The sequence below is a fragment of the Nocardioides sp. Root190 genome (assembly GCF_001428565.1).
Taxonomy (GTDB): Bacteria; Actinomycetota; Actinomycetes; order Propionibacteriales; family Nocardioidaceae; genus Nocardioides.
Genome location: NZ_LMIA01000010.1, coordinates 342,781 through 399,807, shown reverse-complemented (window position 1 = coordinate 399,807; position 57,027 = coordinate 342,781). Strand labels below are relative to the sequence as shown.

Annotated in this window: 56 protein-coding genes (2 of these 56 cut by a window edge); 46 read left to right on the top strand and 10 right to left on the bottom strand. The window is 70.1% G+C overall.

What is annotated here, in order from left to right:
- From ASE01_RS14775 to ASE01_RS14690, 18 genes are all read left to right on the top strand, one after another.
- On the top strand, positions 1-781 hold the 3' portion of the coding sequence (locus tag ASE01_RS14775) for an MlaD family protein (protein WP_056753456.1). Its footprint begins 482 nt before the window's first position; only the last 781 of its 1,263 coding nucleotides appear in the window; its start codon lies beyond the left edge, outside the window; it ends in the stop codon at positions 779-781.
- Positions 778-2,082 (top strand): MlaD family protein, encoded by a 1,305-nt coding sequence (locus ASE01_RS14770; RefSeq protein ID WP_056753453.1) that lies wholly within the window; start codon positions 778-780, stop codon positions 2,080-2,082. The genes ASE01_RS14775 and ASE01_RS14770 overlap by 4 nt, the downstream gene beginning before the upstream one ends.
- Complete coding sequence (locus tag ASE01_RS14765) at positions 2,079-3,311, top strand: MlaD family protein (RefSeq protein WP_056753451.1); 1,233 nt, start codon at positions 2,079-2,081, stop codon at positions 3,309-3,311. Before ASE01_RS14770 ends, ASE01_RS14765 begins: the two co-directional genes overlap by 4 nt.
- On the top strand, positions 3,311-4,612 hold the full coding sequence (locus ASE01_RS14760; RefSeq protein WP_056753449.1) for an MlaD family protein: 1,302 nt from the start codon (positions 3,311-3,313) through the stop codon (positions 4,610-4,612). Before ASE01_RS14765 ends, ASE01_RS14760 begins: the two co-directional genes overlap by 1 nt.
- A complete protein-coding gene (locus ASE01_RS14755; RefSeq protein ID WP_056753447.1) occupies positions 4,609-6,882 on the top strand; it encodes an MMPL family transporter in 2,274 nt (757 codons plus the stop codon). Before ASE01_RS14760 ends, ASE01_RS14755 begins: the two co-directional genes overlap by 4 nt.
- Complete coding sequence (locus tag ASE01_RS14750; protein ID WP_056753442.1) at positions 6,879-8,000, top strand: peptidyl-prolyl cis-trans isomerase; 1,122 nt, start codon at positions 6,879-6,881, stop codon at positions 7,998-8,000. The genes ASE01_RS14755 and ASE01_RS14750 overlap by 4 nt, the downstream gene beginning before the upstream one ends.
- A 4-nt stretch (positions 8,001-8,004) precedes the next feature.
- Positions 8,005-8,223, top strand: a complete 219-nt coding sequence (locus ASE01_RS14745) for a hypothetical protein (protein ID WP_056753439.1) — start codon at positions 8,005-8,007, stop codon at positions 8,221-8,223.
- Positions 8,224-8,305: 82 nt separating this feature from the next.
- The gene (locus ASE01_RS14740) at positions 8,306-8,704 is read left to right on the top strand and encodes a hypothetical protein (protein WP_056753435.1); all 399 of its coding nucleotides are present in this window, start codon (positions 8,306-8,308) and stop codon (positions 8,702-8,704) included.
- 111 nt (positions 8,705-8,815) lie between these two features.
- Positions 8,816-10,477 carry an AMP-binding protein gene (locus tag ASE01_RS14735; protein ID WP_056753431.1) on the top strand — a complete coding sequence of 554 codons (1,662 nt, stop codon included), beginning with the start codon at positions 8,816-8,818 and terminating at the stop codon, positions 10,475-10,477.
- Positions 10,478-10,495: 18 nt separating this feature from the next.
- Complete coding sequence (locus tag ASE01_RS14730) at positions 10,496-11,698, top strand: epoxide hydrolase family protein (RefSeq protein WP_082606072.1); 1,203 nt, start codon at positions 10,496-10,498, stop codon at positions 11,696-11,698.
- Positions 11,699-11,712: 14 nt separating this feature from the next.
- Positions 11,713-12,648 (top strand): LLM class flavin-dependent oxidoreductase, encoded by a 936-nt coding sequence (locus ASE01_RS14725; RefSeq protein ID WP_056753429.1) that lies wholly within the window; start codon positions 11,713-11,715, stop codon positions 12,646-12,648.
- Positions 12,645-13,628, top strand: a complete 984-nt coding sequence (locus ASE01_RS14720) for a zinc-binding dehydrogenase (RefSeq protein WP_056753427.1) — start codon at positions 12,645-12,647, stop codon at positions 13,626-13,628. Before ASE01_RS14725 ends, ASE01_RS14720 begins: the two co-directional genes overlap by 4 nt.
- Positions 13,629-13,653: 25 nt before the next feature.
- Entirely contained in the window at positions 13,654-14,433 is a 780-nt protein-coding gene (locus tag ASE01_RS14715; protein WP_056753424.1) for an enoyl-CoA hydratase/isomerase family protein, read from the top strand.
- The gene (locus ASE01_RS14710) at positions 14,430-14,714 is read left to right on the top strand and encodes a hypothetical protein (RefSeq protein ID WP_056753421.1); all 285 of its coding nucleotides are present in this window, start codon (positions 14,430-14,432) and stop codon (positions 14,712-14,714) included. Before ASE01_RS14715 ends, ASE01_RS14710 begins: the two co-directional genes overlap by 4 nt.
- Positions 14,714-15,889, top strand: coding sequence for a thiolase family protein (locus ASE01_RS14705; RefSeq protein WP_056753418.1), 1,176 nt, complete (start codon positions 14,714-14,716; stop codon positions 15,887-15,889). Before ASE01_RS14710 ends, ASE01_RS14705 begins: the two co-directional genes overlap by 1 nt.
- A gap of 178 nt (positions 15,890-16,067) precedes the next feature.
- Positions 16,068-16,580, top strand: coding sequence for an aromatic-ring-hydroxylating dioxygenase subunit beta (locus ASE01_RS14700; RefSeq protein WP_056754763.1), 513 nt, complete (start codon positions 16,068-16,070; stop codon positions 16,578-16,580).
- Positions 16,577-17,383 carry an SDR family NAD(P)-dependent oxidoreductase gene (locus tag ASE01_RS14695; RefSeq protein ID WP_056753415.1) on the top strand — a complete coding sequence of 269 codons (807 nt, stop codon included), beginning with the start codon at positions 16,577-16,579 and terminating at the stop codon, positions 17,381-17,383. The genes ASE01_RS14700 and ASE01_RS14695 overlap by 4 nt, the downstream gene beginning before the upstream one ends.
- A gap of 16 nt (positions 17,384-17,399) precedes the next feature.
- A complete protein-coding gene (locus tag ASE01_RS14690) occupies positions 17,400-18,071 on the top strand; it encodes a dienelactone hydrolase family protein (RefSeq protein ID WP_056753412.1) in 672 nt (223 codons plus the stop codon).
- A gap of 84 nt (positions 18,072-18,155) precedes the next feature.
- Here ASE01_RS14690 and ASE01_RS14685 read toward each other — a convergent pair whose 3' ends face one another.
- Complete coding sequence (locus ASE01_RS14685; RefSeq protein WP_056753409.1) at positions 18,156-19,475, bottom strand: aromatic ring-hydroxylating oxygenase subunit alpha; 1,320 nt, start codon at positions 19,473-19,475, stop codon at positions 18,156-18,158.
- Positions 19,476-19,627: 152 nt separating this feature from the next.
- Here ASE01_RS14685 and ASE01_RS14680 point away from each other — a divergent pair, with 152 nt between their 5' ends.
- Genes ASE01_RS14680 through ASE01_RS14670 form a run of 3 tightly spaced genes read left to right on the top strand, consistent with a single transcriptional unit; the run spans position 19,628 to position 22,274 of the window.
- A complete protein-coding gene (locus ASE01_RS14680; RefSeq protein ID WP_056753406.1) occupies positions 19,628-19,966 on the top strand; it encodes a non-heme iron oxygenase ferredoxin subunit in 339 nt (112 codons plus the stop codon).
- Entirely contained in the window at positions 19,963-21,174 is a 1,212-nt protein-coding gene (locus ASE01_RS14675) for an NAD(P)/FAD-dependent oxidoreductase (RefSeq protein ID WP_056753404.1), read from the top strand. Before ASE01_RS14680 ends, ASE01_RS14675 begins: the two co-directional genes overlap by 4 nt.
- Before the next feature lie 32 nt (positions 21,175-21,206).
- Entirely contained in the window at positions 21,207-22,274 is a 1,068-nt protein-coding gene (locus ASE01_RS14670) for an extradiol ring-cleavage dioxygenase (RefSeq protein WP_056753401.1), read from the top strand.
- Between the two features lie 63 nt (positions 22,275-22,337).
- Here the strand turns inward: ASE01_RS14670 and ASE01_RS14665 are convergent, their stop codons facing one another.
- On the bottom strand, positions 22,338-23,171 hold the full coding sequence (locus ASE01_RS14665) for an IclR family transcriptional regulator (RefSeq protein ID WP_200958855.1): 834 nt from the start codon (positions 23,169-23,171) through the stop codon (positions 22,338-22,340).
- Between the two features lie 136 nt (positions 23,172-23,307).
- Between ASE01_RS14665 and ASE01_RS14660 the strand changes: the two genes are divergently transcribed.
- The 4 genes from ASE01_RS14660 to ASE01_RS14645 are packed head-to-tail and all read left to right on the top strand — an operon-like array spanning position 23,308 to position 28,156.
- Positions 23,308-24,336 carry an amidohydrolase family protein gene (locus ASE01_RS14660; protein ID WP_082606071.1) on the top strand — a complete coding sequence of 343 codons (1,029 nt, stop codon included), beginning with the start codon at positions 23,308-23,310 and terminating at the stop codon, positions 24,334-24,336.
- A complete protein-coding gene (locus ASE01_RS14655; RefSeq protein WP_056753391.1) occupies positions 24,333-25,520 on the top strand; it encodes an FAD-dependent oxidoreductase in 1,188 nt (395 codons plus the stop codon). The genes ASE01_RS14660 and ASE01_RS14655 overlap by 4 nt, the downstream gene beginning before the upstream one ends.
- A gap of 52 nt (positions 25,521-25,572) precedes the next feature.
- Entirely contained in the window at positions 25,573-26,424 is an 852-nt protein-coding gene (locus ASE01_RS14650; protein ID WP_056753388.1) for an alpha/beta fold hydrolase, read from the top strand.
- Positions 26,425-26,431: 7 nt separating this feature from the next.
- A complete protein-coding gene (locus ASE01_RS14645; RefSeq protein ID WP_056753385.1) occupies positions 26,432-28,156 on the top strand; it encodes an AMP-binding protein in 1,725 nt (574 codons plus the stop codon).
- On the opposite strand, the gene ASE01_RS14640 is transcribed toward ASE01_RS14645, so the two are convergent.
- Complete coding sequence (locus ASE01_RS14640; RefSeq protein ID WP_056753382.1) at positions 28,131-29,345, bottom strand: MFS transporter; 1,215 nt, start codon at positions 29,343-29,345, stop codon at positions 28,131-28,133. The two genes, ASE01_RS14645 and ASE01_RS14640, sit on opposite strands and share 26 nt — an antisense overlap.
- Before the next feature lie 159 nt (positions 29,346-29,504).
- Positions 29,505-30,854 (bottom strand): crotonyl-CoA carboxylase/reductase, encoded by a 1,350-nt coding sequence (gene ccrA, locus ASE01_RS14635; protein ID WP_056753379.1) that lies wholly within the window; start codon positions 30,852-30,854, stop codon positions 29,505-29,507.
- 188 nt (positions 30,855-31,042) lie between these two features.
- On the opposite strand from ccrA, the gene ASE01_RS14630 reads away from it, so the two are divergent.
- From ASE01_RS14630 to ASE01_RS14620, 3 genes are read left to right on the top strand one after another with little or no spacing between them, the layout of a single operon-like run.
- Entirely contained in the window at positions 31,043-31,795 is a 753-nt protein-coding gene (locus ASE01_RS14630) for a LamB/YcsF family protein (protein ID WP_056754761.1), read from the top strand.
- Entirely contained in the window at positions 31,792-32,424 is a 633-nt protein-coding gene (locus tag ASE01_RS14625) for a 5-oxoprolinase subunit B family protein (RefSeq protein ID WP_056753377.1), read from the top strand. Before ASE01_RS14630 ends, ASE01_RS14625 begins: the two co-directional genes overlap by 4 nt.
- Positions 32,421-33,284, top strand: a complete 864-nt coding sequence (locus ASE01_RS14620; protein WP_235536033.1) for a biotin-dependent carboxyltransferase family protein — start codon at positions 32,421-32,423, stop codon at positions 33,282-33,284. The genes ASE01_RS14625 and ASE01_RS14620 overlap by 4 nt, the downstream gene beginning before the upstream one ends.
- Before the next feature lie 124 nt (positions 33,285-33,408).
- Here ASE01_RS14620 and mce read toward each other — a convergent pair whose 3' ends face one another.
- Positions 33,409-33,873, bottom strand: coding sequence for a methylmalonyl-CoA epimerase (gene mce, locus ASE01_RS14615; protein ID WP_056753374.1), 465 nt, complete (start codon positions 33,871-33,873; stop codon positions 33,409-33,411).
- Between the two features lie 131 nt (positions 33,874-34,004).
- On the opposite strand from mce, the gene ASE01_RS14610 reads away from it, so the two are divergent.
- Together ASE01_RS14610 and meaB are read left to right on the top strand one after the other, a co-directional pair.
- On the top strand, positions 34,005-35,204 hold the full coding sequence (locus tag ASE01_RS14610) for an acetyl-CoA C-acetyltransferase (RefSeq protein WP_056753371.1): 1,200 nt from the start codon (positions 34,005-34,007) through the stop codon (positions 35,202-35,204).
- Positions 35,205-35,238: 34 nt separating this feature from the next.
- Positions 35,239-36,210 (top strand): methylmalonyl Co-A mutase-associated GTPase MeaB, encoded by a 972-nt coding sequence (gene meaB / locus ASE01_RS14605; RefSeq protein ID WP_056754757.1) that lies wholly within the window; start codon positions 35,239-35,241, stop codon positions 36,208-36,210.
- Here the strand turns inward: meaB and ASE01_RS14600 are convergent.
- Entirely contained in the window at positions 36,197-37,102 is a 906-nt protein-coding gene (locus ASE01_RS14600) for a polysaccharide deacetylase family protein (RefSeq protein WP_056753369.1), read from the bottom strand. The genes meaB and ASE01_RS14600 overlap by 14 nt on opposite strands.
- A 97-nt stretch (positions 37,103-37,199) precedes the next feature.
- Here ASE01_RS14600 and dxr point away from each other — a divergent pair, with 97 nt between their 5' ends.
- Genes dxr through ispG form a run of 3 tightly spaced genes read left to right on the top strand, consistent with a single transcriptional unit; the run spans position 37,200 to position 40,849 of the window.
- A complete protein-coding gene (gene dxr, locus ASE01_RS14595) occupies positions 37,200-38,312 on the top strand; it encodes a 1-deoxy-D-xylulose-5-phosphate reductoisomerase (protein WP_056753365.1) in 1,113 nt (370 codons plus the stop codon).
- On the top strand, positions 38,312-39,667 hold the full coding sequence (locus tag ASE01_RS14590; protein ID WP_056753361.1) for a M50 family metallopeptidase: 1,356 nt from the start codon (positions 38,312-38,314) through the stop codon (positions 39,665-39,667). Before dxr ends, ASE01_RS14590 begins: the two co-directional genes overlap by 1 nt.
- 30 nt (positions 39,668-39,697) lie before the next feature.
- Positions 39,698-40,849 (top strand): flavodoxin-dependent (E)-4-hydroxy-3-methylbut-2-enyl-diphosphate synthase, encoded by a 1,152-nt coding sequence (ispG, locus tag ASE01_RS14585; RefSeq protein WP_056753358.1) that lies wholly within the window; start codon positions 39,698-39,700, stop codon positions 40,847-40,849.
- On the opposite strand, the gene ASE01_RS14580 is transcribed toward ispG, so the two are convergent.
- Positions 40,842-41,735, bottom strand: coding sequence for a homocysteine S-methyltransferase family protein (locus ASE01_RS14580; protein ID WP_056753355.1), 894 nt, complete (start codon positions 41,733-41,735; stop codon positions 40,842-40,844). The genes ispG and ASE01_RS14580 overlap by 8 nt on opposite strands.
- Positions 41,736-41,806: 71 nt before the next feature.
- Between ASE01_RS14580 and ASE01_RS14575 the strand changes: the two genes are divergently transcribed.
- Entirely contained in the window at positions 41,807-42,652 is an 846-nt protein-coding gene (locus ASE01_RS14575; RefSeq protein ID WP_082606067.1) for a GNAT family N-acetyltransferase, read from the top strand.
- Between the two features lie 5 nt (positions 42,653-42,657).
- Here ASE01_RS14575 and ASE01_RS14570 read toward each other — a convergent pair whose 3' ends face one another.
- Complete coding sequence (locus ASE01_RS14570; RefSeq protein ID WP_056753352.1) at positions 42,658-43,290, bottom strand: TetR/AcrR family transcriptional regulator; 633 nt, start codon at positions 43,288-43,290, stop codon at positions 42,658-42,660.
- Between the two features lie 150 nt (positions 43,291-43,440).
- On the opposite strand from ASE01_RS14570, the gene ASE01_RS14565 reads away from it, so the two are divergent.
- The 4 genes from ASE01_RS14565 to ASE01_RS14550 all read left to right on the top strand — a co-directional run bounded on the left by ASE01_RS14565 (position 43,441) and on the right by ASE01_RS14550 (position 48,154).
- Positions 43,441-45,192 carry an FAD-dependent oxidoreductase gene (locus tag ASE01_RS14565; RefSeq protein ID WP_056753349.1) on the top strand — a complete coding sequence of 584 codons (1,752 nt, stop codon included), beginning with the start codon at positions 43,441-43,443 and terminating at the stop codon, positions 45,190-45,192.
- A gap of 34 nt (positions 45,193-45,226) precedes the next feature.
- Positions 45,227-45,595: a DoxX family protein gene (locus ASE01_RS14560; protein ID WP_056753346.1), complete on the top strand. Its 369-nt coding sequence runs from the start codon at positions 45,227-45,229 to the stop codon at positions 45,593-45,595.
- Between the two features lie 66 nt (positions 45,596-45,661).
- Entirely contained in the window at positions 45,662-47,431 is a 1,770-nt protein-coding gene (locus ASE01_RS14555; protein ID WP_056753344.1) for a proline--tRNA ligase, read from the top strand.
- Between the two features lie 3 nt (positions 47,432-47,434).
- On the top strand, positions 47,435-48,154 hold the full coding sequence (locus ASE01_RS14550; RefSeq protein WP_056753342.1) for an HAD family hydrolase: 720 nt from the start codon (positions 47,435-47,437) through the stop codon (positions 48,152-48,154).
- A 283-nt stretch (positions 48,155-48,437) separates the two neighbouring features.
- On the opposite strand, the gene ASE01_RS14545 is transcribed toward ASE01_RS14550, so the two are convergent.
- Both ASE01_RS14545 and ASE01_RS14540 read right to left on the bottom strand, forming a co-directional pair.
- The gene (locus tag ASE01_RS14545; RefSeq protein ID WP_056753340.1) at positions 48,438-48,881 is read right to left on the bottom strand and encodes a ferritin-like domain-containing protein; all 444 of its coding nucleotides are present in this window, start codon (positions 48,879-48,881) and stop codon (positions 48,438-48,440) included.
- On the bottom strand, positions 48,881-49,381 hold the full coding sequence (locus ASE01_RS14540; RefSeq protein ID WP_056753338.1) for a hypothetical protein: 501 nt from the start codon (positions 49,379-49,381) through the stop codon (positions 48,881-48,883). The genes ASE01_RS14545 and ASE01_RS14540 overlap by 1 nt, the downstream gene beginning before the upstream one ends.
- A gap of 68 nt (positions 49,382-49,449) precedes the next feature.
- On the opposite strand from ASE01_RS14540, the gene rimP reads away from it, so the two are divergent.
- The 8 genes from rimP to ASE01_RS14505 form a co-directional block, all read left to right on the top strand.
- The gene (rimP, locus tag ASE01_RS14535; protein ID WP_056753334.1) at positions 49,450-49,980 is read left to right on the top strand and encodes a ribosome maturation factor RimP; all 531 of its coding nucleotides are present in this window, start codon (positions 49,450-49,452) and stop codon (positions 49,978-49,980) included.
- Positions 49,980-50,948, top strand: a complete 969-nt coding sequence (nusA, locus tag ASE01_RS14530; protein WP_056753331.1) for a transcription termination factor NusA — start codon at positions 49,980-49,982, stop codon at positions 50,946-50,948. Before rimP ends, nusA begins: the two co-directional genes overlap by 1 nt.
- Positions 50,949-51,021: 73 nt before the next feature.
- Positions 51,022-51,342, top strand: coding sequence for a YlxR family protein (locus ASE01_RS24035; protein ID WP_321164127.1), 321 nt, complete (start codon positions 51,022-51,024; stop codon positions 51,340-51,342).
- 143 nt (positions 51,343-51,485) lie between these two features.
- On the top strand, positions 51,486-54,362 hold the full coding sequence (gene infB, locus ASE01_RS14525) for a translation initiation factor IF-2 (protein WP_056753328.1): 2,877 nt from the start codon (positions 51,486-51,488) through the stop codon (positions 54,360-54,362).
- 89 nt (positions 54,363-54,451) lie between these two features.
- Positions 54,452-54,937, top strand: a complete 486-nt coding sequence (rbfA, locus tag ASE01_RS14520) for a 30S ribosome-binding factor RbfA (RefSeq protein WP_056753325.1) — start codon at positions 54,452-54,454, stop codon at positions 54,935-54,937.
- Complete coding sequence (gene truB, locus ASE01_RS14515) at positions 54,937-55,794, top strand: tRNA pseudouridine(55) synthase TruB (RefSeq protein WP_056753322.1); 858 nt, start codon at positions 54,937-54,939, stop codon at positions 55,792-55,794. Before rbfA ends, truB begins: the two co-directional genes overlap by 1 nt.
- 38 nt (positions 55,795-55,832) lie before the next feature.
- A complete protein-coding gene (locus ASE01_RS14510; protein ID WP_056753318.1) occupies positions 55,833-56,792 on the top strand; it encodes a bifunctional riboflavin kinase/FAD synthetase in 960 nt (319 codons plus the stop codon).
- 1 nt (position 56,793) lies between these two features.
- Positions 56,794-57,027, top strand: partial view of a hypothetical protein gene (locus tag ASE01_RS14505; RefSeq protein WP_056753315.1) — the start only. The gene runs 783 nt beyond the window's last position; the window shows 234 of its 1,017 coding nt (coding positions 1-234); the start codon lies at positions 56,794-56,796; the stop codon falls past the right edge of the window.

Genomic DNA, 57,027 nt, shown 5'->3' with positions numbered 1-57,027 from the left:
CACCGGCGCGGCGGGCCACGCACCGGACCTGGCCGACGTCCTCAATGCCGCGCCCGAGCTGCTGTCGGACCTGAGGGTCCTCGCCCGGTCCCTCGCGGCTCCCGGGGCCGAGCTCGACGAGCTCCTTCGGTCCTCGCAGACCCTCTCCGGCCGCTTCGAGGGCCGGACCGACGAGGTGGGGGCACTGATGAAGGACATGGCCACGACGATGGACGCCCTCGGCGTCGACGACGGCGCTCCGCTCGAGAACACGATCGAGAACGCCGCGCCGGCACTCGAGACCACCACCCAGGCGCTCAAGGACCTGCGCGGTCCGCTGGAGCAGCTCGACTCGGGCATGCGGACCCTCCGTCCCGGCGCGAACGCGCTGGGCCAGGCCACCCCGAGCCTGCGAGCGGTGCTGCGCGAAGGACGACCCGTCCTCGACAAGGTGCCGGCCGTAGCGAAGGACGCGACCCCTGCGGTCAGCGCCCTGGCGGGTGCGATGGACGATGCCCGTCCGCTCGCCGACCGGTTGGAGAAGACCTTCGCCAGCGCGTCGGGACTCACCGCGGTGCTCGCGCCGTACACGCCTGAGCTGATCCGCTTCTTCGAGCGCTGGAACAGCGCCAACCAGTACGGCGACAAGTCCGGCCACTCGCTGCGGATCACCCTGGTCGTCCGTCCCGAGTCCATCACCGGCGTCCTTCCGATCAAGGATCCGCTGGTGCACCGCAACCCGTACCCTGCGCCCGGCGAGGCCGACGGCGACCGTGCAACGACCCTCCTCGGGAGCCGATGATGCTGACCAAGGCCCTGCACCGCTTCGAACGATTCTCGGCGCCGCGCGTCGGCGTCGTCGCGATCACCCTGCTCGTGCTGATCGGCGTGACGCTGTTCCAGAAGACGCAGATCATGACATTCCTCAGCCCCGGCGACGACATCAGAGTGTCCTTCGCCAGGGACTACCAGCTGCGCAGCCACGTCACCCGCGTCAAGGTCGCCGGCGTCCCGGTCGGCATCGTCACCGATGTCGAGCACAGGAAGGACGGCACCGCGGTGGCGACGTTGCACCTGGAGAAGGGGGTGAAGGAGAAGCTCCGCAGCGACCCGGGTGCGGCCATCCGGCCGACCACCCTGCTCGGCGGCAACTACTACGTCGAGCTGTCCCCGGGCGGTGACCCGGGTGAGGTCGGGGCGATCGGGGTCGACCGCACGACCACTCCGGTCGAGCTCGACCGCGTCCTGGAGACGCTCAAGCCGGAGGCCCGGGCAAGCACGCAGCGCACGATCCGCCGTCTGGACGCGACGCTCGACGAGGCTGGCCGCAAGGCGGTGCACGGGCTGATCGACGATGCCCCCGAGACCCTGCGTCCCCTCGGCGTGACGCTGTCCGCCCTGCGCGGGGAGCGACCGTCGGACCTGCGCAACCTCGTGACCTCGCTCGATGGAACCGCACGGGCGTTGAACGCCAACCGGGGGCGCCTGGAGTCCGCGTTGAGTGGCCTTTCCGAGGTGAGCAGCACGCTCGCTGCCTCCTCCCCGGACGTCGCCGAGGCCGTCGAAGACCTTCCGGAGACACTGAGTGCGACCCGTTCCGGGCTGGGCTCGCTCGACAAGAGCCTGGCCGAGGTGCGCGACGTGTCCGACGACGCACTGCCCACAGCGCGCCGCCTCAGCAGAACGCTCAAGGCGCTCGACCCCGCCCTGAGGGAGCTGCGCCCGGTCATGGCGGAGCTCCGCCCCGCACTGGTGGACCTGCGTCCGCTCGTCGACGACCTGGTCCCTGCGGCCGTGGACGGTACGACGATCCTCGAGGACCTCGACGGGCCGACGCTCGACCGGGTCAAGGGACCGATCGTCGATGCCGTGAACAGTGATTGGCACGGCTCCGGGGTGTACGCCGAGGGCGGCAACGACACCGTGTTCTACAAGGAGGCGGGTGACTTCATCGCCGGCATGAACAACTCCGGCCGGATGACCGACCGCAACGGATCGACCATCCACTTCCAGCCCGGTTTCGGTGCCGGCTCCTTGTCGAACCTTCCGATCAGCTTCGAGCAGCTGCTCATGCAGCTCGCCTACCCGCAGGGAGCACCGTGATCAAGAGCCGAATCGTCCGAGGGTGGGAGCGTGCCCGCACCGTCCCGGGTCTGGGCCGCGACATCACCGCCATCGTCGCGCTGATCGTTGCCGGTCTGCTCGTCGCTGGTTTCATCCTGGCCAAGCAGCGCGTCCACTGGCCCTGGCAGGACGAAGTGATCCTCAAGGCCGACTTCCGCAGCGTGCCTGCCATCAGCCCCGGCAACGGCCAGGAGGTCCGGATCGCGGGTGTCACGGTCGGTCGGATCACCGAGGCCGACGTCACCGACGACGGTCGTGCCCGTCTCACGCTGTCTCTCGACCCGGGCCACCCCGTCTACAAGGACACGCACCTCGTCCTTCGGCCGAAGACTCCGCTCAACGACATGTACGTCGAGATGAGCCAGGGGACCAAGGGCGCCGGGGAGCTGGAGGACGGAGCTCTCATCCCGGTCGAGCAGACCTCGAACCCGGTGCAGGTCGACGAGGTGCTGAGCCACCTCGACGAGAGCACCCGCAAGGCGCTGACCTCCCTGCTCGGCGAGTCGGACGTGGCGCTCGCCAGCGCAGCGACTGACCTGCCGGCAGGCTTGGATGCAGCGGACCAGACCCTGGCCACCTTCAAGCCGGTGGTCAAGGAGCTCGCCAAGCGTCGCGAGTCGCTCGCCTCCCTGGTCACGGCGCTCCAGTCGATCGCGTCCGCGGCAGGCAAGGACGACGAGCGCCTGCAGCGCCTCGTCAGCTCGCTCGCCACGACGGTGACGACCTTGGCGGAGCACGACGACGACGTCCGCGCTGCCCTGAAGGCCCTGCCCGGCGCCACCGACGAGCTGCGTGAGGCCACGACCGCGGTCACTGGGCTCAGTGCCGAGCTGGATCCCGCCCTGGTCAACCTCAAGAAGGCTTCCGGCGAGCTTCCCTCCGCCCTCGAGTCCCTCGGTGACGTCGCCGTCGAGGTCGAGGACACGGCACGACGTGCCCGACCCGTGGTGGATCAGCTGCGGCCCGTGGTCGCGGACCTGCGCCCCTTCGTCAACGCACTCGCTCCGACGCTCGCCGACGTCGTCCCGATCGCGGCCCGACTGGACCTCGGGACCCAGGTGCTCGTGGACCGGATGGTCGACCTGCAGGCCTTCGTCTACAACACCGCGTCGGTCGTCAGCCTCCAGGACGCCAACGGCGGGATCCTGCGCGGCCAGGCCTCGGTGAATCTCTCCACGCTGCCGATCCCGATCAACAAGGACCGATGATGCGCATCCCTCACGCCGCCGTACCCCGGCTCCGCCTCCTGACAGTGCTGGCCTTCGTCTCGGTCTGCACCCTGCTGTTCGGCTACCTGTGGATCAACATGGGTGGACGGCTGCCGCTGGTCTCGGGTGACGGCTATCAGGTGTCGGTCGAGTCGGCGGACGTCGACAACCTCGTCTACGACTCCGACGTGATGGTCGCCGGCGTACGTGTCGGCAACGTGCGCCACCTCGATTCCGAGGACGGCACCGCGAAGGTGGTGCTCCAGATCGATGAGGACGCCGTCTCCCCCCTGCACGAGGGTGTGACGCTCAGGCTCCGGTCGAAGTCGCTGATCGAGGAGACGTACGTCGAGATCGTCGATGGTGACGGTCCCGAGCTCCCTGACGGCGCGGCTCTGCCTGCCGACGCCATGGTCGCCAGCGTCCAGCTCGACGACGTCCTTGCCAGCCTGGACGAGGACACCCGTGCCGACCTCAGTGCATCGCTGCAGTCCCTGGGTGCCTCCACCGACCAGACCGGCGACCAGATCGCACAGACCCTGACCGGCCTGGGAAACCTGGGACGCGAGGGGTACGACGTCCTGGACGCCCTCGAGGCCCAGTCCCAGGACCTCCAGCGACTGGTCTCGACGTCGGGCCGGGTGATGGACTCGCTCGACACCGGCCAGGGCCGCATCGTCGACCTGGTCGAGCAGGCGCAGCTCCTGACCTCGAGCACGGCGTCGCAGAAGGGTGACATCGAGGCGACGGTCCGCGCCCTGCCCGGTGTGCTGACGACTGCGCGAGAGGCGACGACCGATCTCTCCGCCCTGGCGGTCGACCTCCGTCCGATCACCAAGGGACTGAGCGAGGCCGCGCCGTCGCTGAGCCGGGCGTTGACGCAGCTGCCGGCGACGACCAAGGATCTGCGTGGGTTGCTGCCTTCGCTGGACGCCACGCTGGACAAGGCGCCGGACACCCTGGACCGCATCCCGGACGTCGCCAAGGAGGTGGTCCGGATCGTTCCGACCACCCGGGCCTCGCTGGCCGACGTCAACCCCATGCTCGCCTTCATTGAGCCCTATGGCCGCGACCTGGCCGCGATGATCTCCAACTGGGCGGCCATGCTGCAGAACTCCGACGTCAACGGGCATTACCTGCGGATCTTCCCCGTCCTGAACGAGCAGTCGATCAAGGGCAACCCGCTTCCCCTCAACACCGGCTTCCTCGACAAGTCGAACGCCTATCCGCAGCCGGGCGAGTCCGTCACGCCCGGTCCCTTCACCGGCGAGTACCCGCGCGTGGAGCGTGACAAGGAGTGAGCACCCGCCTGCGCCTCCTCCTCGCCGTCGCCCTCGTGGTGGCGGCGGGGGCGTGGGCTGCCGTCGGGCTCAGCAGGCTCGAGGTCGACAGCGAGCTCGACTCCCTGCTCCCCTCCGACGACCCCGCGGTCGAGGCGTTGGACAGCATGGCGCGGCAATTCGGTGGCGACCCGGTCGTCGTCCTGATCAAAGGCGGCGGAGATCCGCTGGGGGACGACCGCCTTGGGCGCCTCCTGGAGCTCGAGGGCCAGCTCGCCGGGCTCGAGGACGTGGTGGCCACCTATGGGCCTGCGACGACACTGAACCAGATCGCGCTGCGGGTCAAGCAGATGCTGGCTGAGCTCAGCGGCCAGCGCGACGCCCTCGAGCAGGCAGGGTTGGACAAGGAGCTCGCGACCTTCGAACGCCGCTACGGCGCACTGCTGGTCCAGGCACTGCCGGCCGGGCTTCCCACGCTGCGTAACGAGAAGTTCGTGAACTCGGTGGTGTCCGAACCGGACACGGGACGCGTGCGGGCGCAGTGGCGGCAGTACCTCCCGGGTGAGGAGACGGTCGCGATCTTCCTGCGCCCGCGCGAGAACCTGGACGAGAAGGCGTCGGCGAACCTGGCCGACAACGTCCGCGAGGTGCTGGGCGGGGACGGAGCGGTGCCCGAGGGCGCGGAGTCGATCGTCACCGGCGCTCCCGTGGTCAGCGTCGGTCTCGCCGACCGGCTGCGTGGGGAGCTCCCACGGCTCGCCCTGACGGCCTTCGCCGTGGTCGCCCTCGTGCTGTTCCTCGTGCCGTGGACCCGCCGCCGTCGCTGGCGGCTGGCGCCGTTGCTGGTGATGGCGGGGGCCACCGCCGGCACGCTCGCGTGTTTCGGATGGCGCGAGGAACCGCTCTCGCTGGGTGCCGCCACCTTCCTGCCCATCATCCTGGGCCTCGGCAGCTACTACCCCGTCTACCTCTCCCGGCCCGGCCACCGTCGTGTCGTGCTCGCGGTCGCGATGTCGTCCGCGCTCGCCTTCGCCGGCCTGCTGCTCTCGCCGCTGCCGTTCGTGGCCGAGCTGGGCTTCGCGGTGCCGGTCGGTCTGGCCTTCGTCGTCGGCCTGAGCCTGCTGGCCGCGTGGGTCCGTCCCACGACCTCGGACTCCGCACCCGAGATCGAGGAGCGCATCTCGTGGTCGATGTCGCGCAGCGTCGCCGGAGCAACGGTCCTGCTCGGCGTGGTCGGGTCCGCAGTCGGTTGGAGCGTCCTGTCCGTCGCCGACCTCAAGACCGACCCGCAACAGCTGCTCGCCGGTCTGCCCGCGCTGAATGACGCGGTACAGGTCGAGGAGGCCCTCGGCTTCAGCGCGGAGATGGACGTGCGCCTGCTGGGTGAGGACGTGCTCACGCCCGAGGCCATCGCCTGGGCACGGACGGCCGAGCAGCAGATCGTCACGCGCTTCGGCGACCGGGTGCAGCCGGTGGTGACCATCAGTGGTCTCCTGTCCTTCCTCGGTGAGGACCCCACCGTCGACCAGGTCCGCTCCGGCGTGGCGGCGCTGCCCCCGTACATCACCTCGGCCGTGATTTCCGCCGACGGTCGCGAAGCGCTCGCCAGCTACGGCATCGCCTGGACGGAGCTGGCCCAGGACCGCAGCCTCGTGGCATCCATCGAGCAGGCGCTCCCGCCGCCGCCGGCCGGCTACTCCGTCGAGGTTTCCGGTCTCCCTGCCGCTGCGGAGCGTGGCTACGACCTCGTCGACAGCGAGCGCTACGAGGCCAGCGTGGTGGCGCTCGTCGCCGCCGCAATCGCGCTGGTCGTGCTGCTCCCGAACCGGCGTGACGCAGCGCTTGCCCTGCTGGCCGCCGGCATCGCCACTGGCCTCTCGGTCGCGCTCCTGGTCCTGGTGATCGGGGCGCTCAACCCGCTGACCCTCGCCCTGGGCGTGCTGACTGCCGCCGTGGGCTCCGAGTTCACCGTCCTCCTCCTCGCGGCGCGTCGCGCCGACGATGCGGGCATGCGGCGCTCGGTGCTGCTCGCCGTGCTCCTGTCGCTGGGTGGGTACGGCGTCCTGCTGACCTCGTCCCTGCCCGTGCTCCGCGAGCTCGGGCTTGCCCTGGCCGGCTCGGTAGCGCTCTCGGTCCTGATCGCGTCCGCACTGGCCACTCTCGATGCCGGTCGTCGTACGGCTGCCGGGGTGGCACCGGCTGCGCCCGTCGATGCGTCGGTCGATGCACCCGGGGCCGGCATCGATCCTGACCCCGTCGACCACCTGGAACTCACCGGAGGCACCCCATGACCAGCAGCACGGACACGGCACCGGCGGAGGACGCCGTCACCCCGGAGGTGACGCTCACGAAGATCTCGGGCCCGTCCGAAGGATGGCGTCAGCGACTGCGCAACACTGACCGCCGACGACTGGCCGCAGTGCTGGTGGTCCTGGCCGTCCTGGCAGGTGGGGTGACGTGGTGGCTCCTCCAGCGGGGGGACCTGCCTGAGGACGCCGCCTTCCGTCTCGGGGACGTGGTGGTGAGTGCTGACGACGTGGACCGCCGGGTGGACGGACTCCAGGCGCTCTACGGGGTCCAGCCCCCGCAGGAAGGGGCGGAGAAGTCGGACTTCCTGCGCGACGCCGCCAAGTCGATGGCCGTCCAGCTGATGTTGGAGGACGAGGCGAGGGCGCGTGACATCGTGATCGCGGCCAAGGAGGTCGACGAGACACTCCAGGCACTGATCACCCAGCGCTATCCCGACGGCGGCAGGACTGCCTTCGTGGCTGCGCTGGGTGAGCTGGGTGCGACCGAGGAGCAGGTGCGTGACGAGATCCGCGACCAGCTCCTCGTCTCGCGGCTCTTCGACGACGTCGCCGGCGGCGTGGACGTCACCGAGGCCGAGCTGGAGGAGACCTTCGAGGAGCGACGCGAGGAACTCGCGACGCCGGTGCGTCGCACACTGAGCAACATCGTGGTCGCTGACGAGCAGGCAGCGCAGGCTGTGCTGCAGCGGCTCCGCCGCGGCCAGAAGTTCGCTGCCGTCGCGCGCAGCACGAGCCTGGACTCGGCCACCCGTGACGGCGGAGGCTCGCTCGGCGATGTGTCGGCAGCGGACCTCGAGGGGGACTATGCCGCGGCTGCCTTCGGTGCCGAGGTCGGCGGCCTGTTCGGCCCCGTGAAGACGGAGTCCGGCTGGAACGTCGGCAAGGTCGAGCGGGCGCTGCCCGCGCGAGCCGCTGTCTACGCCGAGCTGCGTGACGCGCTGCGGGAGACGGTTCTGGCCGAGAAGTCGCTGGAGAAGTGGCGCGGCTGGCTGTCGGAGGTCATCAAGGGCCACGACGTGACCTATGCCGACGGGTTCCGGCCGAAGGACCCGGACGCCGTGCCCGACATCGACCAGGCCAACGTGACCGGGAGCAGGTGAACCGGTGGTCGAGCAATGGGTGCACGCGGGTGTCCTGGTCCTGATGGGACTGGGGGTGGGCCTGCTCGGACACTGGGGTCGGACGCACGCACTGGTCCTGGTCCCCGACCATTTCGAGGTGTTCGACCGTGAGCGCCGGATCCGTTCGTTGCACCGCGGTTCCTGCGCCTGCTACATCGCCGGACTCGTCCTGGCCGGCGCTGGAGTCCTCGCGCTCGTCTGAGGTCGACCGTGAGCCGTTCGGAGGAGGGGGCTCCGCCCCAAGGGCGATGCCTCGGAGACCCTGAATGTCTAGGTTTCCGGGCATGAGCACTCGCGCCCTTGGCTACGCCGCCGTGATCCGCGGAGCCTTCCGCGGTTTCGGTGTGTTGCTCGTGGGCGGCCTGGTCCATCCTGCGGTGATGCAGCTCGCCGAACCACTCGGCTACGTCTGGCTCCTCCTCGTGGCGCTGGTGGCCTTCGGTGCCGCCGCCGTCGCTGCGACACCGCCCGGCACGCCGGTCTCCGCCTGGCGTCAAGCACCCGCGGCTGCCGTCGGGAGCTACTTCCTGATCGTTCCGCTGGTTCGCGCCGGCGCGGGCGAGCTGCCCCTGGTCCAGTTGCTGCTCACCACCGTCACCGCGGTGCTGGTGGGTGTCGCAGTGGGCTTGGCGAGGACATCGTTCGAAGCATCACGGGCCTCCAGCGCGAGTGCCGCGGCCTGACGCGTGGGGCGTCGGACTGCGGAAAGGCCTCGTTGCTTTAATGGCCTGACCATTATATTCTGCGACAACGTCGTGTGATGCAGGTCGCACACCCGAGAAGAGGGACTGGACATGGCAGAGCAGTTGAAGACCATTCGCGACAGGTACTCCGAGGCCGACATCGCCTCCTACTACGAGCAGGGCTACTGGCAGGAGTCGAGCTTCTACGAGCTCGTCACGGCGCAGGCCGCTGCGACGCCTGATGCGCCCTTCCTCGTCGATGCAGCAGGCGCCCTGACCTTCGGTGAGTACGCCGACCGGGTGGTCCGCCTGGCCGTGGGTCTCAAGCGGGCCGGTCTCCAGCGAGGCGAGCGCATCGCCGCCCAACTGCCCAACTGGGTCGAGTTCCCGATTGTTGCCGCAGCGGCCTCGCGCATCGGCGCGATCCTCGTGCCGATCATGCCGATCTACCGCGGCGACGAGGTCGGTTACGTCCTGCAGCACTCGGGAGCGGCGATGGCCGTCACGTGCGGAGAGTTCCGCGGCTTCGACCACGCTGCCATGTTCGGCGAGCTGCGTTCCGGAACGCCCGACCTCCGCGAGCTCTACGTCGCGCGCTCCGCCCAGCCTGCCATCGGCTCCTCCCTCGAGGGTCTCTACGCCGAGGGCGATGTCGCCGGCCTGGAGGCAGAGCTCGGTGCCGACTCCTCGGCAGATGACGGCTTCCTCATCGTCTACACCTCCGGCACCACGTCGCGTCCCAAGGGCTGCTTCCACACCTTCAACACGATCCGTTCCAGCGCGGCCGCCATTGCGAAGAGCCTCGAGTACACCTCGGCCGACGTGCAGTTCGGTCCGTCGCCGATCACCCACAGCACCGGACTGGTGACCAGCGTCCTGCTGCCTCTGCTCGCCGGCGCGAAGTCCTACCTGATGGAGGCCTGGGACCCCGCCGAGGGCCTGCGCCTGATCGAGGAGCACGGCTGCACGGCGGCCGTCACGGCGACGCCGTTCCTCCAGATGCTGATGGGTGCCTACGACCCGGCGAAGCACGACGCGTCCAGCCTGCGCCTGTGGGTGTGCGCGGGCTCGCCGATCCCGGGCTCGGTCGTCGAGGCGTCGGGCAAGCTCTTCGCCGGCTGCCAGACCCTCTCGCTCTACGGCCGCTCTGAGAACTTCCTGACGACCATGTGCACCGTCAACGACGAGGCGTCGCGCTCGGCCTCCTCCGATGGTTCGGCCCTCGACGGCGCCTCCATCCACGTGGTCGACTCCGACGGCATCGAGGTCCCGCGCGGTGAGGAGGGCGACATCTCCTACCGCGGCCCGAGCCACATGATCGAGTACTTCCGCAACGGCGAGGAGACCGCCGCGTTGTTCACGCCCGACGGCTTCTCGCGGTCCGGCGACCTCGGCCGGATGGACGAGGACGGCTTCGTGCGCGTCACCGGTCGCCTCAAGGACATCGTCATCCGCGGCGGCATGAACATCAGCGCCCGCGAGCTCGAGGAGCACCTTCTCGCCCACGACGACATCGCCAATGTCGCCATTGTCGGCATGCCCGACGAGCGCCTGGGCGAGAAGGTCTGTGCGTACGTCGTCCCGACAGCGTCGGGCAGCGAGCTGACGCTGGACCAGGTGAGCACCTACCTTCGTGAGCACAACGTCGCGACCCAGAAGCTGCCCGAGCGGATCGAGATCGTCGAGGCGCTTCCGATGACGGCGACCGGCAAGGTGCAGAAGCACCTCCTGCGCGCCGACATCGCCTCCAAGCTGGCGCCTGCGGACGCCTGAGCGTTTCGGCCCACCCCCATGCCCGTCCTGCCGTCGCCGACAACGGGGTTGCCGCAGTCCTTCGTGCCGGAGGTCTCCGATGACGAGATCACAGACCTCCGTGCACGGCTCGACGCCACGCGGTGGCCCGAGGAGGCGACCGAACCCGGCAACGCACAAGGACCTGCGTTGGCCGACCTCCGGGAGCTGGTCGGCCACTGGCAGCGCGGCTACGACTGGGATCGGCTCGCGAAGCGGCTGGGCTCGGTGCCCCAGATCCGGGTCGAGGTCGACGGTCTCGGGATCCACGCAGTGCACGTCCGGTCGAGTCGCCCGGACGCCGTACCCCTCGTGCTGACGCACGGCTGGCCGAGCACGTGCTTCGAGTTCCTGGACCTGGTTCCGCTCCTCACCGAGCCGCGCGACGGACAGGCGTTCCACGTCGTCGCCCCGTCCTTGCCCGGCCATGGCTGGAGTGCCCGTCCCTCGAGCACGGGGTGGGGGATCGAGCGCACGGCGGATGCCTGGGCGGCGCTGATGGAGGCCCTGGGCTACCCGGTCTTCGTTGCCCACGGTGGCGACTGGGGTGCGGTGGTGAGCTCGGCGCTCGCCCGACGGCATCCCGATCGAGTGGCAGGGTTGCACCTCACCCTGCCGGTGTCGCGGGCGACCGAGCAGGACCGCGCAGACGCTTCCGACAGTGAACGGCGCGGTCTCGAGCGCGAGGACCACTACCGCAAGGACGGCTATGCCTATGCCCAGGTGCAGCGTTCCCGTCCGCAGACCATCGGCTACGGGCTCGTCGACTCGCCTGTGGCGCTGTGCGCGTGGATCGCGGAGAAGCTGTGGGACTGGTCCGGCACTGATCAGGACGGCATCTCGCTGCTGTCCTTCGACGACGTCCTCGACATCGTCTCCGTCTACTGGCTGACGGCGACGGGTGCGTCGGCGGCGCGCCTGTACCGCGAGGTCGACTGGCGTGCCCAGGCCGCGCCGGTCGACGTACCCACGGGCTGCTCGATCTTCCCGGCGGAGATCATCCGGCCCCCCCGCTCGGCGGTCGCCCGTCAGTACCGGGACCTGCGCCACTGGCGCGAGATGGACCGCGGCGGCCACTTCGCGGCGGCAGAGGTCCCGGACCTGCTCGCTGCCGAGATCCAGGCATTCGTCGCGACCCTCGGTGGGTTGGAGACTTCTCCATTTTCTGGTCAGACCAATAGTTGTGAAGGCGGGCGTCCGTGAGCGAGCATCGACAGATGAACACTGAGATCGAGGTCGGCATCGCCCTCAACGACGACTTCCTCGAGGCGGACCCGGCCCGACGGCGCCAGCTCTTGGCCAGCATGGAGGCCGCGGGCCTCGACCATCTCACTGTTGGTGACCACATCAGCTTCCATGGCGGGCAGGGCTTCGACGGATTCGTCGCGGCCACCGCCGCGCTCGCCACCAGCGACACCCTCAACGTGTTGATGGGCGTCTACCTGCTCGGCCTGCGTCATCCCCTCGCGACTGCGAGGCAACTGGCCACGCTGAGCCAGATCGCTCCGGGACGGCTGACCCTCGGGGTCGGTGTCGGAGGCGAGGACCGGAGCGAGGTGGCAAACATGGGCATCGATCCTGCGACCCGCGGCCGTCGCGTCGACGAGAACCTCGCGGTGCTCCGTGCGATCGCCAGCGGTGTGAAGGTCGACCATGACGGCGAGTTCTACTCGTTCCAGGGATCGAGCGTGCTTCCGGCGCCGAACCCCCGGGTCCCGATCGTGATCGGAGGCGGTGGCGACGTCGCCGTGCGCCGGACCGTCGAGCACGGCGACGGCTGGCTCGGCATGTGGTGCTCGGCGCGTCGCTATGCCGCGACCCACCAGCAGATCCTCGACGGCTTCGCCGAGCGCGACCAGTCCGGTCCCTCCTTCGCCGGCCTGAACATCTGGGTCGGGCTCGGTTCGGATGGCGATCGGGCCCGCGCTGGTCTCGGTGAGTCGATGTCCACGCTCTACAACCTCCCTCCGGAGAAGTTCCAGCACATCGCACCGGCCGGCACCGCCGACGACGTCGCTGACTTCGTTGCGTCGTACGTCGAGGCCGGAGCCCGGACGATCACGTTGATCCCCGTGGCCGACTCGGCCGACGAGGCGATCGAGCTCTCCGGCCAGGTCCGCGACCGGCTGCTTTCGCTCACCCCGGTTTCATGAAGGCCGTCGTCCAGGAGGCGTACGGCGCGCCTGAGGTGCTCGGGCTCGCCGATCGCCCCGACCCCCAGGCCCGCTCGGGCTGGACGGTCGTCGAGCTGCGTGCCGCAGCACTCAACTGGCACGACGTACTCGTGCGTCAGGGCAAGTACTCCTCCCCGCTGCCGCACACGCCGGGCGCGGACGGTGCCGGTGTGGACCTGATCACCGGCGAGGACGTCGTGGTCCTGCCCTCTCTCTTCTGGGGCACTGACGAGTCGGCACCTGGCCGCCAGTGGGAGATCCTCGGCGACCACCGGCCCGGCACCTACGCCGAGCGCGTCGCCGTCCCCAACGAGTGCGTCGCGCCGAAGCCTGCCGGCTTCAGCTGGGCTGAGGCGGCCGCACTGCCACTGGTCGGACTGACCACCTACCGGGCTCTGTTCTCCCGCGCGCGGTTGCAGGCGGGCGAGAGCCTGCTCGTGCTCGGCGCCGGAGGGGGCGTCGCGACGAGTGCCGTGATGCTCGGCTCCCCCGTCGGTGCACGGGTCGTGGTCACCTCCTCGGCCGACGCGAAGATCGAGCAGTCCTGCTCGCTCGGCGCTTCCGGCGGTGTCCGGTACGACGGCGCGGGCTCGCTGTCGTGGCCCGAGGACGCCCGCGAGGTCAACGGGGGCAAGGGATTCGACGTCGTCCTCGACTCGGTCGGCGCCTGGCCGGAGGCGATCCGGGCGCTGCGGCCCGGCGGCCGCCTGGTTGTTCTCGGCGCCAACCGCTCGGACCAGGCCACGATCGACGTCCGCCCCTTCTACTTCGGGCAGTACGACCTGCTCGGCACCACGATGGGCAGCCCGCGCGACTTCGCCGGCCTGCTGGACCTGATGGCCCGGTACGACGTACCACCGCCGGTCATCGACCGCGCCTTTTCCCTGGACCGTGCGGCCGACGCCCACGCCCACCTCGAGTCCGGTGCCGGTTTCGGCAAGGTCGTTCTCGAGATCTGATTCGTCGATGTTGCAAGGAGCACCCATGAGCCTGGTTCGCCACGAGGTCGACGAACGCGGAGTCGCCTTCCTGACCCTGGACTCGCCCGAGACCCGCAATGCACTGAGCGATGCCCTGCTCGACGAGCTGATTGCTGCGCTCGAGAACGTCAGGGACGACGAAGCAGTCAGGGTGGTCGTCCTCGGTTCCTCCCACGAACGCATCTTCTCCGCCGGCGGGGACCTCAAGGCCTTCGCCAGCGATGCGCCGACGATCTCGAAGTACGCCGGGCTCGATCGCTTCCCTCGTCTGTACGCGCTGATCGGCGGGCTGGGCAAGCCGGTCATCTGCGCCGCCGGCGGCGATGTTCTTGCGGGGTCCTTCGGACTGGCCCTGGCCTGCGACCTGGTCATCGCGAAGGAGGGGGTGAAGTTCGGTTGCCCCGAGATCAACGTCGGGGTCTTCCCGTTCATGATCTCCGCGCTGATCTATCGCAACGTCCCGCGGATGCGGGCCAACCAGCTGATGATGCTCGGCGAGTCGATCGACGCCCGTGAGGCCGAGCGCCTCGACATCGTCAACGCCGTCGTCCCTGCCGGGGACTTCGAGGCGACGGTGCGGGACTGGGCGCACCGCCTGGCTGCGAAGTCGCCGTTGCTCATGCGTCTGGGCAAGGACGCGATCGACGCCACCCGCGACATGACGCTGGACAGTGCCCTCTCGGCGTTGCAGTCCCAGCTCGCGCTCGCCTTCACGACCGAGGACATCAAGGAGGGCGTCACGGCCTTCCGCGAGAAGCGCGCACCCGAGTGGAGGATGCGATGAGCATCGCGACCGACGTCGCTTCCCGGACCGGGTCGCGCGACCCCGGCCGCTGGTACGTCACCACGGCCTACGTCAGCCAGACCTTCGTAGAGGGCGAGCTCGTGACGCGGCCCTCCGCCGTGGTGCATGCCAAGGAGATGGGCACGGCGACCACCGCATGTGGGCTGTGGTCCTACTCATGGCGCAAGATGCTGGACCTGCCCTTCCCGCTGCCGGTGGGTGCGGCACCGGGCGCGAAGTCGTGCCCGGCATGTCTGGCAAAAGTGATCGAGGAGTGGTGATGGACGAGAAGATCCTGCTGGTGGACGGCGCACGGACGCCGGTCGGCAGCTTCGGTGGAGTGTTCAAGGACGTCCCGGGCTTCGAGCTCGGTGCGACGGCCAGCCGTGCGGCCCTCGAGCGCTCCGGCGTGGCCGCCGCGGACGTCCAGGAGGTCGTGATGGGCTGCATCGGCCAGGTCGGTCCCGATGCCTACAACGCCCGGAGGGTCGCCGTCGCGGCAGGCCTTCCGAAGAACATCCCGGCCTACACCGTCAACCGTCTGTGCGGCTCGGGCCTCCAGGCGATCTGGTCTGCCGCGATGGAGATGCGCTGGAACGGCCTCGACATCGCGCTGGCCGGTGGCGACGAGTCGATGACCCGGATGCCGTTCTACGACTTCGGCGCGCGGTCGGGCTACAAGCTCGGGGACCGCTCGCTGGTGGACGGCACCGTCATGATGCTCACCGACCCGTTCCAGGGCATCCACATGGGCATCACCGCCGAGAACGTCGCCGCGAAGTACGGCGTCACTCGCGCCGAGCAGGACGAGTTCGCGCTCGAGTCGCAGCGCCGCGCTGCCACGGCGGAGGCCAGGGCCGTCTTCGCCGAGGAGATCGTGCCGGTCGAGGTGGGCGGTCGCAAGCCGTTCACGGTCACCGACGACGAGCACCCCAAGCCAGCCACGACGCTGGAGACCCTGGCCGGTCTTCGTCCTGCGTTCCAGAAGGACGGCACCGTCACCGCGGGCAACGCCTCCGGCATCAATGACGGCGCTGCCGCCGTGGTGCTGGCCAGCGAGTCCGCCGTCGCCGAGAGGGGACTGACGCCGCTGGTGGCCCTCGAGGCCGTCACCACAGCGGCGATGGAGCCCGAGCTGATGGGCTACGCCCCGGTCCTCGCACTGCAGTCACTGTTCGAGAAGACGGGCACCACGCCGAAGGACATCGGCATCATCGAGCTCAACGAGGCGTTCGCCTCCCAAGCCGTTGCCGTCGCTCGGGACGCCGGTCTCTCCGCAGAACAGGTCAACCCCTACGGCGGTGCGATCGCCCTCGGTCACGCCGTCGGCGCGACCGGCGCGATCCTGTCGCTGCGGGTCGCCAAGGACCTGGCACGCCGCGACCTCGAGCTCGGCATCGTGACCATGTGCATCGGTGGCGGCCAGGCGCTCGCTGCGCTCTTCCGTCGGGTCTGACACCGGGTCTGGCACCGGGTCTGGCACCGGGTCCGACACCGGGTCCGACCGCGGGTCCGACTCCGCGTCGGTCGACGGTTCCGGACCCCGGAACGGCCGGTTCACCGGGGCTCCCGCAGGCGGCAGCCTGAGGGAGCCACCCGGTCGCACCGGGTCGGCCCGACCCGAGGAGAACGACGTGACCACGACTTCCTTCCGCGCCGAGCACGATGCGGCGCTCTCCGCCGAGGCCGAGCGGTTCCTGTACGAGGAAGCCGATCTCCTCGACGACTGGCGGCTTCCGGAGTGGCTGGAGCTGTTCCTTCCCGAGGGGCAGTACCTGGTGCCGTCCACGGACCTGCCCGATGGCGACCCCGGCCGCGACCTGTTCCTCGTGCAGGACGACCGGTTCCTCCTCGAGCAGCGGATCGGCTCGTTGATGAAACGGTCCGCCCACGCGGAGTACCCGCACTCCCGCACCCGCCGGATGATCAGCAACGTCGTGGCCGGCGCCGATGCCGAGGGACGCATCCACATCCGTGCCAACTTCGCGGTCTTCCGGATGCGCAACGGCGCGTTCGACACCTACGTCGGTTGCTACCGGCATGTGCTGGAGCGCAATGAGGACGGTGCCCTGCGCTACCTCGTCCGCCGTGCGGTCCTCGACCTCGCCGCACTCCGCCCCCACGGCAAGGTCAGCATCATCCTGTGAACCGGCTGCAGGGCAAGGCCGCGATCGTCACCGGCGCCAGCCCCAACATCGGTGGCACCCTTGCGGCCGGTCTCGCCGCCGAGGGCGCCGCGGTCCTGTGCACCGACCTGTCCGAGGAGGTGGCAGCAGCTGCTGCCCGTCGCATCATCGAGGCCGGGGGTGACGCGCTCCACCTCGCTGGCGATGTCACCGATCCGGCGCATGCGGAGGCCGCGGTGGCGTTGGCCGTCGAACGCTGGGGAGGCATCGACGTGCTGGTGAACAACGCCGTCTTCTTCCAGCAGCAGGGCGTCCTCGACATGCCGTACGACGCCTTCCGGCGCCAGCTCGACGTGATCCTGGGTGGGTCCTTCCTCTTCACCCGGGCCGTCGGCCGCTCGATGATCGAGCAGCAGCGCGAGGGCAGCATCATCAACGTGCTGTCCACCGCCGCCTGGCAGGGCCAGCCGGGCAATGTGGGCTACTCCACCGGCAAGAGCGGTCTGATCAACTTCACCCGGTCCACGGCGATGGAGCTGGCGCAGCACGGCATCCGGGTCAACGGGTTCACCCCGACGGCGACCGCGCCCACCGACCCGGAGGCGCGCAAGGCGATGGAGACGTTGCTCGCCCGCCCGTCGTCGTACCGCAACGACTTCGCGGCGCAGCTGCCCCTCGGTCGTCTGCCCACCCCCGACGACTACGTCGGTGCCGTCGTCTATCTCGCATCCGACGAGTCGGCGATGGTCACCGGAACCAACATCACCGTGGACGCGGGAGCGACGGCCAAGTACTGGCCGTGGATCCCGCACCCCACTGACTGAGCGAGGGGCGACATACATGTCCGACGTGATCCTGATCCAGCCGACGCACATCGAGCTGGCGGCCGGTGTGCCCGCACTCGAGGTCCGGCTGGGTGGCACCCAGCGCGGGTTGATCGTGCTGCTGATCGATGAGCAGACGCCGGAGGTGGAGGCCGTCGAGGCCATGAACACCTTCGCCATGGAGGGCTTCGAGTCGCTCGCGCTCACCGCCGCCGCCGATGCCGGGCAACGGGCCAGGACCTGGGCCGGCGCGGCCGGTTGGGGGCCCGAGCAGGTCGGGGTCGTCGGGATCGGAGCGGGTGCCACGCTGGCACTCGACCTGGCCCGGAGCCGGGCGTTCGGTGCCGCAGTCAGCATCTCCCCGGCGCCCGATGTGGCCGCTGTCGCGGCCAGTCCTGCACTGCGCACTCCGTGGCTCGGGCTGTTCGGTGCCGAGACGAAGGACCTCTCGGCGGCCGAGATCGACCGCCTTCGGCAGGTGCTCGACGACGGCTCCGACGTCTTCAGCCAGGTGGTCACCTACCCACGGGTGGGTGCCGACTTCCACCGTCGCACCGAGGACGGCATCAGCTTCTCGGCGTCGTACGACGGCTGGCAGCGGACGGTCGAGTGGTTGCTCGCGCGCGTCGCGTCCCGGCTCACGCCTCTGGCGGTCCAGTGGCGGGAGCAGCACCCCCTCGCTGGCTGAGAAGCCACGGACCATCCGAACGTGCACTGAGCACGAAGGCCGCCCCGCAGTTCTGCGGGGCGGCCTTCGCATTCGGTCATCCGGTCAGGAGGTGGGTGTCGCCACCGCGGTGCGTTCCAGTCGGCGGGCGGTGAAGGTGTCCTCCAGTGGGGCCTTCTTCTCCTCGGGCAGCTTCTCGCCGGTCACGATCTCGTTCCAGCGCCGCCACCAGGTGCGCATCTGGAGCTCGTCGGTCGTGTTGCACACGTCCTTGTTCATGCCGCGGGAGATGTCGGACCAGGCCAGTTCACGCGAGGCGCCGTACCCGACCTGGCAGGTCTCAAGTGCCTCCACGTCGTCGGGGGAGGCCAGGCCACCGGGTCCCCAGAACGTCAGGAAGTTGTCGAGCCGCTGCTTGCGCAGCTCGTCGCCCTCCTCTGGCGGGGCGAGCTCCCAGGCGGTGACCTCCATGTAGTCCTGGCTGATCGGGTCGATCTTGCGGACCACGACACCCATCACCAGGTCGATGATGACGAGGTTCGGGAAGATCACCAGGTTGCGGTTGCCCTGCATCCGGTCGACCCACCCGTCGCCGTACAGCTCACGGAAGTGTTCGAAGCGGGCGTCGCGCTCGGCCGCGCCGTCCTCCGACAGCGGGCGACCGAAGAGGCCCTCGGTCGCGGGAGCACCGGCGACCACGGCGTGGCCGTTGCCGAGGTCGATGCCGCGGGAGTCGCCCAGCGCGCTGGGGTCGAGGCTGCCACGGGCGGCCAGCACCATCTCGAAGTACCGCTGGTGGGTGGAGACGGCGTGGTAGCCGTCGAAGCTGTTCTCCACCAGCAGCTTCCAGTTCGCCTTGATGGAGTACTCGTGAGTTCCCTCGAGGACCTCCATGCCCTGCTCGGACTGGTCGCAGACGAGATCGATGTACTCAGTGGCACCGGCGAGATGAGTCTTCAGGTCGACGACATCGGGGTCGAAGCTGATGAACACGAAGCCGCGGTACGAGTCGACCTTCGCCGGTGAGGCCAGGCCGGGCCGAGGGAAGTCGGGGCCGTACGACGCATCGCCGGGCATCGAGACCATCTCGCCGGCAGTGCTGAAGCTCCAGCCGTGATAGAAGCAGGTCAGGAAGCGGGCGTTGCCCTTGTCCTCGCGACACAACATCGCGCCGCGGTGGGGGCACGAGTTGATCCAGACCTTGATCTCGCCCTTTGCGTCACGCGCGAAGATCAACGGCCGACCGGCGACGGAGCGCGTCTTGTAGTCGTTCTTCTTCCTCAGCTCTGTCTCGTGACCGATGTAGAGCCAGGTGTGATTGAAGATCTTGTCGCGTTCGAGTGCGAAGACCTCGGGATCGACCATGGTCGCGCGGTTCACCTGGAAGCGCGGCGTCTCACGGTCGTCGTTCACGTAGGCGGACACGGGCGACTCCTTTGTCTCTGAGAGTGGGTTGCGATCACCGTGCAGCAACCTCCGCAGCGGGGCATCGCGTGGTTCCGGACGCCGGAACGGGCCGTGGTGACGGGAGCGTCCGCTGACGACAGTGGGAGTCCAGAAACGACAAGGAGCGCCCGATGGAGAGTGCACAGATGGTCGAGCGACGCTTCGCGTGCAACGAAGGCGACCTGGCGCCGGGCGAGTCGATGACCGTCCCGGTCGAGGGTCCCGGCACGGTCGCGGTCGCGGTCTACCTCACCGAGGAGGGCGCGTATTTCGCGACCGCCGACACCTGCACGCACGAGGACTGGTCCCTGGGCGAGGACAGCGATCTGGAGGGCAATGAGATCGTCTGCCCGCTCCACATGGCGCGCTTCGACATCCGGTCCGGTGAAGCCCTCTGCTTCCCAGCGACGATCGCGCTGGCGACCTTCGAGGTCGTCGTCGATGCCGGCAAGGTCTACGTGCTCGGATGACCAGGATCGTGGTGGTCGGTGGATCGACCGGCGGCGTCCGTTCCGTCCAGGCACTGCGCCGGGCTGGGCATGACGGAGATCTGGTCCTGGTCTCGGACGAGCAGCACCTGCCGTATGACCGCCCGCCGTTGTCGAAGGACCTCCTGGGCCTCGACAGTGTGGGCGATCCCGTCCCGCTGCTCGGTCAGGACGAGGTGGACGCGCTCCAGGTGGACCTGAGGCTCGGCACGCGTGCGGTCGGGCTTGACCCCGCCGCCAGGTCACTCATCCTGGAACGGGCGGGCGAGGTCGAGCAGATCTCGTACGACGTGCTGGTGATCGCCACGGGCGTCGACGCCCGCCGCCTCGCCGGGACCGCCGACATCGCGGGGGTGCACGTGATCCGCCGCCTCGAGGACGCCCGTGCGTTGCGGTCCTCGATGGGTCCGGGCCGCCGCGCGGTCGTCGTCGGAGCGGGATTCATCGGCGCCGAGTTCGCCTCGGCAGCGGCCGACCACGAGATGGCGGTGACCCTCGTCGAGGCACAGTCCGTCCCGCTCGCCCACATCCTCGGACCCGAGGTCGGGGCCGAGGTCGCCTCTGTCCACGTCGCGCACGGTGCAGATCTCCTGACCGATCGGACCGTCGCATCGATCGAGTCCGTCGACGGTCGAGTGAACGGCGTTCGACTCGACGACGGCACCGACCTCCCGGCCGACATCGTGGTCGTCGGGATCGGAGCGTCGCCCGCCACCAGCTGGCTCGAGCACTCGGGTCTTCCCGTGGACCACGGCATCGACTGCGATGAGGACCTCCAGGTGCTCGGGTTTCCCGGTGTGTACGCCGTCGGTGACATCGCGCGATGGCCGCACCCGGCGTACGACGCGCCGATCAGGGTCGAGCACTGGACGAGCGCGGGCGACCAGGCACAGGTGATGGCAGCGCACGTCGTCGGTCGACCTCGCCCCAAGCCCGTCCTGCCCTACGTGTGGTCGGACCAGTACGGCCATCGCATCCAGATCGTCGGCCGGCCCTCGGAAGGCGAGGCCAGCACGCTGCACGGCTCCATGGCGACCGGCGATCTCGTCGCGCTCTACGCCGCTCCGGACGGACGGCTCGTCGGCGCGCTCGTCGTCGACGATCCCCGCCTGTTGATGAGGTTGCGCAAGGCGATCTCGGCCGGCACCCCTGCCAGTGAGGCCGCGCAGTTGCTGGCGGCCACGGTCTGAACCCCCACCACCACCGAACAGGAGACATCGACGTGGCCGACGTACTTGGAGTGGGTCTGACCCACTACCCGCCGCTCGCGGGAGCCGATGAGCACATGGCGAACCTGCTCAAGAGCGCCCTCAAGGATCCCGACATCCCCGAGGAGTTCAAGGACCGCTCCACGTGGAGTGATCTGGCTCAGCACGAGTGGGGTGAGGACGGCGGCACCGCGGCGGCGGCTGCTCACCGCGCCCGCCTGCTCGAGGACATGAGGATCTGTCGGGAGGCCATCGACGAGTTCGAGCCCGACGTTCTCCTCGTCTGGGGCGACGACCAGTACGAGAACTTCCGCGAGGAGGTCATCCCTTCCTTCTGCGTGCTGGCCTACGACGACACTGTCGTGGAGCCGTTCGGTGTGCTCACCCAGAAGCTCAAGGTGCCCAATGTGTGGGGGTTGCCGAGTGACACCACCTTCACCATGAAGGGCGACCCGCAGTTCGCCAAGCAGGTCACCATCGACGTGCTCAACGACGGCGTCGACGTTGCCTACTCCTACGAGCCGCGCAGCGGCATCTACTTCCCTCATGCCTTCGGCAACACGCAGCTGTTCCTCGACTACGACAACGTCGGTGCGAGGTTCCACTATCCGATCGTGCCGCTGGCGGTGAACTGCTACGGCGAGCACGTCATCGCACGCAAGGGCGGCATCGCGCGCTTCGCCGAGATCAACGCAGGCGAACAGCTCGACCCGCCGGGGCCCAGCCCGAAGCGATGCTTCGAGTTCGGCCGCGCCGTCGGCCGGTCCGTCGCCGCCAGCGGAAAGCGCGTCGCCCTCGTCGCCTCCTCGAGCTGGTCGCACGCCTTCCTGCACGACGCCGGCTGGCACCTGCGACCCGACACGGAGTCGGACCAGGCCCTCTGGGACGCCATGATCGCGGGGGACTACGACACCTGGAACGCCCGCACCTCCCGCGAGATCGTCGATGCCGGCCAGCACGAGATGCTCAACTGGTTCTGCCTTCTCGGTGCGATGTCCGAGCTCGGCATGGAACTGACCTGGTCCGACTGGGTCGTCACCGAGATCTTCAACTCGAACAAGGCCTTCGCGCTCTTCCGGTGAGCCCACGCGCTGGGTGAGGTGCGCGCGCAGGGAGCCTGCCCGCACCTCACCGGTGGCGGAGCGTCAGATCTCGCGGGGGAACCAGTGCTCGCGTCCCTCGGCGAGCCCGCAGTCGACGTCCTCGGCGATCCGGCGTGCGGTCATGCCCAGGGCCTGCTCGGCGCGGGGCGGCAGCTCGGTGCCGCTCTCGAAGCCGAGGGAGACGGCGCCGATCGCGAAGCCGTTGAGCAGGACCGGCGAGGCGATGCACGTGAGTCCGGGTTGCGCTTCGCCGTCCTCCCGGGCGACGCCGCTGTCACGGACGGCACGCAGCTCGTCGATCAGTGTGGTCACGTCGGTCACCGAGCGCGCCGTCATCCGCGGCATCGGGTTGGGCAGGAAGGCGGCCAGGTCCTCGAAGTTCTCGTGGGCCAGGAGCGCCTTGCCGATGGCCGTGCAGTTGGCGGGGAGTCGACCGCCGATGCTGGTGATCGACGCGGGGGAGTCGCGCGTCGAGAGCTTCTCGAGGTAGACGACGTCGAACTGGCGGAGCACCGCGAAGTGCACGGTCGCACCGCTCCACCGGTGCAGCTGGCTGAGGTGGGGAAGTCCCAGGTCGCGCATGTAGCCGGCGGGGGTACCCGCACCGAGCTGGAGGAGTCCGAGCCCGATCTTGTAGCCCGAGCGGTGGTGCTCGACGGCCCCGAGCTCGACGAGCCGTGCCAGCAGCCGGTGGACCGTCGACTTGGGGAGGTCCGCTGCACGGGAGAGCTCACTGAGCGTCATCACCCGTTCGTGCGGGTTGAAGGCGCGGAGCAGGTCGAATGCCTTGGTGAGGATGCTCGGAGGCTCGGTGGCGGGGGCGACCTGCGTGGTCTGCTCTGCTTGTTCGGGATCCGACATCGCCTGTTGGGTCACGAGCCCACCCCCTTGGTCCAACCATTTGCCGTGAGGTCCGTCACTCTACCCCCGAACCAGGTCGTCGGGGAGGCCTGCGTTCCGGCCGCCGGAAATCCCCGCTGCCGGATCCGCGCGACAGGGGCACCGTGGTGGGATGGACGCGGGGGACCTCACGGGCGGAGTGGATCTGCATGCCCACTGGATGGGCGCCGATGTGTTCGCTGCCCACGAGAGCCCCGGCGACTGGCCGCGGCTGGTCGTCGACTCGGCCGAGTGCGGCCGGATCATGATCGGCGACCGCTCGTTCCGGGAGGTCCGCCGATCACTCTGGGACGTCGGCGCCCGCCTGCGCGATCTCGACGCTGCTGGCCTGGACCTCCAGGTGATCTCGCCCGTTCCGGTCACCTTCCCCTACGTCGGGGACGCTGGCGCTGCTGCCGGGTACGCCGCCGCGACGAATGCCTCGATCGCACGCGCCGTCGCGGACTCTGGCGGTCGACTGGCTGGTCTCGGCACGGTTCCACTGCCGCACCTGCGTGAATCGGTCGACATCCTCGAGTCGGTGATGGCCGGGTCGGTGCCCCTCGTCGGTGTCGAGATCGGTGCCCGGATCGGGAACCTCGAGCTCGACGACCCGCGACTGCTCCCCTTCTTCGAGGCGGCCGAGGCGCTCGACGCCGTCGTCTTCGTGCATCCCTCCGACGGAGGGGCCGGTGCGGTGCGCCGATCCGGGCAGCCCTACGACTTCGGGCTCGGCATGCACACCGACACCGCGCTGGCCGCCGGTGCCCTGGTCTTCGGTGGAGTGCTGGAGCGATTCCCCGGACTCCGGGTGGTGCTTGCGCATGGCTGCGGCGGCTTCGCGTGGTCGTACCCGCGGCTGCGTCTGGGGGCTGAGCTGCTCCAAGGGCGTGACCCGGCAGAGATCGACGAGCGGGTGCGTTCGCTGTACGTCGACACCCTCGTCCTCGACGCCGAGCACCTGCGGCTCCTGGTGCACCGGTTCGGTGCCGCGCGACTCGTGCTCGGCACCGATCACCCGTTCTTCCCGGACCAGACGGCCGGGGTGCGTGACCTGCTCGCCGGGGCCGAGGACGACGGCGTCCTGGCTGCGGGCGCGGCAAGACAGGTCTTCCGCGGCAATGGCCTCGACCTCCTCCGCCGTTCACCGGTGTCGACGTGAATGTCCCGACGACCACCGAGGTGGCGGTCGTGGGCGCGAGCCTCGCGGGTCTCACGACAGCCCTCGGTCTGGCCCGGGCCGGAGTGGCGGTGACGCTGGTGGACACGGCGGCACCACCGAGGCTGACCTGGACCGCGGTGCACCACTGGGCCGTCCTCCCGTTGCTGGACGAGTTGGGCGTCCTGGACCGGGCACTGCTGGAAGGAGAGGCGACAGCTCAGTGGGGGCTGCGTGTGCTGGCGACGGGCGAGCGGTTCTCGTTCGACCTCCGTGAGCTGGGCCCGGACGTCCGGCTGCCCTTCAACCTGCGTCTCGAGCCTGCCGTGCTGCGCGGGATCCTGCGCGAAGCGCTGCGAACCTGTCCCACCGCCGAGATCGTCGAGGACGCCCGCCTCGCCGACCTCCGCCAGCACCCGGACAGCGCCGAGCTGCTGCTCGACGGTGGCGGCGACACGTCCGTGCGGGCGCGTTGGGTGATCGGGGCCGACGGCCCTGCCAGCGAGGTACGACGCCGGGCCGGCCTGGCGTTCGAGGGAATGACGTGGACCGAGCGCTGCGTGGTCGCCCTGGTGCAGCACGACTTCGCCGCGACGGGTTACACCGACACCACCTTCCAGATCGACGGCCGATGGGGTGCCGTGGTCGAACGTGCCGGGCACCATCGCTGGCGCTACCTCTTCCAGGAGTCGCTGTCCCGCGGGGAGGGCGAGTCGAGGGAGCGGATCGCCGAGGTGTTGCACGCGGTGACGGGCGAGCACCCGGCGGTCGTCGACTGGACTGCGTCCCGGATGCACCAGCGCAGCGCGACGTCGTACCGCAACGGACGGGTGGTGCTGGTCGGTGACGCCGCGCACCTCACCCACCCGATGACCGGACACACCTCTCTGTCGGGGTGGTCCGACGCAGCCACCCTCGTCCCTGCGCTGCTGGAGGAGCGAGCCGGTGGTGCCGACGGTGCCATCACCCGGTGGGCCGACTGGCGACGCCGCCACTTCCTCGACGACGCGGCCCCCGCCAGCCTGGGCCGCAGGAACCTGGTGGCGCAGATCCGGGACGCGCGTCGCCTGGAGATCGAGCTGGACGTGTTCCGGCAGGCGAGGGTGGATCCGGTCCGGCGACGAGAGATGTTGCTCGCGGAGCGGGATGCCCTGGTCCCCGCTCGTCCGGGGCCGATGCCTTTCTAGCCGCTGGAACCGCTCGTTGTGACCGTCTCCCTGCGTGCCTAGCGTCGGCGGCGTGACCACGACATCTGCCACCCAGCCGGCCTCCGACGCTGCTCGCGGCGCCTTCATCGACGTCCGCGGAACGTCCACTCACTACCACGATCTCGGTGAGGGTACGCCCGTGCTCTTCCTGCACGGATCCGGCCCCGGCGTGTCCGCCTGGGCGAACTGGCAGCACGCGCTGCCCGTCGTCGGGCGGACCGCTCGCGCCCTGGCGCTGGACATCGTCGGGTTCGGTCACACCGAGCGTCCGGCCGACGTGCGCTACTCCTTGCGGACGTGGACCGACCACGTCTGGGGATTCCTCGACGCCCTCGGGCTGGACCGCGTCTCCATCGTGGGGAACTCACTCGGAGGCCGTATCGCCCTCCAGATGGCCGAGGACGACCAGGACCGTCTGGACAGGCTGGTCCTGATGGGATCGCCGGGCGTGGGCATGACGCTCACCGACGGCCTCAAGGCGCTGCGCGCGTACGAGCCGTCGCCCGACAACATGCGCGACCTCCTGCGCGGCCACTTCGCAGTCGATCCGTCGTTGATCAGCGACGAGCTCGTCCAGATCCGCTACGAGGCCAGCGCTGCGCCGGGAGCGCACGAGGCCTATCAGTTGATGTTCTTCCATCCGGACCACGCCGGCAGCGAGCTCGCGATCACCGAGGAACAGGTGCGCGCGGTCACTCGCCCGAGCCTGCTCGTCCACGGTCGTGAGGACAGCATCGTCCCGGTCGACATCGCCCTGACCATGCTGCGCCTCCTGCCCGATGCCGACCTGCACGTCTTCGCGCGCTGCGGTCACTGGACCCAGATCGAGCGGGCTGCCGACTTCAACGACGTCATCGGGCAGTTCCTCGGCCTGGGGAGGTGACCTCGTCGTGACCTCGACTGCCCCGGCCACCGATCGCTTCCGTGAGTCCCGTGACCAGCTCCTGGCCTGGCGGGGTGATCACGAGGGCGCCGTAGCGGGCTTCGTCTTCCCCGACACCGGTCCGCAGTGGAACTGGGCGCACGACTGGTTCGACGTCATCGCCCGTGGCGAGGACCGCGATGCCCTGGTGGTGCTGTCCGAGAACGGTTCGCGCACGGCCGTCTCCTTCGACGACATGGCGACACGCTCCAACCGGGTCGCGCACTGGTTGGCCGCCCACGGCGTACGCCGTGGCGACCCGGTCCTGGTCATGCTCGGCAACCAGGTCGAGCTGTGGGAGGTGATGCTCGGCGTGATCAAGCTCGGCGCGGTGCTGGTCCCGACCGCGATGGCCGCAGGACCGGCCGACCTGCGTGACCGCCTGCTCCGCACCGGTGCGCGGGCCGTGGTCTGCAACGCCGTCGATGCCGCGAAGTTCGACGAGGTTCCGGGGGACTACCTGCGGATCCTGGTCGGGGAGCGGTCTGGCTGGCTCTCGCTCACTGGTGCCGACGAGATGGCGGGCGTCGACCTGCCACACCCGGGCACCGCGCCAGGGGACCCGCTGTTGCTCTACTTCACGAGTGGCACCACGTCGCGACCCAAGCTCGTCCAGCACACCCAGGCTTCCTACCCGGTCGGGCACCTGTCCACGATGTACTGGATCGGCCTACGTCCCGGCGACGTCCACCTGAACATCTCCTCGCCGGGCTGGGCGAAGCATGCGTGGTCCTGCTTCTTCGCGCCGTGGAACGCCGAGGCGACGATCGTCGTGTACGACTACCAGCGCTTCGACGCGGCCTCGCTGCTCGGTCGCCTGGACAGCGAAGGCGTCACGTCCTTCTGTGCCCCACCGACGGTGTGGCGCATGCTGATCAACGCCGAGCTCGGCTCCAAGCCTGCGGCGTTGCGGGAGCTCGTCGGCGCCGGAGAGCCGCTCAATCCCGAGGTCATCGCGCAGGTCGACAAGCACTGGGGCTTGACCATCCGGGACGGTTTCGGCCAGACCGAGACCACCTGCCAGATCGGCAACACACCGGGTGCGCCGGTGAAGCCGGGCTCGATGGGACGGCCACTGCCGGGCATCCCCAGCGTTCTCGTCGACCCGATCAGCGGTGAGCTGGTCGAGGGCGTCGGCGAGGGCGAGATCTGCCTCGATCTGTCGGTCGCTCCGCTCGCGCTGATGACCGGCTACCAGGGCGACGAGGAGCGCAACGCCGAGGCCATGGCCGGCGGTTTCTATCACACCGGCGACGTCGCCTCCCGTGACGAGGACGGCTACATCACCTACATCGGACGCACCGACGACGTCTTCAAGGCCTCGGACTACAAGATCTCCCCGTTCGAGCTCGAGAGCGTCCTGATCGAGCACCCCGCCGTCGCCGAGGCGGCCGTCGTGCCCGCCCCCGATCCGGTTCGGCTCGCCGTGCCGAAGGCCTACATTGCGCTCGCTCCGGGACACGAGCCGACGAGGGAGACCGCGTTCGCGATCCTTCAGCACGCACGCGAGGGTCTCGCTCCCTACCTCCGGGTACGGCGCGTGGAGTTCTACGAACTGCCGAAGACCATCTCCGGCAAGATCCGCCGCGTCGAGTTGCGGTCGAGGGAGACCGACAACGCCACGCGCCGGATCGCCCAGGAATGGCGGGACGAGGACTTCCCCGAGCTCAGGAACGTGACGCCGGCGTCGTGAGGACCGAGGTCCTCACGAGGCCTCGCGCGGTCGCCACCAGGGAGCACGCACACAGGACGGCCACGGCCCCCAGGCTCCAGCCGTAGTCCAGCCACGGGCGGACGGCGGCGAGAACGACCGGCAGTGCGAAACCGACGTAGGTCAAGGCGTAGAACACACCGGTGAGGCCCGGAAGGGCTTCGGCAGCAGCGATCCGTCGAACTTCCACCAGTCCGGCGACGATCGTGATGCCGTACGCCGTCCCGAGAACGAGTGCTGCCACGATCGCCAGGGCCAGGGATCGCGCCCAGACCTCGAGCGCGACGACCAGGACCCCGACGGTCATGAGAGCGATGCCGACCAGGGCCTCGCGGCCGCCGGTGAGCCGGCCCAGTGCCGGCACCCAGCGCTGGACCAGCGCACCGGAGCCGAGGGTGAGCACGGTGAGGAGGGTCGCGAAGGCGACGCCGAGTTCGCCTGTCCGCTCCTGAACCAGTTCCGGCACGATCGCATAGGCGAGCCCGGCCGAGGCGAACACCCACGGGGCGGTCGGCACGACCACCCACAGGAACCGTGAACGTGCCGATCTCGGGAGCCTCAGGTCGATGCGGACTCTCCCGGAGGCCGACGGTGCACGTGTCTCCGGCGCTCGCCTCAACGCCAGCGCGGCCGCCGCGACGAGTCCGAGGTGCACGGCGTACGGCAGGACCCTCGGTGCCGGCGCCCACTGCGAGAGGATGCCCGCCACTCCCGCGCCGATTCCGAAGCCGAGGGTCAAGGTCCCTGCGGCCCGACGAGCGGCCGTCCCAGAGGGCGCGCCCGGTCCGGTCAGCTCGTCGATCCATGCGGTGCCCACCACCATGGCCACGGCGACCGCGAGACCCGCCAGCAGTCGACCCACCGACAAGGCGAAGGGCGAGCTCGCACCGAGCGCCAGTACGACACTCGACGACGCGGCGAGTGCGAGGCCGACCTGGGTGCTGCGGGCCCTTCCCCACCGTGCGCTCAGCGGCCCGACGACCTGGAAGCCCGGTACCAGGCCGACGACGTACATCGCGAGGAACAGGTTGACCGTCGCTGCGGAGTAGCCCTCGAGCTCGCGGTACATCGTGAGCAGAGGCGTGAACTGGTTGCCACCCCAGGCGAGGACGAAGACGGCGGGCGCCGTCCAGCGCCAGCGCCGGTCGTCCGGGGTAGCGGTCCTCGTCATGGGGTCACTGTGGTCGAACGCGGGGGCGCGAGCACTGGGCCTTTCGACTGGCCGGAACCTCAGATGCCGCGGAAGAGGTTGATCTTGTCGATGTGCTGGGCGCGGAGCTCGGCGTTCTTGACGCCGAGGCCCTCTTCGGGGGACAGGCACAGGACGCNCTCAGATGCCGCGGAAGAGGTTGATCTTGTCGATGTGCTGGGCGCGGAGCTCGGCGTTCTTGACGCCGAGGCCCTCTTCGGGGGACAGGCACAGGACGCCGACCTTGCCCTGGTGCTTGTTGTGGTGGACGTCGAGGGAGGCCTGTCCGGTGTCCTCGAGCTTGTAGGTGCGCGAGAGGGTGGGGTGGATCTTGGCCTGGGCGATGAGGCGGTTGGCCTCCCAGGACTCGCGGTAGTTCGCGAAGTGGCTGGAGATGATCTTCTTGAGGTTCATCCACAGGTAGCGGTTGTCGTACTCGTGCATGAAGCCGGTGGTCGAGGCGCAGGTGGTGATGGTGCCGCCCTTGCGGGTGACGTAGACGGAGGCGCCGAAGGTCTCGCGGCCGGGGTGCTCGAAGACGATGTCGATGTCCTCGCCGCCGGTGAGCTCGCGGATGGCCTTGCCGAAGCGCTGCCACTCCTTGGGGTTCTGCTTGGTGCCCTCGTCGTTCCAGAACTTGGGGGCGAGCTCGGAGCGGTTGATGACCATCTCGGCGCCCATGTTGCGCACGATCTGGGCCTTCTCCTCGTTGGAGACGACGCAGACGGGGTTGGCGCCGCCGTTGAGGGCGTACTGGGTCGCGAAGCCGCCGAGGCCGCCGGAGGCGCCCCAGATCAGGACGTTGTCGCCCTGCTTCATGTTGCCGCCGTTCTTGGAGACGAGCTGGCGGTAGGCGGTGCAGTTGACCAGGCCGGGGGAGGCGGCTTCTTCCCAGGTGAGGTGCTCGGGCTTGGGCATGAGCTGGTTGGCCTTGACCATCGCGACGTCGGCGAGGCCACCGAAGTTGGTCTCGAAGCCCCAGATGCGCTGGGAGGGGTCCATCATCGTGTCGCTGTGGCCGTCGGGTGCTTCGAGCTCGACGGAGAGGCAGTGGGCCACGACGCGGTCGCCGGGCTTCCACTTGGTCACGCCGGCGCCGACGGCCAGCACGACGCCGGACAGGTCGGAGCCCACGATGTGGTAGTCGAGGTTGTGGCGGGCGCCGAGGTCGGACTCGCGGCCGTAGCGCTCGAGGAAGCCGAAGGTGGAGACGGGCTCGAAGATCGAGGTCCACACGGTGTTGTAGTTGATCGCGGAGGCCATGACGGCCACGAAGGCCTCGCCGGGGCCGAGCTCGGGGAGCGGGACCTGGTCGATGTGCAGGGACTTGCGGGGGTCCTTGTCGCGGGACTCCACGCCCTCGAACATGTCGACCTCGTCCTTGTGGACGGTCACGGCCCGGTAGGACTCGGGAAGGTCGAGGTTGGCGAAGTCCACCGAAGAGGCATCGCCGGACTCGGCGGCCTGGATGGCATCGAGGATGTGCTGCACGGTCGTCGTCTCCCTAGGAAGGCTTGCGGGACGTGCCCGTTGGGGCACACGGGGTGGCAATACGGCCGGGCCGAAGATTACCCATCGGTAACCCTCTCGGGGCCGGTTCGTGACAGGCGTCTCATTCACGGCGCGTCCACCGGCCCGGACCGGCCGCGCACCGATGGGTCACCATAGGTCCCGTGACGTTGCATTCAGGTCACCCGTCCACGGACGAGGGTGGCGTCGACCTCAACGCCGACGTCGGTGAGTCCTTCGGCCGATGGCAGCTCGGCGACGACGCAGCGCTCCTGCCGCACCTCTCCAGCGCCAACGTCGCGTGCGGGTTCCACGCGGGTGATCCGCTCACCCTCGTGCGCACGTGCACGCTCGCCGTGCAGCACGGCGTCGTCATCGGCGCCCAGGTGGGTTATCGCGACCTGGCGGGCTTCGGCAGGCGGTACGTCGACGTACCCCCGGCGGAGCTGGAGGCGGACGTGCTCTACCAGCTCGGTGCGCTCGACGCGATCGCACGGTCGGCGGGCGGTCGCGTCGCCTACCTCAAGCCCCACGGCGCGCTGTACCACGCGGTGAGCGCCCACCCGGCCCAGGCGCAGGCGGTCATCGCCGCCGTCGCTGCCTTCGGCGGACTCCCGGTCCTGGGTCTCGCCGGCTCCTCCTTCCTCAGGGCCGTCGAGGAGGCCGGACTCCCGGCCGTGGGCGAGGGCTTCGCCGATCGCGCCTACCTCCCCGACGGGGGACTCGTGCCGCGCTCCGAGCCGGGAGCAGTGCTCACCGAACCCTCCGAGGTGGCCGCGCAGGCGGTCCGGCTGGCGCAGTCGGGCGGGGTGCGCTCGCTCTGCGTGCACGGCGACTCGCCGGGAGCACCCGAGCTGGCCGCGGCGACCCGGGTGGCGCTCGAGGCCGCGGGGATCGCGGTCACCCCCTTCGTCGGCCGATGAAGGTGCTGCCGTACGGCGACCGCGGGCTCCTCGTCGAGCTCGCCGACACCGACGCGGTGGTGCGGTGCGTGGCGCTGATCCGGTCCGGTCCGGCCACTTCCGGGCTCGTCGCCGACGTCGTCCCCGGGGCTCGCACGGTCCTCGTGGTGGCTCGTGCGGGAGTTCCCATCGACCTCCTCCGGGCGGTGGTCCCGGACGAGAAGGACCTGATGTGCGGCGAGTCGCCCGGTCATCAGGGACCACCGCCGGCGGAGGTCGTGATCCCGGTCAGGTACGACGGACCGGACCTCGAGCGGGTCGCAGGGCTGACGGGGTTGACCGAGGCGGAGGTCGTGGCGGCCCACACCGGGACGCCGTGGCGAGTGGCCTTCGGCGGCTTCGCGCCCGGCTTCGCCTATCTGGTCGGCGGCGACCCCCGGCTGCAGGTCCCGCGACGCGAGCAGCCGCGCACCACCGTGCCCGCAGGAGCCGTGGGGCTGGCGGGGGAGTTCAGCGGGATCTACCCGAGGTCCTCGCCGGGCGGCTGGCAGCTCGTCGGCCGCACCGACCGGGCGCTCTGGGACCTCGACCGCGACCCGCCGGCACTGCTCGGAGCCGGTGTGACGGTGCGCTTCGAGGAGGTGCCGTGAGCGCCCCGGTGGGACTGGTGGTGCGGGCGGTCGGCGGCGGACCGTGCCTGGTCCAGGACGCGGGCCGCCCGGGCCACGCCGCGATCGGGGTGGGCGTCGGCGGCGCGGCCGATCGGGCGTCGTACGAGCTGGGGAACAGGTTGGTGGGCAACGCCCCGGGCGCGGCTGCGGTGGAGGTGGTCCTCGGTGGGCTCGAGGTCGAGGCGACCGTCCACGTGACCGTGTGCGTGACCGGTGCACCTGCGCCACTGCACCTCGACGGTCGGCCCGAACCGTCCGGCGCGGTGCTGACGCTGCGGCCGGGGCAACGCCTGCGCCTCGGCGTGCCCGCGAGCGGACTGCGTTCCTTCCTCGCGATCAGGGGCGGCGTGGCCGTCGCCGCCGTGCTCGGCTCCCGGTCCCGCGACACGCTCGCCCAGCTGGGACCGGCGCCGCTGGCGCCCGGCGACCGGCTCGCGCTGGGGGACGCCGCGACGGGGGAGGTGCTCGTGGACGCCGTCCCCCCGGCGTCGTACGACGACCGGCCGGTCCTGCGCGTGGTGCGTGGACCGCGCGACGGCTGGGTCCGGGACGTCGAACGCCTCGTCACCACGACCTGGCGGATCGGCTCGTCCAGCGACCGCGTCGGCCTGCGGCTCGAGGGCGGGGGTCTGGATCCGGTGCCGGCACGCGGCGAACTGCCCAGCGAGGGCGCGCTGCGGGGCGCGATCCAGGTGTCACCGGACGGTCGCCCGGTCGTGTTCGGGCCGGATCACCCGGTCACGGGCGGCTATCCCGTGGTCGGTGTGGTCATCGACGCCGACACCGACAGGCTGGCCCAGCTGCGGCCCGGGGACGAGCTCGGGTTCCGCTGGGTGTGACGAAGTGCGGGTCTCTCTCCACCGAAGTGCGTTGTTTTCTCCATCGAGATGACCATGCGCTGGCGCACCACCTCGGAGAAGACCTGACACTTCGGTGGAGAAACTGGCGCACTTCGCGGTGGATTCAGTGCGCAGGAGTGCCCTTGGCCGGCTCGACGAGCTCGACGAGCACACCGCCCGCGTCCTTGGGGTGGACGAAGTTGATCCGGCTGTCGGCCGTGCCGCGCTTCGCTTCGGGGTAGAGCAGGCGAAGGCCCCGCTCGCGCAGGATCGCGGAGACCTGGTCGAGGTCGGTGACGCGGTAGGCGAGCTGCTGGAGGCCCGGGCCGCTGCGGTCGATGAACTTGGCGATCGTGGAGCTGTCGTCGAGGGGAGCGAGCAGCTGGATGCGGGAGTCGGTGTCGCCGACGGCGATCATCGCCTCGCGGACACCCTGCTCCTCGTTGGTCTCCTCGTGCGCCACGTGCATGCCGAAATTGTCCCGGTAGAACGCGATCGCCACATCGAGGTCGGGCACAGCGATGCCGACGTGGTCGATGGCCGTGAACAGGTGCGCGGGGACGCCGTCAGTGATGCTCATGGACCCCATTGTGCCTGCGTCCTGACTGTGACGAGCGCCTCACCGACCGGACACTGGACCCCTCGCTCGCCGTGGCTACCGCCGAGTACAGTCGATGAGGTTCAGGCCGTTCCACTTCACGTCAGGTCCACGGAGGAAGCATGTCCGACAACCCCAGTGTCATCGTCGCCGGCGCTCGTACGCCGATCGGTCGCCTTCTCGGCGGTCTCAAGACCCTGTCGGCTGCCGACCTCGCCGGCGTCGCCATCAAGGGCGCGCTGGACAAGGCGGGCGTCGCGCCCGAGCAGGTCGACTACCTGATCCTCGGCCAGGTGCTGCAGGCCGGTGCCGGCCAGAACCCGGCCCGCACCGCCGGCCTCGCCGCCGGTCTGCCCGCGAGCATCCCGTCGATCACGATCAACAAGGTCTGCCTGTCCGGCATCAACGCGATCGCCCAGGCCGACCAGATGATCCGCTCCGGCGAGGCCGAGATCGTCGTCGCCGGTGGCGCCGAGTCGATGACCAACGCGCCCCACCTCCTCCCGAAGAGCCGCGACGGCTTCAAGTACGGCGACACCGCGCTCGTCGACTCGATGGCCTACGACGCCCTCTACGACCAGGCCACCCAGCAGGCGATGGGCAACCTCACCGAGGCGACCAACGCCGAGCGCACCAACGCCCTGACCCGCGAGGAGCAGGACGAGTTCTCGGCCCGCTCGCACCAGCTCGCCGCGGCTGCCCAGAAGAACGGTGTCTTCGACGAAGAGATCGTTCCCGTGAGCATCCCGCAGCGCAAGGGCGACCCGGTCGTCATCAGCAAGGACGAGGGCGTGCGTGGCGACACCACCGCCGAGTCCCTCGCCGGCCTTCGCCCGGCGTTCTCCAAGACCGGCACGATCACCGCCGGTTCGGCCTCGCAGATCTCCGACGGCGCGGCCGCGGTGATCGTCACCAGCAAGAAGAAGGCCGAGGAGCTCGGCCTGCCGATCCTCGCCGAGATCGTCAGCCACGGCCAGGTCGCCGGCCCGGACTCCACCCTTCAGATGCAGCCCGCCAACGCGACGCAGAAGGCCCTGGACAAGGCCGGCCTCACGGTCGCCGACCTCGACCTGGTCGAGTTCAACGAGGCGTTCGCCGCGGTCGGCATCGAGTCCGCCCGTGCGCTCGGCCTGGACGCGGACAAGGTCAACGTCAACGGCGGCGCCATCGCCATCGGTCACCCGCTCGGTGCCTCCGGTGCGCGCATCACGCTGCACCTCGCGCTCGAGCTCAAGCGCCGCGGTGGCGGCATCGGCGCGGCCGCCCTGTGCGGTGGCGGTGGTCAGGGTGACGCTCTCGTCATCCGGGTCCCCTCCAGCTGATCTGGCTGAGCGAACCGCTTTGCCAGAAGGAATCATCAAGGGCGGCCGCCGCGGTGTCACCGCGGCGGCCGTTCCTGAATTGGTGGCCCGGGCCCGCGGGGGAGACCCGCGTTCGGTCGGTCGTCTCGTGTCCCAGGTCGAGGACGAGTCGCCGATCCTGCCGGAGCTGATGCGGGCGCTCGCCCCGCACACGGGCCATGCGCGGATCGTCGGCATCACGGGCTCGCCCGGTGTCGGGAAGTCCACCTCGACCAATGCACTGATCGGTGAGCTGCGCCGACGCGAGCAGCGCGTCGCCGTCCTCGCCGTGGACCCGTCCTCACCCTTCTCGGGCGGCGCCCTGCTGGGCGACCGGATCCGGATGGGTGACCACGTTCTCGATCCCGGCGTCTTCATCCGCTCGATGGCCGCACGCGGCCACCTCGGAGGACTCGCCTGGACCACGCCCCAGGCCCTGCGGGTCCTGGACGCCGCCGGGTTCGACTACGTCCTCGTCGAGACCGTCGGCGTCGGCCAGAGCGAGGTCGAGGTGGCCGGCCAGGCCGACTCGACGATGGTGCTCCTGGCGCCCGGCATGGGCGACGGCATCCAGGCCGCGAAGGCGGGCATCCTGGAGATCGGCGACCTGTACGTCGTCAACAAGTCCGACCGCGAGGGTGCGGACAAGGTCCGGCGGGACCTGCGCGCGATGCTCGGTCTCGCCGAGCGGTGTGACGGGGCCTGGCAGCCGCCCGTCCTCAAGACGGTCGCCTCGACCTCGGAGGGCGTCGCCGACGTGGTCGACGCGTTGGAGGAGCACGCGGCGTGGCTCAGGGAGAGCGGTGAGCTCGAACGCCGCCGGGTACGCCGCGCCCGCAGTGAGGTCGAGACCCTCGCCCTGACGACGTTGCGGCGTCGATGGGGCTCGGTCGACGAGGGCGACCGGCTGGACGTACTCGCGGTGGCCGTCGTCGCCGGGGAGATCGATCCCTGGTCAGCGGCCGACGAGCTCGTCAGGGCCCGCTGAAGGCCGACCAGTCGGTCAGGCGCGGGTTCTGCCAGCCCGGCAGGGTCCCCGTGGTGCGGGGACGCCAGGGCGCCCTCAGCAGTTGCGGCTGGCGTGCGGACAGGCCGTTGTCGACGGGTGACTCGTGCAGGATCGCCGTCGGTCTGGCGTCGGTACCCACCTTGCTCGGGGTCGGCCCCGACGCGGGCGCCGGCGTTCCCGGTCGGCCGTTCGCGTTGAGGGCGGCGAAGCAGTAGCCACGGGCCTTGGCCACGCGGATCACCTGGCGCACCGCGCCGACCGAGATCGCCGAGCGATCGACCCCGTCGTGCTGGAGCACGACGTTGGATCCCCGGCGCAGGCCGTTCAGGATCCGGCGTGCGATCTGCTGGGACGAGCCGTTCGCCCAGTCCCGTGAGTCGACCGACCACAGCACGGGCACGTAGCCGGCCTGGGTGATCACGCGTCGCACCCGGGCGTCGATGGCGCCGTACGGCGGTCGCATCAGCCGGGTCGGGGTGACACCGGCCTTCAGGAGGGCCTGGTTCGTCGCGTGCAGGGTCCAGCGGACCTGCTTGCCGCTCTGGGCGGTCATCTGCTGGTGGGACCAGGAGTGGTTGCCGATCTCGAAGCCGGCCGCGGCGATCTCGCGCACCAGCTCCGGGTGCTGCCGGACCCGCCGGCCGACGACGAAGAAGGTCGCGGGGACCTCCTCCTGCTGAAGGATGCGGATCAGCTTGCGGGTCGTGCCCACCGCAGGACCGTCGTCGAAGGTGAGGGCGACGTGGCCCTTGCACTGCGCGGCCCGGGCGGGGACGGTCGCGGAGACCGCAGGGCCCGGTGACACGAGCGTGAGGACGAGGCCGATCAGCAGGAGTGCGGGGAGCACCGACCGGAGGCGATGGTGGAACACGCGGACAGCATGCGTGACGAGTCCCCTGTTCGGTGGCATTTCCGCCGTGGTGGCTGACACATCGCCGGAATTCGGTGCCGAGGGCGGGGCTGCGAGGATGGCGGATGTGAAGGACGTCGTCATCCTCGGCTCGACCGGTTCCATCGGCACCCAGGCCCTCGAGCTGGTCCGCGCCAACCCGGACCGGTTCCGGGTGGTCGGCCTGACCGCGGGCGGCAGCAATCCTGCGCTCTTCGAGGCGCAGGTGGCCGAGTTCGGCCCGGCCTTCCACGGGTTGGGGGAGCAGGCCAGCACCGAGGCCGCCGCCCAGTCGTGCGACGTCGTGCTCAACGGCATCACCGGCGCCGTGGGCCTGCGGCCGACCCTGGCCGCACTCGACGCGGGCAACACCCTCGCGCTCGCCAACAAGGAGTCGCTGGTCATGGGCGGGCCGCTCGTCCTGGACCGGGCCGCTCCGGGTCAGATCGTCCCGGTCGACTCCGAGCACAGTGCCCTGGCGCAGTGCCTGCGCGCCGGCACGGAGCAGGAGGTACGACGTCTCGTGCTCACCGCGAGCGGGGGGCCCTTCCGCGGCCGGTCCCGCGCCGAGCTCGCCGACGTCACTCCGCAGCAGGCCGCGGCGCACCCGACCTGGGACATGGGACCGGTGATCACCATCAACTCCGCGACCCTGGTCAACAAGGGCCTGGAGGTCATCGAGGCCCATCTCCTCTTCGGCATCCCGTTCGACCGGATCGAGGTCGTGGTGCACCCGACGAGCGTCGTGCACTCGATGGTGGAGTTCGTGGACGGCTCCACGATCGTCCAGGCGAGCCCGCCGACCATGCTGATCCCGATCGCGCTGGGCCTCTCCTGGCCCGACCGGGTGCCGGACGCGGCACCGCCCGTGGACTGGACCCGGACGGAGACCTGGGAGTTCTTCCCGCTCGACGACCAGGCCTTCCCCGCGGTCGCGCTGGCCCGTGAGGCGGGCGCCCGCGGAGGGACGGCTCCGGCGGTCTACAACGCCGCCAACGAGGTGGCCGTGGACGCCTTCCGGACCGGTCGCCTGCCCTTCACCGGAATCGTCGACGTCGTGGCGGACGCGGTAGCCGCACACGACGTACCCTCGAACCAGCAGCTCTCCCTCGACGACGTCCTCGCGGCCGACGCGTGGGCGCGGGAGGCCGCCGCCCGCACGATCGCAGACCGAGGACAAGCCCGCCCGTGATGACTGTTCTTCTCTACACCCTCGGGGTGCTGATCTTCACCGTCGCGCTCGTCGCGTCGGTCGGTCTGCACGAGCTGGGGCACATGATCCCCGCCAAGAAGTTCGGCGGGAAGGTCACGCAGTACTTCATCGGCTTCGGGCCCACGGTGTGGAGCAAGCAGGTCGGCGAGACCGAGTACGGCCTCAAGGCCATCCCGCTCGGCGGCTACGTGAAGATCGTCGGGATGCTCCCGCCCGGTGCCGAGCAGCTCGCGAAGGTCGAGGTCGATGCCGCCGGCAACGAGGTCCTCCGCGTGCGCAAGTCCGACACCGGACTGTTCACCCAGCTGATCTCCGACGCCCGTGCAGCGGAGTGGGACACGATCCGGCCCGAGGACTCCGACCGCCTCTTCTACAAGCTGGCCTGGTGGAAGCAGGCGATCGTGATGTTCGGCGGGCCACTCGTCAACATCGTGATCGCCTTCGTGATCTTCACCGGCGTCTTCGCCACGGTGGGCAACGCGGGCGACCCGACGGTCGAGACCACCATCGGCGAGGTGCACGCCTGCGTCGTCCCGGCCGACGAGGGCAACCGGGTCTGCACTGCCGAGGAGCTGGAGAACGCCCCGACGCCTGCCTTCGAGGCGGGCATCGAGGTGGGTGACCGGGTCGTCTCCTTCAACGGCACCGAGATCACCAGCTGGGAACAGATGCAGTCCCTGGTCCGCAAGAACGGCAGCGGCACGGCCGACGTCGTCGTCGAGCGCGACGGCGAGCTGGTCCCGATCCAGACCAGCACGACGGTGACGCCGCGGTTCCTCGAGGCCGACGACGAGAAGCCGACCGAGGTCGGCTTCCTGGGCGTGAGCCCGCGGTCGCACGCCACCACCGGCGGCGTGCTCTACACGATCGGCCAGATGGGCCACATGACCGTCGACGTCGCCAAGGCGCTGGTCACCCTCCCGCAGAAGGTGTGGGGGGTCGCGAAGGCGATCGTCGGCATCGGTGAGCGCGACCCGATGGGGCCGGTCAGCGTCGTCGGTGGCGGTCGTCTCGCGGGCGAGGTCGCCTCGCACGACGAGATCAGCACGACGGACAAGGCCGTCTCACTGCTCATGCTGATCGCCGGCTTCAACTTCTTCATCGGCATGCTCAACCTCGTGCCGCTGGTGCCCCTCGACGGCGGGCGCATCGCCACCGCTCTCTGGCAGGGCATCCGCAGCGGCTGGGCCAGGCTCCGCAAGCTGCCCGACCCCGGGTACGTCGACGGCGCCCGGTTGCTGCCGCTGACCTACGTGGTGGCGCTGAGCCTCATCGTCATGGGCGTGGTCCTGATCATCGGCGACCTCGTGGTGCCCGTGCACCTCGAATCCTGATCGCCACGCTCCCGGAAGTAGTCTGAAACCATGACGTCGATCAGCCTGGGCATGCCCGCTGCGCCTCCGCCGGTGCTCGCCCCCCGTCGTACCACCCGCCAGATCCAGGTGGGCAAGGTCGGCGTCGGCAGCGACCACCCGGTCTCGGTCCAGTCCATGACCACCACGCTGACCTCGGACGTCAACACGACGCTCCAGCAGATCGCCGAACTGACGGCCGCAGGCTGTGACATCGTGCGGGTGGCCTGCCCCAGCCAGGACGATGCGGACGCGCTCGCCGAGATCGCGCAGCACAGCCAGATCCCGGTCATCGCCGACATCCACTTCCAGCCGAAGTACGTCTTCGCCGCGATCGACGCCGGTTGCGCCGCGGTCCGGGTGAACCCGGGCAACATCAAGAAGTTCGACGACCAGATCAAGGAGATCGCGAAGGCCGCCAACGACCGCGGCACCTCGATCCGGATCGGCGTCAACGCAGGTTCGCTCGACAAGCGGCTCCTCGAGAAGTACGGCAAGGCGACGCCCGAGGCACTCGTCGAGTCCGCCGTGTGGGAGGCGAGCCTGTTCGAGGAGCACGGCTTCCGCGACTTCAAGATCTCGGTCAAGCACAACGACCCCGTCGTGATGGTGCGCGCCTACGAGCTACTTGCCGAGGCCGGCGACTGGCCGCTGCACCTCGGCGTCACCGAGGCCGGCCCTGCCTTCCAGGGCACCATCAAGTCGGCGACCGCCTTCGGTGCACTGCTCTCGCGCGGCATCGGGGACACCATCCGCGTCTCCCTGTCCGCGCCGCCGGTCGAGGAGGTCAAGGTCGGCATCCAGATCCTGCAGTCGCTCAACCTGCGTCCCCGCAAGCTCGAGATCGTCTCCTGCCCGTCCTGTGGCCGGGCCCAGGTCGACGTCTACACCCTTGCCGAGCGGGTGACCGCGGGCCTGGACGGTCTCGAGGTCCCGCTGCGCGTCGCCGTCATGGGATGTGTCGTCAACGGTCCGGGCGAGGCCCGTGAGGCCGATCTCGGCGTCGCGTCCGGCAACGGCAAGGGTCAGATCTTCGTGAAGGGCGAGGTCATCAAGACCGTGCCCGAGGCCATGATCGTGGAGACGCTGATCGAAGAGGCGATGAAGCTCGCCGAGTCGATGGAGCCCGTCGAGGGCGCCGAGGCCACCGTCTCCGTCAGCTGACGCCCCACATCGCTGCCACGTGCCGGGAGTCCGTGCCACAGCAGCCGCCCAGCACCTCGAGGTGTTCGAAGGCCTCCAGCAGCGGTTGCTGATCCGCAGCGAGCTGCACGGGATCCCCGTCGTCGAGCGTCTCGGACTCGTCCAGCTCGGTGTGGCTCATCGTCGAGGCGTTGACGCGCAGGCCACCGATGCGATCACGCCAGGCGCCCTCGTCCAGCCCGGAAAGCACGTGGGAGGGGTGCGCACAGTTGACGATGAAGTACGACGGCGGGGCGACCGCGTCCACCGCCTCGACCGCCTCGGCGAGGCTGGTGCCGTCCGGCAGGCGCCCGTCGGTCTCCACCGTGAAGCCGATCGCGACGCGGATCCCGACGTCGGCCGCTGCCCGGCTGACCCCGATCGCCTCACCGATCTCGGTCAGCGTCAGCACCGTGGCCCGGCCCGCACCTGCGGCGGCGAACGAGACCAGCTGCGGACGGTGGTAGTCCGCGGCGGCGTCCGGATCGACCGGACCAGCCGTGGCGTAGCCGTCGCCGCGCGGACCGAGCATCCCCCCGACCTCCCAGCCGACGAGCTCTCCGGCGCGCTCGGCGGCCAGCGCGGTCAGGAAGTCCACGCTCTCCCGGTTGATCCGGTCGAGGGCGGCGGCGTCGTAGCCCAGGAGTGCGGCGTGGTCGGGGTTCGCGCGCCATGTCGGGGTCTCCAGGAGCAGGGGTGCCTGGGCGCGCGCGGCGATGTCGGCATAGGCGAGGTAGTAGTCGGCCAGGGCGGCGCGACCCTCCTCGGTGTCCAGCAACGGGAACGACGCGAACTCGGGCAGGTCGAACCCGCGCAGGAAGACCAGGTCCGTCTCCAGGCCCCCGTCGGTCACATGGCGTGTGGTCATGGTTCGGTTCTACTCCGCCACGCCACGATCCACCAGCGTCATCCGGGACGCTCCGACACTAGGCTGGCCCCGTGCTGACCACCCGCCACGGCGTACGCGTGCTCGGGGCGCCCGACCTCGAGGCGTTCCTCGCCCTTGCCGGGCGGAATCCGGTCGTCAACGTCTTCGCGATCCATCGGGCGCAGACCACCAACCTCGAGCCGCGGTGGCTCGGTGGCGAGATGTGGGGACGCTTCGACGGAGGCCACCTCGTGGCTGCCTGCCACGTCGCCGCCAACCTGGTCCCGGTGGAGGCCGACCCGGAGGCCGCCGTCGCCTTTGCCGAGCGCGCGCTGTCGCGGCGTCGTACGGCCTCGACGATCGTGGGCCCGCAGGACGCGGTGCGTGCGTTCTGGGGCGAGGTCGGTCCGCACTGGGGGAGTCCGCGGGACATGAGGTGGGACCAGCGCCACCTCGTCATCGACGGCCCGCCGGCGGTGAGCCCTGACCAGGGTGTCCGGGCGGGTGTGCAGAACGACATCGCGACGCTCTACCCGGCGTGCGTGGCGATGTACACCGAGGAGGTCGGGGTGTCGCCGGAGTACGGCGGTGGCTCCGAGCTCTACCGTGCCCGGGTCGCCCAGCTCATCGGCCGCGGTTGGTCGTTCGTCCGGTACGACGGCGACGAGCTCGTCTTCAAGGCGGAGGTGGCCTGCGCGAGTCCGGACGCCGCCCAGATCCAGGGGGTCTGGGTGCCCCCGCACCGACGTGGTCAGGGCCTGGCGAGCGCCGGGATGGCCGCCGTGGTCCAGCAGGTGCGGGCTCGGATCTCGCCGACGGTCTCGTTGTACGTCAACGACTGGAACCACAGTGCACGCGCGGTCTACGAGCGGGTCGGCTTCGTGGAGAACGAGCGTTTCGCGACCGTGATGTTCTGACGAGCTCAGCCGGGGGCGTCGAGTCCTCCCGAGCGCGGCAGTCCGTTCCACAGGAGCCGTGCAGCCGCATCGGCGACCTCCTCGAGTGTCACGCCCGGGTGCTCCTGCCACCAACGTGCCACGCCGTCGACGCCGGTGATGAGGAGTTCGACGACGACGGAGGACGCGGTGGAGCCGGGGTCGACGCCGGACAGGGCGAGGTCGGGCGCGAGCATCGCGGCGACGGCCTGGGTGCGGGCCGAGCGGAAGGCCCCGATGACCCGGTCCAGCTCGGGGTCGCCGGTCGGGATCGGGTCGACGAGCAGGCGTCGCGACGCCGGTCGCGCCCGCGCGAAGGTGAGGTACGCCGTGACGGTGGACCGCAGCCGGTCCGGTCCGGCCCCGGCGCCGGTGATGCCCGCGCCCACCTCGGCGAGCATGGCGGCGTTCTGGCTCTCGAGGACCTGCAGGTAGAGCTCGCGCTTGGAGCGGAAGTGGTCGTAGAGGACCGTCCGGGTCACGCCGGCGGCGACCGCGATCTCGCCGACCGAGGAGGCGTCGTAGCCGCGCTCGGCGAAGACCTCGACCGCGGCGGCCTCGATCCGCTGACGTCGGACGGGCGCACTGAGCCGGCGCCGGACCGTTCCGGTGGTCGTCACTCGTTCTCCTTGTCATCGGCGCGGGCGGGGACCCACACCTGTGTCGGAAACAGCGGTGCGCAGCCCTTGACCTGGTGTGGTGCCAGTCACAATACTCGCCTCCAACAGTTACCGACACCAGTGTCGGTTGGCCTCGTGGGGAGATCACCAATGACGCAGCGTCTCGACCGCCGTACCCTGCTCTCGTCCTCGGCCGCCGTCGGCGCCGGTGCCGCTCTCGCGGGCGTCGGGATGGGCGCCGCGTTCGCGGCGACGCCCGGCAAGGACGCCGTCGTCCTCGGGGGAGGCATGGCTGGGTTGACGGCCGCCCACGAGCTCATCGAGCGCGGCTTCTCGGTCACCGTCTTCGAACCGTCCGCGTGGGGTGGCAAGGCGCGGAGCATCCCGTTCGCAGGCACCGGCACGGGCGGGCGCGCCGACCTGCCGGGGGAGCACGGCTTCCGGTTCTTCCCCGGCTTCTACCACCACGTCCCCGAGACGATGCGACGGATCCCGTTCGGCTCCGGCACCGTCGGTGACAACCTCGTGGCCGCCAGCGGCGGCAAGTTCCTGCGGGGTGGCGACCACGCGGACGCCTTCGTCTTCGGCATCGGTCCGGACCCCGTGCAGCTGCTCTCCGTCGACGGCCTGCGCCGGTCCCTGCTCGACACCCTCGGCGGGCACGCGGTGCCGGCGCACGAGCTCGTCTACTTCGTCGAGCGGCTCCTGGTCTTCCTCACCAGCTGCGACGAGCGCCGCCTCGGGCAGTGGGAGAAGGTCAGCTGGTGGGACTTCGTGGGCGCTGGCAAGCGCTCGCAGCCCTACCAGAAGATCCTCGCGGCCGGCCTGACCCGCAACCTCGTCGCCGCCAAGGAGACGATCGCCAGCACCCGCACGATCGGCAACATGGGCGAGGCCTTCGTCTACAACATCATGGGCCGCGGCAACGACGGCGCACTCGACCGCGTCCTCGACCTGCCGACGAACGAGGCGTGGATCGACCCCTGGATGACCTACCTGCGCGGCCGCGGCGTCTGCTTCGTGAGCGGCCAGCGCCTGGTCCGCTACGAGACCAGTGGCGGCCGGATCACGGCCGCAGTGCTCGCCAGCGCATCGGGCGCCACCAGTCGGGTCGAGGCCGACTGGTTCGTGAGCGCGATGCCGGTCGAGAGGGCGATCCCGACGCTGACCTCGAACGTCCTCGCGCTGGATCCGGGACTCAAGGGCCTCCAGTCGTTGAAGACCGACTGGATGGTCGGCATCCAGTACTTCCTGCGTGCCAGTGCCGACCTCACCAAGGGGCACATGACGTTCATCGACTCGCCGTGGTCGCTGACGGCCCTCACCCAGGGTGCCTTCTGGGAGGACCGGGTGATCTCGCGGGACTACGGCGACGGCGAGGTCGTCGACATCCTCTCGGTCGACATCTCCAACTGGGACGCGCCGGGCATCCTCTACGGGAAGCCTGCCAAGGAGTGCACCCGCCAGGAGATCGCCGAGGAGGTGCTCGCCCAGATCCGTGACCACCACACCTTCGGCGACCTGCTGCCCGAGGGCATCGTGCACTCGTGGTTCCTGGACCCGGGCGTGCAGTGGGACGCCTCCGCAGGGCGCAACACCAACGAGACGCCGTTGCTCGTGAACACGGTCGACACCTGGAACAAGCGCCCGACCGCCCGCACGAAGGTCCCGAACCTCCTCATGAGCGGGGACTTCGTGCAGACCGACATCGACCTCGCCACGATGGAGGGGGCCAACGAGTCCGCCCGCCATGCCGTCAACGCGATCCTCGAGGAGTCCCGCTCGAAGGCGACCCGGGTGAAGACCTTCCGGATGTACGACCCGCCGGAGTTCGCGGTCCTCAAGGCGGCCGACAAGCTGCTCTACAAGCTCGGCCAGAAGAACCTGCTCGACATCGTCTGAGCTGCAGCCACCGGGGATCTGACAGGCTGGTCCCATGTCGCTTCCGATCACCGCCAAGGCCGTCACCGGCGCGTTCGCCGTCAGTGGTGTCGTGCACCTCGTCAAGCCCGAGGTGTTCGAGCCCCTGATCCCCGAGCAGCTCCCCGGAAGTGCCCGCGACTGGGTGATCTGGAGTGGTGTCGCCGAGCTGGCGTGCGCCGCCGGCATGCTGCACCCGCGCACCCGCAAGGTCGCCGCGTACGCCAGCGTTGCACTGCTCGCCGGCGTCCTGCCGGGCAACGCCAAGATGGCCGTCGACGCGCAGGGGAGTGACAACACGGCCTACAAGGCGATCACGGCGGCACGCGTGCCGCTGCAGTGGCCGATGATCCGCGGGATGCTCAAGGCGGCACGGACCGCCTGAGCACGTCGTCGCCTCGAAGGGTTACTGGTTCGCGGCGACCGGCTCCGCAGCCGTAGGGTTGCGCCCGTGCTGATGCGGATGTCCACCCTGTTCGTTCGAACCCTTCGTGAGGACCCCTCGGACGCGGAGGTCCCGAGCCACCGTCTGCTGCTGCGGGCCGGCTACATCCGTCGCGCTGCGCCGGGCATCTACACCTGGCTGCCGCTGGGGTTGAAGGTGCTGCGCAAGGTCGAGGGCATCATCCGCGAGGAGATGGACGCCATCGGCGCCCAGGAGGTCAGCTTCCCCGCGCTGCTTCCCCGTGAGCCCTACGAGGCGACCAACCGGTGGACCGAGTACGGCGACGGGATCTTCCGCCTCAAGGACCGCAAGGGCGCCGACTACCTGCTGGGCCCTACCCACGAGGAGATGTTCACGCTCCTGGTCAAGGACATGTACGGGTCCTACAAGGACCTGCCGCTGAGCCTGTACCAGGTCCAGACGAAGTACCGCGACGAGGCGCGTCCCCGGGCGGGACTGCTGCGCGGGCGCGAGTTCATCATGAAGGACTCCTACTCCTTCGACGTCGACGACGCCGGCCTGGAGGTGTCGTACCAGAAGCACCGCGACGCCTACGTCCGGATCTTCGACCGGCTCGGCTTCGACTACGTCATCGTCAAGGCGACCGCCGGGGCGATGGGGGGCTCGAAGTCCGAGGAGTTCCTGGCGAACGCCGCCGTCGGTGAGGACACCTACGTCCGCTGCACGGCGTGCGACTACGCCGCCAACGTGGAGGCGGTCCAGGTGCCGGCTCCCGCCGCCGTGTCGTACGACGACGCACCCGCCGCGCACGTCGAGGACACCCCTGGCACGCCCACCATCGACAGCCTCGTCGACCACCTCAACAGCGCGTTCCCGCGTGCGGACCGTCCCTGGGCGGCCGGCGACACCCTGAAGAACGTCCTGGTCGTGCTCAAGCACCCCGACGGCACCCGCGAGCCCCTCGCCATCGGTCTGCCCGGCGACCGCGAGGTCGACCAGAAGCGGCTCGAGGGTCAGCTCGAGCCCATCGAGGTCGAGGCGATGGACGAGGCGGAATTCCGCAAGCACCCCTCGCTCGTCAAGGGCTACATCGGTCCCGGGGCGCTCGGCGAGGAGGGAACCAGCGCGATCCGCTACCTCCTGGACCCCCGCGTCTCCGAGGGCACCCGCTGGGTCACCGGGGCCGACGAGCCCGGTCGCCACGTCGTCGACCTCGTGGCTGGACGCGACTTCACCGCCGACGGCACCATCGAGGCGGCCGACGTGCGTGACGGCGACGCCTGCCCCAACTGTGACGGCGGCACGCTCGAGTCCGCACGCGGCATCGAGATGGGCCACGTGTTCCAGCTCGGCCGCAAGTACGCCGAGTCGCTGGACCTCAAGGTGCTCGACGAGAACGGCAAGCTGGTCACCGTCACGATGGGCTCGTACGGCGTGGGCGTCTCCCGAGCGGTCGCTGCGATCGCCGAGGACACCCTCGACGAGATCGGGCTGTGCTGGCCTCGCGAGATCGCCCCGGCCGACGTGCACGTGGTCGCCGCGGGCAAGGACGCTGCCGTGTTCGAGGCCGCCGAGCAGCTCGTCGCGGGCCTGGTCGCTGCCGGTGTGGACGTCGTCTTCGACGACCGCGCCGGAAAGATCAGCCCCGGCGTGAAGTTCAAGGACGCCGAGCTGATCGGTGTGCCCACCATCGTCACGGTGGGGCGCGGCGTCGTCGACGGCCTGATCGAGGTCAAGGACCGTCGTACGGGCGAGAAGCAGGAACTCGCACTGGACGGCGCCGTCGAGGCGCTGCTCGGGCTGGTCCGGGGCTGAGCTGTGGCCGTCGGTGCCGTCGAGGCGGTCATCTTCGACTGGGGCGGCACGCTCACTGCCTGGCACGACATCGACTTCCACGCGGAGTCCTTGGCGCTCGCCCAGGCGGTCCGGGCCACCCCGGACACCTCCGACGACCACCATGCCGTCGCGACCCGCCTGCACAGCGCGGGTGGCGAGATCTGGGGCAGGAGCAGGGACCACCAGCAGAGTGCGACGATCGGCGACCTGTTCACCGCCGCAGGCCTCGATCACGACCCAGAGCTCCTCGCGGCGTACTACGAGTTCTGGGAGCCGCACACCCTCACCGACCCTGAGGTCGCTCCGCTCTTCACCTGGCTGCGTGCCGAGGGGATCAAGGTCGGGGTCCTGTCCAACACGATCTGGCCACGTGCCTGGCATCGCGGCTTCTTCGAGCGCGACGGGGTGCTCGACCTCATCGACGGCGACGTCTACTCGAGCGAGATCCCGTGGACCAAGCCCTCGCCCCGTGCCTTCGGGGCCGCGATGGACGCGGTCGGTGTGAGCGACGCGTCCCGGTGCGTGTACGTCGGCGACCGGCTCTTCGACGACGTGTGGGGTGCGCAGAACGCAGGCCTGCGCGCCATCCACGTGCCGCACAGCGCCATCCCGTCCGACCAGGTCGGACACAGCGAGGGCGAGCCGGACGCGACTGCGCACCGGCTGGCGGACATTCCCGGTCTCCTCGCCCCCTGGCGCTGACTCCTGCGCGGACCGCGGGCGCTGGCTCTGGCGCCCGTGATTGCAGGTTTGTGCAGTGCACATTTATGAGGAAAGCGAGCTACAGACCCCGGGGGCGTTCTGTTGCATGATTGTGCACAGGTGATCGGTGAGCCCCACCTCTCCCGTCACCTGATGACCGTTGTCCCCGGTCACCAGTGGTTCGCGGCCCCGTCTTCGGGGGACGTCTCGGGAGTCTCCCGGAGACCGAGGCCGCGAACCGCTGGCGTTTTTGCGGGCCTCGACGCGTGCGCTCCGATGCCGCTCAGATCCCGGGCAGTCGCTCCGGGCGGGCGCCGAAGCCCAGTCCGCGCACCGCGGCGTCGAGAAGCGCCTCGACCGCCCAGGTCCGGGCCGCGCCGCTCGTGCTCGCCACGAGGTAGGCGTAGGTGGAGGCGGCACCCTCCTCGAGCTCGCGGGCCCGGGCGGTGACCGCGGTGGCGGTCCCGAGCTCAGCAGGCAACGAGTAGCCGGGTTCGGCGGGCACGGGGTCGGCACCCGTGGCGGCGATCATCGCCGCGAGGCGGTCGCGCCGGTTGCGGTGCACGAGATAGGCACGGGTGACCCGTGCATAGAGGGGGGCCGAGGACGTGCGCGAGGTCTGGGCGCCCAGTGCGGCGTAGACGAAGACCGCGGCGTGCTCCGCGGCGAGCGCGACCTGGAGCGGCTCGGTCGCGTCGTCGGCCGGCGTGGGGGTGGGCTCGCCCATCACATCACCGCCCGCTGCTGGGCAACGGCGGCCGCCATCGACGCGAGCACCTGGGCCAGGGCGCCACTCCGTGCCGCGCCGGCGGCGAGGACCAGGCGGTCCTGCAGGCGTTGCTCGGCCAGGACCAGGCCCTTCAGGGCCGTGGCCCGATCGGTCGGGACGACGGGCGCCTGGGCCGGGTCGGCGCCGCCGAGCTCGACCAGGTGGGCGTCGTGGATGCGGGCCAGGTGGGTGCCGATCCTCGCCAGGGCGGCGACGGTCGTCCCCGTCGCGGTGGCGAGGGCGCTGGTGGCCGCGATGGCCTGGGTGACCTCGCTCACCAGGGCGCTGTCGGCGTCGACGGCGGGGGCGGTCGGGGTGACGGCACCCGACACGCCCGGCTCGTCGTCGCCGTCGAGCAGGTCGCCCACGGCGTCGCACCCGCCGAGCAGCGCGGCGGTCCCTGCGAGCCCGCCGGCAACGAGACCGCGGCGGCTGAGGGGGAGGGGGCTCCTGGACACGCGGGAACCCTATCCGCAGCGGTAGGGTGGTGAACGCACAGCCACAACAGGACACGGGAGGACTCGACATGGGTTCGGGACAGGGCGCTCACGGAGCGACAGCCGAGCGGATCGAGAACGTCCTCACCGGACCTCTCGCCGAGCTGGGCCTCGATCTCGAGGCCGTCGAGATCAGCCCGGCCGGCAAGCGACGCGTCCTGCGCGTCGCCATCGACACCGACGGGGGACTCACCCTCGACGACGTCGCGTCGGCCACCAAGATGATCGACCAGGTCCTCGAGGCCGACGGACCCGGCGGCGGATCACAGGTGATGGGCGAGCTGCCCTACACGCTGGAGGTCACCTCGCGTGGTGTCGACCGCCCCCTCACCCTGCCCCGCCACTGGCGGCGCAACGAGGGCCGACTCGTCAAGATCACCCGCGCCGATGGCGAGGCCGAGATCGTGGGCCGCGTCGGCGCGAGCGACGACGACGGCGTCACCCTGGAGGTCTCGGGTGCCGAGGTCCGGGTGTCGTACGCCGAGGTCGCCAAGGCACTGGTGCAGATCGAGTTCAACCGCAAGCACAGCAACGAGACGACGAATGAGGACGCTGACTGATGGACATCGACCTGAGCATCCTGCGCACCCTGGAGCGCGAGAAGGAGATCAAGTTCGAGGTGCTCGTCGAGGCGATCGAGCAGGCTCTCCTCACGGCGTACCACAAGACCCCGGGGTCGAACCCCCAGGCGCGGGTGGAGCTGAACCGCAAGACGGGCCACGTGTCGGTGCTCGCCGACGAGCTGGACGACGAGGGCAACAAGGTCGGGCAGTTCGACGACACCCCGGCCGACTTCGGCCGGATCGCCGCGACGACCGCGAAGCAGATCATGCTGCAGCGGCTGCGCGACGCCGAGGACGAGATCCGGTTCGGTGAGTTCTCCGGCAAGGAGGGCGACATCGTCTCCGGCATCATCCAGCAGGGCCGCAACCCCGACGACGTGCTCGTCGACCTGGGCAAGCTCGAGGCGCAGCTGCCGTCCAGCGAGCGGGTGCCCGACGAGGACTACAGCCATGGCACCCGGATCAAGTGCCTGGTGATCTCGGTGCGCAAGGGCATGCGGGGGCCGCAGATCACGCTCTCGCGCTCGCACCCCAACCTGGTCAAGAAGCTCTTCGCGCTCGAGGTGCCCGAGATCGCCGACGGCACCGTGGAGATCGCCGCCATTGCCCGCGAGTCCGGCCACCGGACCAAGATCGCCGTACGCTCGGCAGTGCCGGGCGTCAACGCCAAGGGAGCCTGCATCGGCCCGATGGGCCAGCGGGTCCGCAACGTCATGGCGGAGCTCGCGGGCGAGAAGATCGACATCGTCGACTGGTCCGAGGACCCGGCCGAGATGGTGGCGCACGCGCTGTCGCCGGCGCAGGTGCAGTCGGTCACCGTGGTCGATGCTGCTGCGCGCTCGGCTCGCGTGGTCGTTCCCGACTTCCAACTGTCGCTCGCGATCGGCAAGGAGGGCCAGAACGCCCGCCTCGCGGCCCGCCTGACCGGCTGGCGCATCGACATCCACTCCGACGAGGAAGCCTGATCGATTCCCACTGAGGGCCCGGGGGCTCGCCGGTTCGGTCCCACGACCGTACTAGCGGTAGAGTTTCCGGTTGGTGGCTCGCCGACTGAAATCTCCCGTGGAACTCGACCAGATCCCTGACCAGGGACCTGTCCGGACCTGCATCGGATGTCGGCAGCGGGCTGCCAAGCGCGAGTTGTTGCGGGTGACCGCTGGCTCGGGACCTGACGGCCTACCAGCCGTCCTGCCCGATCCGGAGGGAACTGCACCGGGTCGTGGGGCGCACCTGCACCCCACCAGCGGTTGCTACGACCTCGCGGTACGGCGGAAAGCCTTCTCCCGTGCACTGCGTCTGACGCAGGGGCAGGGTGGGCTCTCCACTGTGCCGGTGGGGGAGTACCTCACCGCGCACTGATCAACCTGACCGAATCAACCACCGAAAGACTGGAGCAGCAGCTCATGAGCACTCGATGAGTACCTCGCGATGAGCCAGTTCGTTCTGCACCACCCACCAACGGTCTAGAGATCCTCCCCGGGTCTTGGGCCAGAAGGAGAACCGTGGCCAAGACCCGAGTTTCAGAACTCGCGAAGAAGTACGGCATTCCCAGCAAGGAAGCGCTGGAGAAGCTGAGCGCGATCGGAGAGTTCGCCAAGACGGCGTCGTCGAGCGTCGAGCTTCCTGCTGTCAAGAAGTTCGAGTCGACGTACGGCGCCGAGCTCCTTGCCAAGATGCAGCCGTCCGGCGACGCCGGCGCTGCCGCTCCGGCCAAGCCGGCGCCCCGCCCTGCCCCGCGCAAGCCCGCCGAGGCCCCCGCCCCGGTCGAGGCCCCTGCCGCTGCCGAGGCCCCCGCTCCGGTGGAGGCCGCCGCTCCGGCGCCTGTCGCCCCGGTGGAGGACAAGCCCGCGGCCCCGCGCCCGGGCCCGCGTCCCGGCCCGGCCAAGGCTCCCGAGCCCGAGCCCGAACCGACCCCTGAGCCGCCTGCTCCGGTTGCCGAGGCCCCGGCCCCTGCTGCCGCCAAGCCGGCTGGTCCCAAGCCGCCGACGCCGAAGGCTCCGGCCCCCGCGCCGCGTCCCGTCGGCAAGCCCGGTGGAACTCCGCGTCCGGGCAACAACCCGTTCGCTCCGAGCCAGGGCATGGGCCGCCGCCCCGCCCCGGCGCCGCGCGAGGGTGACGCCGGTCCCGCCGGCCCGCGTCCGCCGGCTGGTGCCGGTGGCGCTGCCGCGCGTCCGGGCATGCCCCGTCCGAACCCGGCGATGATGCCGAAGTCCCCGGCCGCCTTCGGCCAGGGCCCCGGTGGCCGTGGTCCCGGTGGCCCGGGTGCCGGTCGTGGCCCCGGCGGCCCCGGTGGCCGTCCCGGTGGTCCCGGACGTCCGGGTGCCCCCGGTCGCGGTGGCCCCGGTGGTGCCGGCGCAGGTGCCGGTGCCGGTGCACCCGGTCGCGGCCCCGGTGGCTTCGGCCCCGGTGGTGGCGGTCGTCCCGGTGGTGGCCGTCCCGGCCAGCGTGGCCAGACCCAGGGTGCCTTCGGTCGCCCGGGTGGTCCCGCCCGTCGCGGTCGCAAGTCGAAGCGTGCGCGTCGCCAGGAATTCGAGGCCATGGAGGCCCCGACGATCGGCGGCATGCGGGTCCGCAAGGGCAGCGGCGAGACGATCCGTCTGGCCCGCGGCTGCTCGCTGACCGACTTCGCCGACAAGATCGGTGTCGACGCGGCGTCGCTCGTGCAGATGCTCTTCCACCTCGGCGAGATGGTCACGGCCACCCAGTCGGTGGGCGACGAGACCCTGGAGCTGATCGGTGACGAGCTGAACTACGTCGTCGAGATCGTGTCCCCGGAGGACGAGGACCGCGAGCTGCTCGAGACGTTCGACCTCGAGTTCGGTGCCGACGAGGGCGGCGAGGACGACCTCGTCATCCGTCCGCCGGTCGTGACCGTCATGGGTCACGTCGACCACGGAAAGACCAAGCTCCTCGACGCGCTCCGCGACGCCAACGTCGTGGCCGGCGAGGCCGGTGGCATCACCCAGCACATCGGTGCCTACCAGGTCCACACCGAGGTCGACGGCAACGACCGCCGGATCACCTTCATCGACACCCCGGGTCACGAGGCGTTCACCTCGATGCGTGCCCGTGGTGCCCAGGCGACCGACATCGCCGTCCTGGTGGTCGCGGCCGACGACGGCGTCATGCCGCAGACGGTCGAGGCGCTCAACCACGCCCGGGCGGCCGGCGTGCCGATCGTGGTCGCGGTCAACAAGATCGACAAGGAGAGCGCCGACCCGACCAAGGTTCGTGGTCAGCTCTCCGAGTACGGCCTCGTTCCCGAGGAGTACGGCGGCGACTCGATGTTCGTCGACGTCTCGGCCAAGGCCGGCCTCAACCTCGACAAGCTGCTCGAGGCGATCGTCCTGACGGCCGATGCATCGCTGGACCTTCGGGCCAACCCGGTGCAGGACGCCCAGGGCCTGGTCATCGAGGCTCACCTCGACCGGGGCCGCGGTCCCGTCGCGACGATCCTCGTCCAGCGCGGAACGCTGCGCGTCGGCGACTCGATCGTCGCCGGGCCGGCCCACGGCCGGGTCCGCGCGATGCTCGACGAGCACGGCGACAACATCGTGGAAGCCGACCCGTCGCGTCCCGCGATGGTGCTCGGTCTGACCGCCGTCCCCGGCGCCGGTCAGAACTTCCTCGTCGTCGAGGACGACCGGATGGCACGCCAGATCGCCGAGAAGCGCGAGGCGCGCGAGCGTGCGGCCATGCAGGCCAAGCGTCGCGTCCGCCGTACGCTCGAGGACTTCATGGCCTCCATGGAGAAGGGCGAGAGCCAGGAGCTCAACCTCATCCTCAAGGGCGACGTGTCCGGTTCTGTCGAGGCTCTCGAGGACGCCCTGGCCCAGATCGATGTGGGCGAGGAGGTCAGCCTCCGCGTCATCGACCGTGGTGTCGGCGCGATCACCGAGACCAACGTCGACCTGGCCGCCGCATCCGACGCGATCATCATCGGCTTCAACGTCCGGCCGCAGGGCAAGGCGGGCCAGATGGCCGACAAGGAAGGTGTCGAGATTCGTTACTACTCGGTCATCTACCAGGCGATCGAGGAGATCGAGGCGGCTCTCAAGGGCATGCTCAAGCCGGAGTACGAGGAGTCGACCCTCGGCCAGGCGGAGATCCGTGCGATCTTCCGCAGCTCGAAGATCGGCAACATCGCAGGCTGCATGGTCATCGGTGGAGTGCTGCGTCGCAACGCCAAGGTGCGCATCCTCCGTGATGGCGCCGTGGTCGCGGACAACCTCGACCTGGCCTCCCTCAAGCGGGAGAAGGACGACGCGTCCGAGGTCCGGGAAGGCTTCGAGTGCGGTCTCGTGCTCAAGAACTTCCAGGACATCAAGGAAGGCGACATCGTCGAGGCCTTCGAGATGAAGGAAATCCCCCGCAGCTGATCGCTGTGCACTGACTGTGCCGCCCGACCCCGCGCGGGTCGGGCGGCACAGGCGTTCTCCGAGCAACATCTCTCTGATAGGAACAGACCATGGCCAGCCCGCGCGTGCGCAAGATCGCCGACCGGATCAAGGTGATCGTCGCCGAGATGCTCGAACGACGGATCAAGGACCCCCGGTTGGGGTTCGTGACCATCACCGAGGTCCGGATGACCGGCGACGCCCAGAACGCCACCATCTACTACACCGTGCTCGGTGACGGCGAGGTCCAGGCCGACACCGCTGCTGCGCTCGAGTCCGCCAAGGGCGTGCTGCGCGCCGAGGTCGGCAAGCAGCTCGGCATGCGTACCGTGCCCAGCCTCGCCTTCGCCTTCGACGGCATCCCCGAGTCCGCCCGTCAGCTCGACGAGGTGCTGGCCCGGGCCCGTGAGGCCGACGCCGCCGTGGCGGCGGTCCGGGAGGGCAAGGAGCCGGCCGGTGAGGCCGACCCGTACAAGAAGCCCCGCGAGGTCCTCGACGAGGACGACCTGGACCCGGACGACGAGGACGGGCTGGACGAGCGGGACGACCGCGCCTGATGGCCGATTCCGGCCTCGTGGTCGTCGACAAGCCTGCGGGCATGACGTCCCACGCCGTCGTCGCGCGCGTGCGTCGTACCCTCGGCACCCGCAAGGTCGGTCACGCGGGCACGCTCGACCCGATGGCGACCGGCGTGCTGGTGCTCGGGATCGAGCGCGCCACCCGTCTGCTCGGGCACCTGATGCTGACCGAGAAGACCTACGCGGCGACGGTGCGGCTCGGGCAGGTCACCACGACCGACGACGCCGAGGGCGAGGTCACGGCCACGACCTCGGCGGCGCACGTCACCGAGGACGCGGTCCTCTCGGCGCTGACGGCCTTCGAGGGCGACATCGAGCAGATCCCCTCGACGGTCTCTGCGATCAAGGTCGACGGCAAGCGCGCCTACGCCCTGGCGCGCGCCGGCGAGGAGGTCGAGCTCAAGGCCCGCCCGGTGCGGATCCACGAGATCGTCGCGGGCGAGTTCCGTCGCGACCGGGAGTTCCTCGACCTCGAGGTGCGGGTCCGCTGCTCGAGCGGCACCTACATCCGCGCGATCGCCCGGGACCTCGGTGCCGCGTTGGGCGTCGGTGGTCACCTGACGGCGCTGCGCCGTCACGCGGTCGGCCCGTTCACCCTGTCCGGCGCCAACACCGACCTCGACCACCTGCACGCCATCGCCATCGAGGACGCAGCGCGGCAGTGCTTCCCGGTGCTCGACCTGGACGAGGAGCAGGCGCAGTCGGTCCGGTACGGACGCGCGCTGGCCCTCGACATCGACACGCTGACCGGGGTGTTCGCGCCCGACGGCGAGTTCCTCGCCCTCTACCGGCCCGAGGGCGAGATCGCCCGCCCGGCCGCCGTGTTCGTCGGCTGATTCCGGCTCGCGCACCCGGGTGTGGGAGAGTTGCCGCCGTGCGAGTGTGGCGCGACTTCTCCGAGGTGCCGAGCGATCTCGGCCGCACGGTGGTGACGATCGGGAACTTCGACGGCATGCACCTGGGACATCAGCACGTCGTCCAGCGGGCCCGCGAGGTCGCGGCCGAGGTCGGTGCGGACACCCCGATCGACGGTGTGGTCGCGGTGACCTTCGATCCGCACCCCATCGCCGTGTTGCGGCCCGAGCACGCACCGGCGACGATCACGACCATCGACGAGCGACTGCGGCTGCTGGGCGAGGCCGGTGTCGACGACGTCCTGGTCATCCCGTTCTCCCGCGACATCGCCGCCTGGACACCCGCGGAGTTCATCGACCGGATCCTGGTCGATGCCCTGCACGTGCGCGCCGTGGTGGTGGGCGGGAACTTCCGCTTCGGCAACCGCGCCGCGGGTGACTGCAACCTGTTGCGTGCCGCCGGGCAGGACCACGACTTCGTCCTCGAGGAGGTCAGCCTCGACGGCGGACCCCAGGTCTGGTCCTCGACCTACGTGCGCACCTGCCTGGCCGCCGGTGACGTGACCGGTGCCGCCGAGGCGCTCGGCCGCGAGTTCAGCACCCGCGGCGTGGTGATCGAGGGCGACAAGCGGGGACGCGAGCTCGGCTTCCCCACGGCCAACGTCCCCGTCCGGGCAGGGGCGGCCGCCCCTGCCGACGGCGTGTACGCCGGACGGCTGACCGTGCTCGACGGGCCGGACGCCGGCACGACCCACCCCGCGGCGATCAGTGTCGGCACCAACCCGACGTTCGCTGGCGAGCGGGAGCGGCGGGTCGAGTCCTACGTGCTCGACCGCACCGACCTCCAGCTCTACGGCCGCGAGGTCGAGGTCTCCTTCGTCGAGCGGCTGCGGGGGATGGTGCGCTTCGACTCGATCGACGACCTGCTCGTGGCGATGTCCGACGACGTCGCGCGGGCCCGGACGATCCTCGTCGGTTGAGGTGACCGACGACAACGCGGCGGCTGTCGCCGCCGCCGAGCGGTGGTTCGTCGACCACGGCCTGCCGTACTTCGTCGACGACTTCCGCGCGGGCGTCGCGCGTGGCCTGCAGCGGGCGCGGCTGGTCGCGGTGTTCGCGGGGTCGGTCCTGGTGGGTGCCCTCGGCGGTGCACTGGTGGGCGCCTGGCTCGGTGCGGCCGCCGGCCTCGGTGCCGGACTGACCATCGGCGGGGCC

Coding starts and splice junctions, on each gene's coding strand:
- ASE01_RS14770 (WP_056753453.1), top strand. CDS start 778: ATGATGCTGACCAAGGCCCTGCACCGCTTCGAACGATTCTCGGCGCCG.
- ASE01_RS14760 (WP_056753449.1), top strand. CDS start 3,311: ATGCGCATCCCTCACGCCGCCGTACCCCGGCTCCGCCTCCTGACAGTG.
- ASE01_RS14750 (WP_056753442.1), top strand. CDS start 6,879: ATGACCAGCAGCACGGACACGGCACCGGCGGAGGACGCCGTCACCCCG.
- ASE01_RS14740 (WP_056753435.1), top strand. CDS start 8,306: ATGAGCACTCGCGCCCTTGGCTACGCCGCCGTGATCCGCGGAGCCTTC.
- ASE01_RS14735 (WP_056753431.1), top strand. CDS start 8,816: ATGGCAGAGCAGTTGAAGACCATTCGCGACAGGTACTCCGAGGCCGAC.
- ASE01_RS14730 (WP_082606072.1), top strand. CDS start 10,496: ATGCCCGTCCTGCCGTCGCCGACAACGGGGTTGCCGCAGTCCTTCGTG.
- ASE01_RS14725 (WP_056753429.1), top strand. CDS start 11,713: ATGAACACTGAGATCGAGGTCGGCATCGCCCTCAACGACGACTTCCTC.
- ASE01_RS14720 (WP_056753427.1), top strand. CDS start 12,645: ATGAAGGCCGTCGTCCAGGAGGCGTACGGCGCGCCTGAGGTGCTCGGG.
- ASE01_RS14715 (WP_056753424.1), top strand. CDS start 13,654: ATGAGCCTGGTTCGCCACGAGGTCGACGAACGCGGAGTCGCCTTCCTG.
- ASE01_RS14710 (WP_056753421.1), top strand. CDS start 14,430: ATGAGCATCGCGACCGACGTCGCTTCCCGGACCGGGTCGCGCGACCCC.
- ASE01_RS14705 (WP_056753418.1), top strand. CDS start 14,714: ATGGACGAGAAGATCCTGCTGGTGGACGGCGCACGGACGCCGGTCGGC.
- ASE01_RS14690 (WP_056753412.1), top strand. CDS start 17,400: ATGTCCGACGTGATCCTGATCCAGCCGACGCACATCGAGCTGGCGGCC.
- ASE01_RS14680 (WP_056753406.1), top strand. CDS start 19,628: ATGGAGAGTGCACAGATGGTCGAGCGACGCTTCGCGTGCAACGAAGGC.
- ASE01_RS14675 (WP_056753404.1), top strand. CDS start 19,963: ATGACCAGGATCGTGGTGGTCGGTGGATCGACCGGCGGCGTCCGTTCC.
- ASE01_RS14660 (WP_082606071.1), top strand. CDS start 23,308: ATGGACGCGGGGGACCTCACGGGCGGAGTGGATCTGCATGCCCACTGG.
- ASE01_RS14640 (WP_056753382.1), bottom strand. CDS start 29,345: ATGACGAGGACCGCTACCCCGGACGACCGGCGCTGGCGCTGGACGGCG.
- ASE01_RS14625 (WP_056753377.1), top strand. CDS start 31,792: ATGAAGGTGCTGCCGTACGGCGACCGCGGGCTCCTCGTCGAGCTCGCC.
- mce (WP_056753374.1), bottom strand. CDS start 33,873: ATGGGGTCCATGAGCATCACTGACGGCGTCCCCGCGCACCTGTTCACG.
- ASE01_RS14610 (WP_056753371.1), top strand. CDS start 34,005: ATGTCCGACAACCCCAGTGTCATCGTCGCCGGCGCTCGTACGCCGATC.
- dxr (WP_056753365.1), top strand. CDS start 37,200: ATGGCGGATGTGAAGGACGTCGTCATCCTCGGCTCGACCGGTTCCATC.
- ASE01_RS14590 (WP_056753361.1), top strand. CDS start 38,312: ATGACTGTTCTTCTCTACACCCTCGGGGTGCTGATCTTCACCGTCGCG.
- ispG (WP_056753358.1), top strand. CDS start 39,698: ATGACGTCGATCAGCCTGGGCATGCCCGCTGCGCCTCCGCCGGTGCTC.
- ASE01_RS14580 (WP_056753355.1), bottom strand. CDS start 41,735: ATGACCACACGCCATGTGACCGACGGGGGCCTGGAGACGGACCTGGTC.
- ASE01_RS14565 (WP_056753349.1), top strand. CDS start 43,441: ATGACGCAGCGTCTCGACCGCCGTACCCTGCTCTCGTCCTCGGCCGCC.
- ASE01_RS14560 (WP_056753346.1), top strand. CDS start 45,227: ATGTCGCTTCCGATCACCGCCAAGGCCGTCACCGGCGCGTTCGCCGTC.
- ASE01_RS14545 (WP_056753340.1), bottom strand. CDS start 48,881: ATGGGCGAGCCCACCCCCACGCCGGCCGACGACGCGACCGAGCCGCTC.
- rimP (WP_056753334.1), top strand. CDS start 49,450: ATGGGTTCGGGACAGGGCGCTCACGGAGCGACAGCCGAGCGGATCGAG.
- nusA (WP_056753331.1), top strand. CDS start 49,980: ATGGACATCGACCTGAGCATCCTGCGCACCCTGGAGCGCGAGAAGGAG.
- rbfA (WP_056753325.1), top strand. CDS start 54,452: ATGGCCAGCCCGCGCGTGCGCAAGATCGCCGACCGGATCAAGGTGATC.
- truB (WP_056753322.1), top strand. CDS start 54,937: ATGGCCGATTCCGGCCTCGTGGTCGTCGACAAGCCTGCGGGCATGACG.